This window comes from Klebsiella sp. GW_Kp182 (genome assembly GCF_040062275.1).
Classification (GTDB): domain Bacteria; phylum Pseudomonadota; class Gammaproteobacteria; order Enterobacterales; family Enterobacteriaceae; genus Klebsiella; species Klebsiella michiganensis.
In genome coordinates this window covers 1-53328 of the sequence record NZ_JBEAFQ010000075.1, presented here as the reverse complement: position 1 = coordinate 53328, position 53328 = coordinate 1, and the positions used below count along the sequence as shown (strand labels likewise).

Genomic DNA, 53328 nt, shown 5'->3' with positions numbered 1-53328 from the left:
GGGCAGGCGCTTTGCGCCGCCCCCGGGAGCAGAGCGCGGAGCCGCTGAACTTCCCGGAGGCGATGCGGCGCATCTGTCCGGGCTACCCAACCCTCAGGCCGCCCGAACCTCGTCAGCGTTGTCCCGGATCACGGCTAACGCCTTACCCGGGCTACAAATTCATGAACCGTAGCCCGTGCTAGCGGCCGCCGCGAATCAGGCCGCCGAGTCCGCGTCGCTCCATAAAAGCCGCGACCTGATGGCGCACTTCGGCGGTCATCTGCGCTTCCAGGCTACGCTGGGAAAGCTCCTGGGCTTCATTGATATCGATGCGCCGCAGCAAATACTTCACTCTCGCCACCGAACGACCGTTCATCGACAGATGACGATAGCCCATACCAATCAGGATCGTCACGCACATCGGATCGCCCGCCATTTCGCCACACAGGCGCAGGTCGATACCAAAACGCTCGGCGTCGCGGGCAATCATCGCCAGCGCCCGCAGTACCCCCGGATGCAGGCTGTCATACATACTGGCGACCCGGGTGTTGTTGCGATCCACCGCCAGAATGTACTGGGTCAGATCGTTGGTGCCAACGGAGATAAAATCAACGCGGTTCGCCAGCTGCGGCAGCATAAAGACCATCGACGGCACTTCCAGCATCACGCCAAGACGCGGGCGGGGAATGGCGTAGCCGATCATCTCTTCCACTTCGCGGCTGGCGCGATCGATCAGGCGACGAGCCTCATCCACTTCATCCAGGCTGGTGACCATCGGTAGCAGGATGCTGAGGTTTCCGGTTGCCGCGTTGGCCCGCAGCATCGCGCGGACCTGTACCAGAAAGATCTCCGGCTGATCGAGCGTGATCCGAATACCGCGCCAGCCAAGGCACGGATTCTCTTCGCTGATCGGCATATACGGCAGCTGTTTATCCGCGCCGATGTCCAGCGTGCGCAGCGTCACCGATTTCTCGTTGAACATCTGCAGCATGCCCTGATACTGGGCAACCTGCTCCTCTTCGGAAGGGAAGCCGCTTTGCAGCATAAAGGGGATTTCGGTACGGTAAAGGCCAATACCGTCGACGAAATTGCCGAGTTTTTCTTCATGCTCGGGGCTCAGGCCCGCGTTGAGCATGACTTTTACCCGCTCGCCGCTTTTCAGTTCGGAAGCGCGTTCAAGATCGTCCTCGGCCAGGCGGCTAAGCTCGTTCTCTTCGCTGATCAGGCGCTGATACTCTTGCAGCAGCACCGGCTCGGGATCCACCAGCAGCTCGCCGCGATAGCCGTCGACAATCAGGGTATGGCCGTGCAGCAGCGAAGGCTGAATATCCGCCCCCATCACCGTCGGAATGCCCAGCGCGCGCACCATAATCGCGGCGTGGGAGTTCGCCGCGCCATCGCGCACCACCACGCCGGCTAAACGATCCTGAGGAACTTCCGCCAAGGTGGTGGCCGACAGTTCATCCGCCACCAGCACGATGCGCTCCGGCCAGGTATTGGGCCCCTGGATACTGTCATCGAGATGGAAAAGCAGCCGCTGGCCCAGCGTGCGCAGATCGCCCGCGCGCTCTTTCAGATAGCCGTCGCTGAGCGCGGCAAACTGTTCGGCGAATTTCTCGATAATCTTCTTCACCGCCCATTCGGCCACCGCGCCTTTATCCACTTCAGCGAACAGCTCGCGGCGCAGGCGCGCGTCGGAAAGCAGGTGCGAATAGAGGTCAAAGATGGCCGCCGTCTCTTTCTGCGCGCCGGCAGCGTAGCGTTTGCTGTAGCGGCGAAACTCATTCGCCGCCTCTTCCAGCGCGCCGGTCAGCCGCTCGCGCTCGGAAGCGGTATCGAGCGTCGAGGCTTCATAAACCTGCTCCATCAGCGGCAGGCTGACGTCCATCCAGCCTTCGGCAATCGCCACGCCTGACGAGGCGGGCAGCGCGCGGATGCGGGTCTGACGATATTGACCAAACAGCGCGTTCAGCTGGGATTGAGAGAGAATGCCGGCGATTTGCGTGGCCAGGGTGACCAGGAAGGACTCTTCGCTTTCGTCAAACTGGCGCAGTTCGCGCTGCTGCACAACCAGCACGCCGAGCAGCTGACGCCGCTGGATAATCGGCACGCCGAGGAAGGCGCGAAAGCGGCCCTCTTTGACCGCGGGAATATATTTAAAGCTGGGGTGCTTTTGCGCGTCGGCGAGGTTAATGGGTTCGGCCAGGCGGCCAACCAGGCCCACCAGGCCTTCGTCAAAAGCGAGCGCAACGATGCGCCCGCGCGGCTTTTTCAACCCGCGCGTCGCCATCAGGTAATAACAGCGTCGGTCATTGTCAGCCAGATAAACCGAACAGACTTCCGTCTCCATCGCGGCGCAGATATCGGTGACCAGGATATCCAGCGCCTCGTTTAAACGCGGCGCACTCGCGACCTTCTCGACTATTTCTCGCAACCGAGTGAGCATAATGTGCGTGGCTTAACCTCTTTTACGTCGATATGCAGGCGCGCTTTGCGGCTTAGGCGTGCTTTCCGCCAGCGCCATGGTGACGCTGGCAAACTCTTTCATCACCCTGCGGTATACGTCGCGCTTAAACGACACCACCTGACGCACCGGGTACCAGTAGCTTACCCATCGCCAGCCATCAAACTCAGGTGTACTGCTGGTTTGCATATTGACATCCGCATCGCTGCCGATCAATTGCAGGAGAAACCACTTCTGTTTCTGGCCGATACATACCGGCTTTGTGTCCCAACGCACCAAACGTTTAGGCAATTTGTAACGCAACCAGTTACGGGTTGAAGCAAGGATCCGCACATCTTTACGGCTTAGCCCAACTTCTTCGAACAATTCCCGATACATCGCCTGCTCTGCTGATTCCCCTGGATTTATGCCCCCTTGCGGGAACTGCCACGAGTGCTGACCATAGCGCCTGGCCCACATAACCTGGCCCTGGCGATTACAGATTACAATACCGACATTTGGGCGGTAGCCATCGTCATCAATCACCGGACTACCTCAAAATAAGCTTCAATGTGAATGATTGTTTCACACTCGTTGGAAACGGTAAACCACTCTGTGAGGGGGATGAGATCGAATAACATTTGAATAACTCACAGTAATACCCGGAGTTATAAACAGCGAAAGCCATACCCGGACGATTTTATTCACTTTTTCTGTGGATAGAGTTGTGAAGAAGTACGGAATTAACCAGGGAAAACCCGGAATCATCCGAACAGCGTAGCGATAGCACCGGATTATAATGACCTAATTTTCATAAAGTTAGCATGTTAAAATTTCATAATTCACAGTATAACGTGACGATCATCACATAAGAGATCCTGGAACTGATGAAAGATCGAGCAATGTTGGTTTTATCCACAGATTACGCATGTGCTCTGGGCATATTTTGTCTAAAAACTCGATTTTCATCTCACGTCAAGGCTGTAAATGGAAACAGTAGTGGGGCTTTTCCCCAGTTATCCCATTTTTCTGTGGATAACAGGGTGTAAGATCCTGTTCATTGTCGGTGACCAGTTCTGGAAAACCCGGTTTCACCATTTTCACCGCGGCAAAAAATCGCAAAAAAAACCATATGAATCATCAAATTGTCATACTTACTCAAGAAAAGGTAAACTCTATCCACAACGGATGAAATTACTGCTCACTTTTTAGTCAGAGGTTTTACGCTATGCCGACCATCGCGCCGCTCTTATCCCCCCCGCAAAGCCAGGAGCAGCTTCTGGCCCAGGCGCAGCAGCTGGCAGGCTATTCGCTGGGGGAGCTGGCCCAGCTTGCCGGGATTCCGATTCCGCGCGATTTAAAACGTGATAAAGGCTGGATCGGCATCCTGCTGGAGATATGGCTTGGCGCCAGCGCAGGCAGCAAGCCGGAGCAGGATTTCGCCGCCCTCGGCGTCGAGCTGAAAACCATCCCCATCGATTCATCAGGTCGCCCGCTGGAAACCACCTTTGTCTGCGTCGCGCCGCTGACCGGCAACAGCGGCGTCACCTGGGAGAGCAGCCACGTGCGTCATAAGCTCAAGCGGGTACTGTGGGTACCGGTAGAGGGCGATCGCGCGATTCCTTTGGCCGAACGTCGCGTCGGCGCACCGCTGCTGTGGAGCCCCAGCGAAGAAGAAGATCGCCAGCTGCGTATGGATTGGGAAGAGCTGATGGATTTGATCGTCCTCGGCCAGGTCGAGCGTATCACCGCCCGCCACGGCGAAGTGCTGCAGCTGCGCCCGAAAGCGGCAAACAGTAAAGCGCTGACCGAGGCGGTAGGCGCCCGCGGCGAACCGATCCTCACCCTACCGCGCGGTTTCTATCTGAAGAAAAACTTTACCGCCGCCCTGCTCGCCCGCCATTTCCTTCTCTCCTCGAAATAACGGCCTGGAGATGATTAATTTTTTGTTCTGCCGTGGCGGTTGCATATAATCGCATCTTTCTATTTTGCAGGACTTTGAACGATGTTATTTGCATGGGTAACCGATCCTAACGCCTGGCTGGCGCTTGGTACGCTGACGCTGCTGGAGATAGTGCTCGGGATCGATAATATTATTTTCCTCTCTCTGGTGGTGGCAAAACTGCCCACTGCGCAACGGGCACACGCCCGCCGTATTGGGCTGATGGGGGCGATGATCATGCGTCTGGCGCTGCTGGCGTCAATCGCGTGGGTCGTCAAGCTCACTAATCCTCTCTTTACCGTGCTAGGCCAGGAGATCTCGTTTCGCGATCTGATCCTCCTGCTGGGCGGGCTGTTCCTGATCTGGAAGGCGAGTAAAGAAATTCACGAATCCATTGAAGGCGAAGAAGAAGGGCTGAAAACCAACGTCCATTCATTTATGGGCGCCATCGTGCAGATTATGCTGCTGGATATTATTTTCAGCCTCGATTCGGTGATCACCGCCGTCGGGCTGTCGGACCATCTGTTTATTATGATGGCGGCAGTGGTTATCGCGGTGCTGGTAATGATGGTTGCCGCCCGTTCGATAGGCGATTTTGTTGACCGCCATCCTTCGGTGAAAATGCTGGCGCTGTCGTTTTTGATCCTCGTCGGCTTTACGCTGATGCTCGAAAGTTTCGACGTGCACGTGCCGAAAGGCTACATCTATTTCGCGATGTTCTTTTCGATTGCGGTTGAAAGTCTCAACCTGCTGCGCAATAAAAAAAATCCGCTGTAGCCCGCTAAAATGCAGCCCTGAAACGGGCTGCAATTCTTTTTTAAGACTTAACTGCTTTTTATGTCTCACAAATCAGGCTATTAATATACTGGTACGAGGTGCGGCTATAATAGGGGTGATAGCGATGAAAAAATGGGCAGTATTGATTTCCGCCGTAGGACTGGCGTTCTCGGTTTCCGGTTGCAGCAGCGATTACGTCATGGCAACCAAAGATGGTCGCATGATTCTGACTGACGGCAAACCCGCCATAGACGACGACACCGGCCTTATCAGCTACGAAGATCAGCAGGGTAATAAAATGCAGATCAATCGTGACGACGTTTCGCAGATTATTAAACGCTAGGCCCCGCCGTCAGGTCGCGATTTAGCGTTTTATCGCACCGTTGAGCAGCGTTCTTTATTCTTCAGCATTCAGAGAAAAGTCGGGATACACCTGATCTGTCCGCGAGGATTCATCAGGCCGGATTCCGTCAGCCCGGCTTTTTTGATTTTTTTACTTCCCCTTTTTCTCCCCCTCTGCCATTTTTATATTCCTTTGTCGGGGAACGCCTGACCTTGTTGATAAAAAAGGAAGCCGGCTATGCAGTATCACCGTATCCCACACAGTTCTCTTGAAATCAGCACGCTGGGGCTGGGCACAATGACGTTTGGTGAGCAGAATAGCGAGGCAGACGCGCACGAGCAGCTCGATTACGCGGTGAGTCAGGGCATTAACCTGATTGATGTCGCGGAAATGTATCCCGTCCCGCCGCGCCCGGAAACCCAGGGCCTGACGGAAACCTACGTCGGTAACTGGCTGGCGAAGCGCGGCAATCGCGAAAAGCTGATTATCGCCTCTAAAGTGAGCGGCCCTGCCCGCAATAACGACAGCAGCATTCGTCCTGACCACAAGCTGGATCGTAAAAATATCCGCGAGGCGCTGCACGACAGCCTGAAGCGCCTGCAGACCGATTATCTCGACCTCTATCAGGTACACTGGCCGCAGCGCCCGACCAACTGTTTCGGCAAGCTGGGCTACACCTGGGCCGATTCCGCCCCGGTCGTCACCCTGCTGGATACGCTGGACGCGCTGGCCGAATTCCAGCGCGCCGGCAAGATTCGCTATATCGGGGTCTCTAACGAAACGGCGTTTGGCGTGATGCGCTATCTTCATCTGGCGGACAAGCACGACCTGCCGCGCATCGTGACGATCCAGAACCCGTACAGCCTGGTGAACCGCAGCTTTGAAGTGGGCCTGGCGGAAGTTAGCCAGTATGAAGGCGTGGAGCTGCTGGCCTATTCCTGCCTGGCGTTCGGCACGCTGACCGGGAAATACCTCAACGGCGCAAAACCGGCAGGCGCGCGCAATACGCTGTTCAGCCGTTTTACGCGCTACAGCGGCGAGCAAACGCAAAAAGCGGTGGCGGCCTATGTCGATATCGCGAAGCGGCACAATCTTGACCCGGCGCAGATGGCGCTGGCCTTCGTACGTCGTCAGCCGTTTGTCGCCAGCACCCTGCTGGGCGCGACCACCATGGAGCAGCTGAAAACCAACGTCGAAAGCCTGCATCTGGAGCTGAGCGCAGAGGTTTTAGCCGAGATTGAAGCGGTGCATCAGGTTTATACCTACCCGGCACCGTAAGGCCGTAAAAGCCCCCGGGGGCGATGCTACGCATCTGTCCGGGCTACAAGTTCGCGCAGTTTGTAGCCCGGACAGGCGCGACGCGCCGCCTCCGGGAGATTATTTACGCCGTCCCCAAATCCACAGGGCAGTAATCGCCAGGGCGAACACCACGCCAAAGCCAATCCCTACGCCGACGACAGGAATACCGATGCTCACCGCCAGCGAATAGAGGCCCAGCATCAGCAGCATCGCCACGTTTTCGCCTAGGTTCTGCACCGCGATAGCGTTGCCCGCGCCGACCGTATGTTTCCCTCGCTCCTGCAGCAGGGCGTTAAGCGGCACGATAAAGAAGCCGCCGAACGCGCCGAGCAGCAGCAGCAGGGCAAACGCCGGCAGCAGCGCCTGCTGGATGGCGAAAAAGATGACCGCCACGCCAATCAATATCCCGGCGGGCATGCAGCGCGACACCGTTTCCAGCGTCACGAGCTTCGCCGCCGCGCCGGCCCCCAGCACAATCCCCACCGCCACCATCGCGTTAAGGTAGGTCGGCATGGCGTTGCTGGTAATGCCCAGCGCCGCCGGCACCCACAGCACCAGCAGGAAGCGCAGCGTCACGCCCGCCCCCCAGAACAGGCTGGTGCCGACTAACGAAAAGCGGGTCTCACCGTTGCGCCATAGCGTCGTACAGGCGCTAAAGAAGCTGTGGGTCATCGGCCTGAAGCGCCACGACTGTCCGGGACGCGCCGCCGGCAGCTTCGGGATCCACAGGTTGGCGACCACCGCGCCGGCGTACACCACCGCGCAGACGCCGAGCGCCGCCATGATATGCCAGTCCGCCAGGATACCGCCCGCCATCGAGCCAAGCAGGATCGCCGCAATGGTCGAGGACTCCATCAGGCCGTTCGCTTTCACTAACTTATCGCCGGTGGTCAGCTCGCCGAGAATGCCGTATTTAGCCGGAGAATAGGCGGCAGCGCCGATGCCCACCAGCGTATAGCCAATAAACGGATTCACGCCAAAGCAGATACAGCCTGCACCAACCAGCTTCAGGCCGTTCGCCACCATCATCACCCGCCCTTTGGCAAAGCTATCGGCAAACTGTCCGACAAACGGCGCGAAGAGAATGTAAGCGCCCACAAACAGCATCTGTAATACCGGTTGGCTCCACTCCGGGTAGAACAGCTGCTTCATCAGCGCCAGGGTGGCGAACAACAGCGCGTTATCGCCAAACGCCGAAAGAAACTGGGCGCAGATAACCGCCATCATCCCTTTCGAATACAGCGACGTGTTAGTGTGTACTGACTCACTCATCCGAACCTTCCGCCTGTTCAACCATGCCTTTAAGGGTGACAAAGTCCGGCTTGCCGCTGCCCAGTACCGGGAGCTGCTTCAGCCAGCGAATGTCGCGCGGTACCGCCAGCTCCGGTACGCCGTGTTCACGGGCATAGCGCAGCAGTTTTTCACGATTCAGTTCATTATCGGTGGTAAACAGCACCAGCGCCTCGCCTTTGCTGGCATCCTGTTTAATCGCCGTGGCGTGCATTTTGTCCGGCGAAACCGCCAGCGCCACCTGCTCGACCATCTCCAGCGACACCATCTCACCGGCGATTTTGGCAAAGCGCTTCGCGCGGCCCTGAATCCGCACATAGCCCTGTTCGTCAAAGCTGACGATATCCCCGGTGTCATACCAGCCGGCCTCGACTACGCCGTGCTGGTTTTCCGCCGCGGGCGCTTCCAGCACGCCGGGATTTTCCACCCGCAGATAGCCGTTCATGATGTTCGGCCCTTTAAGCTGTAAACGGCCCCCCTCTTCAATACCGGGCATGGCCAGCAGACGCGCGTCCATCCCCGGCAGAATGCGGCCAACGGTGCCCACTTTCGCCGCCATCGGCACGTTGATCGATACCACCGGCGCGCATTCGGTGACGCCGTAGCCTTCAAGAATGCGCAGGCCAAACTTGTCCTGCCAGATCTGCTTTGTGCTCTCCTGCAGCTTCTCCGCCCCGGCGACAACGTAACGCAGGCGATAAAAATCATACGGATTCGCAAAGCGGGCATAGTTGCCAAGGAAGGTGGAGGTGCCGAACAGCACGGTACAGTTGCGGTCATATACCAGCTCCGGCACCACGCGGTAGTGCAGCGGGCTGGGATAGAGGAAGACCTCCGCGCCGGTAAACAGCGGCGTCAGCAGGCCGACCGTCAGGCCAAAGGAGTGAAACAGCGGCAGCGCCGACATAAAGCGGTCGTTGGCGGTAAAGTCGGCAATGGTTTTAATCTGCTCGACGTTGGCCAACAGGCTTTTATGGCTATGCACGACCCCTTTCGGATTGCCTTCCGAGCCGGAGGTAAACAGAATCATCGCCGCGTCTTCCGGCTGCTGCGTAACCTGCGCCAGCTTCGGCATCAGCAGATGGCCAAAAATCCACAGCTTATCGGCGGCGGTAACCTCGCCTTTTAAATCTTCGAGAAATACCCAGCGCACCTGCGTCAACTGCTCCGGCAGGTGCCAGAGCTTGCCTTTATCGAGGAAGGTGCGGGAGGTAAAGATGGTTTTGATTTCCGCCGCGGTAATGGCGCTGCTCAGGCCTTTGACCCCGGCGGTATAGTTCATCATCGCCGGGATTCGTCCGCGGGCGATCGCGCCAAAAATCACCGCCGCGCTTATTCCGGCGTTCGGCAGCATCAGGCCGATTTTTTCGCCCTGGGCACTGTATTTTTCCAGAATGCGCGCCACGAAGAGGGTTTTGGTCAGCAGCTTACGGTAGGTGTCCGGCTGAAAATTGATATCTTCCACGCAGCGTTTGTGCGCGCCGAAGCGGTCCTGGGCCGCCAGCAGCGACTCATACAGCGTTTCGCGCGGGCGCACCGCCATCCGCGCCTCCATCATGATCTGATGCAGCATTTCACCGGCAATTTTACGCCGGTCGCGGGCGCGCGGCGCATCGGGCATCGGCAGATGCGTCGGCGGCAGCAGATGCAGCTGAATGCGCGGGAACAGGCGGCGCTTGACCAGCCCCTTCAGGCGGCTAAAGGGGGTTAGTTCAGCACCTTCGATTCTCAGCGGCACGATGGTCGCCTGCGACTTCGCCGCCACAAAGGCGGCGCCGTCGTAAATTTTCATCAGCGAACCGCTCACCGAGATCCGCCCTTCCGGGAAAATCACCACCGGGCGCCCCTGCTCAATCAGGCGGACCAGATGTTTTATCGACATCGGTTTGGTCGGGTCCAGCGGCACAAAATCAATAATCGGCTTTAGCGCGCGCATAAACCAGCGATCGCTGATTGAGGAATAGACCGCGAACACCGGGCGCACCGGCAGGAAAAGCGCCAGCAGTACGCCGTCAATAAAGGAGACATGGTTTGGCGTAATCAGCACCTTGTGCTGGTGCAGCGCCTGGGGGTCACCGGTTAACTTGACCCGGTACAATCCTTTGAAAAGTAGTCTGAAAAATCCCAAAAGCATAACAACTCCGTTTGACCGGTTAATCAGTCAAAGCAGGTTACATGAGAAGGGACGGAAAATGCACCAGGAGGAGCGGAATTCAGGACAAAAAAAACCTGCGCATCCGCGCAGGTCGGTGCAAGATAATCAGTACGAAAAGCGTACTTAAAAAACTCACCAATCAATACCTCTGGGATCCTGATTGTCTCGTTTTTCCCGCCGCCGGCGCCAGCCATAAAACGCAAGGGAATGAGCCTAAGTGCAACCAGTTATTACTTTTTTCGTGAACTGTAACAACGGCTAACGGCGGGCAAAAAAAAACCTGCGCATCTGCGCAGGCTGGTGTAATTAAGTGGTCAACCTGAAGTTGACTCCACCTATCAATACCTCTGGGATAGCCAGAGTATCAATGCAATGAATGGGTAAACCAGCGAACATTCGCAACAGCCAATCGCAAAGTGTAAGCAAAGGTGTGAATTGTCCGTTCCCGGAATCATTCTCCGCTCCCCTGTGGGTAACTATTTCACCCGCAACGCTAATCTGCGTCACAATTGCATTAACCCAAAAGTACCAACCCTTGAATCTGCCGCGCTTTCCCGTAACATAAATGCCATGTAAACGCTTACCCTAAAAAAGGCCTGGTATGGCGACTATTAAGGATGTAGCCCGGCTCGCAGGAGTCTCCGTCGCTACCGTCTCCCGCGTTATTAACAATTCACCGAAAGCCAGCGAAGCCTCGCGCCAGTCGGTAGGCGCCGCGATGGAAACGCTAAATTATCACCCCAACGCCAACGCCCGCGCGCTGGCGCAGCAGTCAACGGAAACCGTCGGCCTGGTGGTGGGCGATGTCTCCGACCCCTTCTTCGGCGCGATGGTGAAAGCCGTCGAGCAGGTCGCCTACAATACCGGCAATTTTTTGCTGATCGGTAACGGCTATCACAACCTCCATAAAGAGCGCCAGGCGATTGAACAGCTGATTCGCCACCGCTGCGCGGCGCTGGTGGTCCACGCAAAAATGATCCCCGATGACGAACTGGCCTCGCTGATGCAGCAAATCCCCGGCATGGTGCTGATTAACCGCATCCTGCCCGGCTTCGAGCAGCGCTGCGTGGCGCTGGATGACCGCTACGGCGCATGGCTCGCGACCCGCCACCTGATTCAGCAGGGGCACACCCGCATCGGCTATCTCTGCTCTAATCACGCTATTTCCGATGCTGAAGACCGGCTGCAGGGCTACTGGGCAGCGTTAAAAGAGAGCGATCTGCCGTGCAACGATCGCCTGGTGACCTTTGCCGAGCCCGATGAGAGCGGCGGAGAACAGGCGATAACCGAGCTGCTGGGCCGCGGCAGGAATTTCAGCGCCGTCGCCTGCTATAACGACTCGATGGCCGCCGGCGCGATGGGCGTATTAAACGATAACGGGATTGATGTGCCGCGTGAGATTTCGCTGATTGGCTTTGATGACGTGCTGATTTCGCGCTACGTGCGCCCGCGTCTGACCACCGTACGCTATCCGATTGTCACCATGGCGACGCAGGCCGCGGAGCTGGCGTTAGCGCTGGCGGAGCATCGCCCGCCGCCGGAGATTACCCACCTTTTCAGCCCCACGCTGGTCCGCCGTCACTCGGTGATTGCGCCCCTCGACAGCGATAAATCGTAGCGGTATAAACTGACGGCGCTGGCCGGATAATCCAGGCCTTCGCCGATATACTGCCAGCCAAAACGCTCATAAAAATCGCGGCAGGCGGAGTAGAGAAATAGCTCGGTATAGCCCTGCGCTCTGGCATATCCGATGACGTGCTGCTGTAGTTTTCCCGCCAGCCCCTGCCCGCGCGCCTCAGGCGCCACGTAAAGCGCCGCCATCCACGGATAGAGATCCTGACGGCTGATTAAATCGCAGCGCCACAGGCCGACGGTGCCCAGCAGCCTCTCGCCCTCCACGGCCACAAAGGTAATGGGCAGCGCTCCCGGCGTCTGGCTATGTTCGACAATGCTGGCGAAGAACGCCCGCGGCAGCGCGTCAGCGCCAAACGCTCGCCAGAGCCACTCCGTTAAGCATGAAGCGTGCTGCGGCACAGCGTAGAGGGGGTGAATAATCATACCAGCTTTCCCTGAAAAATCGGTACCGATTCAAAGAGATAGCCGTCAAAGTCCGGCGCGTCTTCATCGGAAAGCTCCAGCAGGCTGTTTTTGACATTTTCAAGATGCTGCCACATTGCCTGCCAGGCCCCCATCACATCGCGTCGGCGCAGGGCGGCGAGCAGCGTTTGCCGGTCCCCGAGCCACTTCAGCCGGTACGCCCGGCTGGCGATATGCACGTTGAACTGCTGCCACAGCGGGCTGCTGTCCATCTGCAGCCAGATGCGCTCAACCGTCGCCAGCAGCATCTGATTTTGCGTCGCGCCGGCCAGCACCAGGTGAAACAGCCGGGCGTTATCCTGGCTGGTATCGTTGGCGGCAATCGCCCGCTGTTCCTGCTCGATAATCCGCTTCAGGTTATCGATATCGGCGCGGGTGGCCATTTTGGCGGCAAAAGCGGCGATATTGCTCTCCAGCAGCTGGCGGGCCTGCAGGATTTCGAACGGCCCGACGTCGCTGCTTAGCATCTGTTCTTCCTCGCTATCGTCCTCGTGCGGGATGCGCATCACGTACACCCCGGAGCCCTGGCGAATGTCGACCGTCCCCTGCAGCTCCAGCATCAGCAGCGCTTCGCGGACGATGGTCCGGCTCACGCCGTAGGTCTCGGCGATATTGCGTTCCGGCGGCAGGCGCGACCCGATGGGATAGCGCCCCTGCGCAATCTGTGCGCGTAAATCATCACCTATTTCCTGGTAGGGTTTCTTTTCCGGCGGAATGATAGCCTTCTCCACAATATCACCTGTGCGTTATGAGCCTGCGAGTCAATATCGGCCGCTATCTTAGCAAAATTTCAGCCCGGCTAGCGCCACTCATCGTCAATATCCAGCGTCAATTCCCGGCTCTCGCCTAGCTTACGGAACCAGCTGGCGGACGCCTTGGGCCGCCGCGCACGATTATTTTGCAGATCGATTTCAATCAGCCCGTAGCGATTTTTAAACGCGTTCATCGGCGAAACGTTGTCGGTAAACGCCCACAGCATGTAGCCGTGGCAGTTGGCCCCCGCTTCCCGCGCGCGCAGCGTTTGCCACAGATGCTCGCTGATAAAACGGATCCGGTAGTCGTCGGCAATGGTTCCTTCACCATTGCGAAACTGCCCTTCGTTTTCCACGCCCATACCGCTTTCCGCCACGAACCACGGAATATTGCGGTAGTCCTGCTTGATCCGCATCGCCATATCAAAAACGATTTGCGGATAAATCTCCCAGCCGCGGGAGTGGTTCATCCGCCGCCCCGGTAGCTCAAAGGGCTCATAGTAGTAAGCCGGATGGAACGGCGTCTGCGGATGCCAGGCGCGCGATGGAGCCTTAACCCGATGCGGGTAGTAGAGGTTAATCCCCAGCTCATCAACGGTGTTGTCGCGGATTATCGCCAGCTCCTCCGCGTTGTAATCCCAGGAGACCCCGTGCTGTTCGAGCAGAGCCAATAGCTCAGGCGGGTAGAGGCCGTGGACCAGCGGATCGAGGAAAACCCGGTTATAAAACAGATCGTAGCGTTCGGCGGCGCGTACATCGTGCGGCGCTTTTGAGCGCGGATAGGTGACCTCCGGGTTAAGAATGCAGCCTACCGTGCCGCAATAGCCTTTCTCGCGAAACAGCCGGACCACTTTTGCCGTCGCCAGCACCTTGTGGTGATTCCACTGCATCCAGGTGCCGGTGTTCTGTTCGTAAGGCCAGCGCAGCGCATCCAGATAAACGCGGGTCTGCACCACGATCGGTTCATTGAAGGTAAACCAGCGCGTGACTTTGTGGTGATAGCGGGCGAACACTTTCTCCGCGTACTGCACAAACAGCTCAACCACCTTTTTCGACGCCCAGCCGCCGTACTGCTCCAGCAGATAGCCGGGCAGTTCATAGTGCTCAAGACAGATCATCGGCTCGATGCCGTTGGCCAGCAGTTCATCGAAGAGCTGGTCGTAGTACGCCGCATAGTCTTCATCGACCGTGACGTTTTCATAATCGGTGAGAAAGCGCGACCAGTTAATCGACGTGCGGTAGTGGGTCAGCCCCGCCAGCTTCATCAACTGCACGTCTTCGCGAAAGCGGTTGATAAAATCGGTCGCCACCGCCGGGCCGTAGCCGTTATGCCAGACGCGGCGGTCGTTCTTGTACCAGAGATCCGGCCAGGAATCCTGGCCCGCTTTCTTACCGCTCCAGCCCTCGGTTTGCCACGCGGAAGCGGCGGCGCCGAGGATAAAGTCGTGGGGGATCGCCATCTTTACTGTCGTCATTGTGTCCTCATATCTGTTGGCTGGCCTGCTCGTTCTCCGCCTGGCGCTGAGCGTTTTCCGCGCGGCGGGAGGCTATTTTGACGAACGGCAGATAGATCAGTACCGCGGTCAGGATGCAGATAAGCTGCGTCACCACCGCCCCCATCGAACCTGCCGTAGAGAGCCAGGCGTTGATCAGCGGCGGGGTGGTCCACGGCACCATCACCACCGCTTTACCGGCAAAGCCGGCGGCGGTCGCGAAGTAGCCGATGCTGCCGGTCACCAGCGGCGTGATGATAAAAGGGATCGCGAGGATCGGATTGAGCATGATCGGCATGCCGAAAATCACCGGTTCGTTAATATTGAACAGACCCGGCCCAATCGACAGCTTGGCGATCTCTTTCATCTCTTTGCGTTTGGTGGCGATCATGACCGCGATCAGCAGGCCAATCGTCAGCCCCGATCCGCCGATGCTCATATAAACGTCCCAGAACGGCATAGTGATGATATTAGGCACCTCTTTGCCCTGCTCAAAGGCGCTCATATTGACGGTGATGGCTCCCAGCAGCAGCGGTTCGCGGATCGGTTTGATCATCTGGTTGCCGTGGATGCCGATAACCCAGAACAGCTGCGCGACAAACATCAGCAGCAGGATCCCCGGCAGGCTTTGCACCACCCGCTCCAGCGGCTGCTGCACCACCTGATAGACCGCGTCATACAGGTACATGCCGGTGGCCCGATGGAAAATAAAGCCAAAGGTGGCAATCACCGTGGTGGTGATAATGGCCGGGATCAGGGCGGAGAACGACGCCGATACGTTGGGCGGCACGGTATCCGGCATCTTGATCTTCAGCCCCTTGCGGCCCTCCAGCCAGCAGTAGATCTCCACCGACAGAATGGCGATAAACATACCGAGGAACAGGCTACGGGTATCGGAAAACTGGCGCAGCAGCACATCTTTCACTTCATGCATTTGCCCGTCGACCATCATTTCGACGGTGGTCGGCGTCACGCAGATAAAGCAGATCACCGCCAGCAGACCGGGGAACAGGCTCTTGATGCCGTTAATCCGCCCCAGCTCAATGCCGATAAGAAAGACCGCGCCAATATTAAGAAAGTTAAGGGTGGCGTAGTTGATCGCGCTGGTAATGGGTTTCAGCGCCGCCAGAAAAGAGAGCGCCTGAAAGCTGGCGAGTCCGTTTTTCGGATCCAGCACCATATTGGAGATCAGCACCGAAAAGGCGCCGACGATGATCACCGGCATCAGGGTAATAAAAGCGGATTTTATCGCCATGATGTAGCGGTAGCTGTTGAATTTCGTGGCGAAACTCCCCAGTGAGTCGATCAGTTTGTCCTGCAATGCCATAGAGGATACCTCAGGTTTAAGGGCTTTTAGCGCACCAGGTGTACAGCCAAACACCTATTGGCATACCAAAAAATAGCCACTGAGGAGAATAAGTTCTGTGATTAAGCTCCCAACCCGTTCATTGGTATTCCAGAAAGGCGATAATTGGCATACCGCATTTGCGGTTTTCTTTTCCCTGCGATCAATTCCTGTAAAAGCGTGATCGCGATGGTTTTTTACCGCGCCATGAAGCCATATCCCCCTGAATGTCTGTGATAAACTGCGGTTCACCACGTGATATCAGGAATCGGATGAATGGCTACAATGCTGGATGTCTCAATTCGCGCAGGCGTCTCTAAAGCGACGGTTTCCCGCGTGTTGAACGGCACAGGTCAGGTGAAAGAGAGCACCCGCCAACAGGTTTTTAAGGCGATGGAAGAACTGGGCTATCGGCCAAACTTTCTCGCCCGCTCGCTGGCAAACCGCACGAGCAACAGCATCGGTCTGGTGGTTTCCACCTTTGACGGCTTCTATTTTGGCCGCCTGCTGCAGCAGGCTTCTCGCCAGACGGAAGCCTGGGGCAAACAGCTGATCGTCACCGACGGCCACGATGCGCCGGAGCGTGAAGAAGAGGCGGTGCAGATGCTGGCCGATCGCCAGTGCGATGCCATCGTGCTCTACACGCGCCATATGAGCGAAAAGAAGATTATGTCGCTGATTGAGTCTATCGCCATGCCGCTGGTGGTGATCAACCGCGACGTTAGCCAGGCCCGGGAGCGCTGCGTGTTCTTCGAACAGCAGGACGCGGCGTTTCAGGCGGTTGAGTACCTCATTACCCAGGGCCATCGCGATATTGCCTGTTTGACCGTGCCGATGCACACGCCGACGGGTAAAGCTCGCCTGGAAGGCTATCGCAACGCGCTGAAGAAGCACGGCATCAAGTGGGATCCGGCGAAGGTGAAATACGGCGACTCCACCATGAGCCGCGGCTATGAACTCTGCTGCGAGCTGCTGGAAGAGAAAACGCCGTTTAGCGCGCTGTTTTCCTGTAACGATGATATGGCGCTGGGCGCGTCGAAAGCGCTGCATCAGGCAGGGCTGCGGATCCCGCAGGATATTTCGCTGTTTGGTTTTGATGACGCGCCGAGCGCGAAATGGCTGGAGCCGGGGCTGTCGACGGTCTATCTGCCGATCGATAACATGATCACCACCGCTATCGATCAGGCCATCAAGCTGGCCAACGGCCAGCCGATCGAGACCATACCGCCGTTTACCGGCAAGCTGGTGCTGCGCGAGTCGGTCACCACCGGGCCGTATTACGCATAATTAGCGGGCCCGATAAGCGAAGCGCCATCGGGCACCACCTTACAGCTGCTCGAGCGACAACAGCTCTTCAATGGTCTGGCGACGACGGATCAGCCGTGCTTTGCCGTTGTCGAACAGCACTTCCGGCAGCAGCGGACGGCTGTTGTAGTTAGAAGACATCGACGCGCCGTAAGCGCCGGTATCGTGCAGCACCAGATAATCCCCCGGCATCACCGCGGGCAGCAGGCGGGTTTCCACTTTCCCCCCCTCCTGCTGGGTAAAGACATCGCCCGATTCGCACAGCGGCCCGGCCACCACGGTTTCAACCTCCGCCGCGGCGCGCAGATCGCGGCCGTCCGCGGCGAGAGCGGTAATATGGTGATAGCTGCCGTACATCGCCGGGCGCATCAAATCATTAAAACCGGCGTCAATCAGCACGAAGTGGCGGCTGCCCATCTCCTTCACGCTGCGAACCTGAGAAACCAGCACGCCGGACTCCGCCACCAGGAAGCGACCCGGTTCGATCTCAAGCGCGACCGGATGGCCCAGATGTTTAGCGATCTGCTCGCGCGCCGCGTTCCACAGGCCGAAGTAGTGATCGGTATCGATCGCCTCTTCGTCGTCGTGATACGGGATCGACAGTCCGCCGCCGGCGGAGATCGCCTGCAGATCCTGCCCGAACTCAACAACCTGACGCACCATCGCGCCGCAGACCTGTTCCAGGTGACCATAGTCGACCCCAGAACCGATATGCATGTGAATCCCCACCAGCTGGAGCTGATAGCGACGCATCACTTCCAGCGCCGCCGTTAAATGGCTGTGCCAGATCCCGTGCTTGCTGTTCTCGCCGCCGGTATTGGTTTTTTGGCTGTGGCCGTGGCCGAAGCCCGGGTTAACGCGCAGCCAGACGCGGTGGCCCGGAGAGACTTCGCCCAGCTGGCTCAGCATATCAATTGAGCCGGCGTTGACCGGGATCTGCAGCTCTTTAACCCGCGCCAGGGTTGCATCGTCGATCAGATCGGCGGTAAAGACGATATCGTCCGGATGCTGATGCGGATCGTACCCGGCCGCCAGCGCGCGCTCGATCTCGCCCAGCGACACCGAATCCACCTTCACGCCCTGCTCGCGCATCAGGCGCAGAATGTGGATATTGGAGCAGGCCTTCTGCGCAAAACGCACCACGTCGAACTGGCTCAATTGGGCAATCTGGCGGCGGATAATCTGCGCGTCGTAAACCCAAACCGGGCAGCCGAATTCGGCGGGCAGACGCAGCAGGTTTTCTGCGCTCAGGTCGGTATCGGTAGCGTAAAGCGAGTGTGGCATAAGGAACTCCGGTGCTGTGTGTGCGTTATTTCTGTTTTTTACGATTACGCCACAGCGCGTACGCAATAAAAAATATCGTTTTATTGCCACTCTATGCAAAAATGATATGGCTCGCGCCACTTAAGGAACCCCTATGCCCGCCGTCAACCTGCGTCATATTGAAATCTTTCATGCGGTGATGACCACCGGCAATCTGACCGAGGCCGCACGCATGCTGCATACCTCGCAGCCCACCGTCAGCCGCGAGCTGGCGCGTTTTGAAAAGGTGCTGGGGTTGACGCTATTCTCCCGCACGCGCGGGCGCCTGCAGCCTACGGTTCAGGGATTACGTCTGTTTGAAGAGGTGCAGCGCTCCTGGTACGGTCTGGACAGAATCGTCAGCGCCGCAGAAAGCCTGCGCGAGTTCCGCCAGGGCGAGCTGTCGATAGCCTGTCTGCCGGTCTTCTCCCAATCGCTATTGCCGCTGCTGCTGGCGCCGTTTTTAGCGCGCTACCCGGACGTCAGCCTGCAAATTGTCCCCCAGGAATCACCGCTGCTGGAGGAGTGGTTGTCGGCCCAGCGCCACGATCTGGGATTGACGGAAACCCTGCATACCCCCGCCGGAACCGAGCGTACGCCGCTGCTGACCCTGAATGAAGTGTGCGTACTGCCGCAGGGCCATCCATTAGCGGCTAAGCCGATGCTGATGCCTGCGGATTTTCACGGCGAAAACTACATTAGCCTGTCGCGCACCGATAGCTATCGCCAGCTGCTCGATGCCCTGTTTGTCGAACATCAGGTCAAACGGCGGATGGTGGTGGAGACGCACAGCGCCGCCTCCATCTGCGCGATGGTAAGAGCCGGGGTCGGCATTTCGGTGGTTAACCCGCTCACCGCCCTCGATTATGCCGGGAACGGCGTGGTGGTACGCCGCTTTAGCGTTGAAGTGCCTTTTACCGTTAGCCTGGTGCGCCCGCTGCACCGCCCCGGCTCCGCGCTGGTCGATGCCTTCGCCCTGCATTTGCAAAACAGCATGTCGCGTATCCTGACGCCGCTCGAAGCGGTACTCACGACAGCATAAACTCCACCGCGTCCGCCGCGTGGATCGCGGCCGTATCAAACACCGGCAGCGGGCTGCTCTCTTCCGGCACCAGCAGGCCGATTTCGGTACAGCCGAAAATCACCCCTTCCGCCCCCTGCTCCGCCAGGAGCTCGATGACCTGAAGATAATAGTCGCGTGAATGCTCGCTAAAGACGCCGAGGCACAGTTCATCAAAAATGATCTGGTTAATCCGCTCACGATCTTCAGCCTCCGGGATCAGCGTGTCGATAGCGAACTGCTGCTGCAGGCGCCCGCGATAAAAATCCTGCTCCATGGTATAGCGGGTCCCTAATAGCGCAACGCGGTTCTGCCCTTTCGCGGTAATCGCCCGTCCGGTCGCATCGGCAATATGCAAAAACGGCACGTCGCAGCGCGTTTCAATCGCCTGCGCGACTTTATGCATGGTGTTGGTACACAGGACAATCCCCTCGGCGCCCGCCTGCTGCAGGCCGGCCGCCGCCTGGGCGAGGATCTCGCCCGCGCGCTGCCAGTCGCCGCTTGACTGGCAGGCTTCAATTTCGTGGAAATCCACGCTGTGCAGCAGCAGGCTGGCGGAGTGCAGGCCGCCGAGGCGCGCTTTAATACCTTCGTTAATCAGCCGGTAGTAAGGAATCGTCGATTCCCAGCTCATGCCGCCTAACAGACCAATTGTTTTCATCATCCCTCCTTGTGTGAGGTTTTCAGTAAAACAAAGTTGTGATCGACTTTCCACTTCTCCCGACGATCGTTTCCTTTTAGAAGATTATGCGATAGATTAAATGAAACATTGTTTCATTTAATTACAGGACCAGCGGATGTTTATTTTTCATAAAGAGACCACCCTTGAAGATCTGGGCAATGGCGTTACCCGCCGCATCCTTGCGCACGATGGCAAGATGATGGCGGTTGAAGTGAACTTCGAAGCGGGCGCTGTCGGGCCGATGCATAATCACCCGCACGAGCAGCTCACCTACGTGCTCTCCGGCGAGTTTGAGTTCACCATCGGTGATGAAAAGCACGTGGTCAGCGCCGGCGATACGCTCTATAAGAAGCCGGAAATTATGCACGGCTGCGTCTGCCTGAAGCCGGGCACGCTTCTTGATACCTTTACTCCCGTTCGTCAGGATTTTCTGCAAAAGTAATTTCTCCTGCCCCAGGGCATGCCAGGCGTGCCCACCATTTTCTGAACTTTTCCGCTAATAATAATTGTCATAAAGTATGTCGTAGCATAATGATTAGCAGAGCAATTAATCCCGCCTGAATAGCCTCACTGCGCCTGCCGCTCATCCTTTTCTATGACCTGGTTTCCTGCAAAATGCGCGCGCCAGCACCTTTTTGAAACATCGTTTCGACTTTGATCACATTTCCGCGATCAACCGAATGACTCCGTAATAAATAGCAATAAAATAAAATTAAAACGGCGTTTTACAAAATCAGGACGCCGGGTAAGACAAAATCAAAAAACAGATGTTCTCCAGGGACGACAAGCGCGCAAAAGCGCTCAACACACGCACCGTTAACAAGGAATGATTTACCGCTGACATACCAGGAACGCATTAACTTTCCGGCGGCACGGGCCGCGGGAAAGGCAGTAACCCCGAATCCGTATTACAAACTCGTAAGCCAGGTAGGTATGTATGAATGAAAACAGAATGCTGGGATTGGCATGGATATCCCCCTATATCATAGGGTTGATAGTCTTTACCGCCTTTCCCTTTGTTTCATCTTTCTTCCTCAGTTTCACTGAGTACGATTTGATGAGTCCACCGGTGTTTAACGGCATCGAAAACTATCGCTACATGCTGACCGAAGATGGCCTCTTCTGGAAATCAATGGGCGTGACGTTTGCGTATGTCTTTTTAACCATCCCGTTAAAGCTGGCTTTCGCGCTGGGGATCGCTTTTGTCCTCAACTTTAAGCTGCGCGGCATCGGTTTTTTCCGTACCGCCTACTATATCCCGTCCATTCTCGGTAGCTCGGTGGCGATCGCCGTTCTGTGGCGCGCGCTGTTTGCTATCGACGGCCTGCTGAACAGCTTTATCGGCGTACTTGGCTTCGACCCGGTCAACTGGCTCGGCGAGCCCTCGCTGGCCCTGATGTCCGTCACCCTGCTGCGCGTCTGGCAGTTCGGTTCGGCGATGGTCATCTTCCTTGCGGCGCTGCAGAACGTTCCGCAATCACAATATGAAGCGGCGATGATCGATGGCGCGTCAAAATGGCAGATGTTTATGAAGGTCACGGTGCCGCTGATCACGCCGGTGATTTTCTTCAACTTCATCATGCAGACCACTCAGGCGTTCCAGGAGTTTACCGGCCCGTACGTCATCACCGGCGGCGGCCCAACCTACTCCACCTATCTGTTCTCGCTCTATATCTACGACACCGCCTTTAAGTACTTCGATATGGGCTACGGCGCGGCGCTGGCGTGGGTACTGTTCCTGGTGGTCGCGGTCTTTGCCGCCATTGCGTTTAAGTCTTCAAAATATTGGGTGTTCTACTCCGCCGATAAGGGAGGCAAAAATGGCTGATATCCAACAAATCTCTGAAGCAAGGGACATCGCCGAACGTGAAGTCGCGCGGACGCTGCGTCGTGAAAAAGTCAGCCGCTCAATTCGCTACGTGATCCTGCTGTTCGTCGGCCTGCTGATGCTCTACCCGCTGGTATGGATGTTCTCGGCGTCGTTCAAACCGAACCACGAGATCTTCACCACCCTGAGCCTGTGGCCTGCCCACGCGACATGGGATGGCTTTATCAACGGCTGGAAAACCGGCACCGAGTACAACTTCGGTCACTACATGCTGAACACCTTCAAGTATGTGATCCCGAAAGTGCTGCTGACCATTATCTCCTCCACCATCGTGGCCTACGGCTTTGCCCGCTTCGAGATCCCGTGGAAGAAATTCTGGTTCGCCACGCTGATCACCACCATGCTCCTGCCGAGCACCGTACTGCTGATCCCGCAGTACCTGATGTTCCGTGAAATGGGCATGCTGAACAGCTATCTGCCGCTGTACCTGCCGCTGGCCTTCGCCACTCAGGGGTTCTTCGTCTTCATGCTGATTCAGTTCCTGCGCGGCGTTCCGCGCGACATGGAAGAAGCGGCGCAGATTGACGGCTGCAACTCTATTCAGGTGCTGTGGTACGTGGTGGTGCCGATTCTGAAACCGGCGATTATCTCGGTGGCGCTGTTCCAGTTCATGTGGTCCATGAACGACTTTATCGGTCCGCTGATTTACGTCTACAGCGTGGATAAATACCCCATCGCGCTGGCGCTGAAAATGTCCATCGACGTCACGGAAGGCGCTCCGTGGAACGAAATTCTGGCAATGGCGAGCATCTCCATTCTGCCGTCCATCATCGTGTTCTTCCTGGCACAACGCTACTTCGTACAGGGCGTTACCAGCAGCGGAATTAAAGGTTAAGAGGGAAATATCATGGCTGAAGTTATTTTCAACAAACTGGAAAAAGTCTACTCCAACGGCTTCAAGGCGGTACATGGTATCGATCTGAAAATCGCGGACGGCGAGTTTATGGTTATCGTTGGGCCGTCCGGCTGCGCCAAATCCACTACCCTGCGCATGCTGGCCGGTCTGGAAACCATCAGCGGCGGCGAAGTGCGGATTGGCGAGAAAATCGTGAATAACCTCGCGCCAAAAGCGCGCGGTATCGCAATGGTCTTCCAGAACTACGCGCTCTATCCGCATATGACGGTACGCGAAAACCTTGCCTTCGGCCTGAAGCTGAGCAAGCTGCCGAAAGATCAGATTGAGGCCCAGGTAAACGAAGCGGCGAAAATCCTTGAGCTGGAAGAGCTGCTGGACCGCCTGCCGCGTCAGCTCTCCGGCGGCCAGGCACAGCGCGTGGCGGTTGGCCGCGCGATTGTGAAGAAACCGGATGTATTCCTGTTCGATGAACCGCTCTCTAACCTTGACGCCAAGCTGCGCGCCTCGATGCGCATCCGTATTTCCGACCTGCATAAGCAGCTGAAGAAATCCGGTAAACCGGCGACCACCGTGTACGTTACCCACGATCAGACCGAGGCGATGACCATGGGCGACCGCATCTGCGTGATGAAGCTGGGCCATATCATGCAGGTGGATACCCCGGACAACCTCTATCACAAGCCGAAAAACATGTTTGTGGCCGGGTTTATCGGCGCGCCGGAGATGAATATTCGTCCCAGCAAGCTGGTTGAGCAAGCGGGTCGCCTGCATCTGACCGTTGGCGACGGGCTGCTGCCGCTAAACGACAGATTGCAGAGTAAGGTCGAGACCCATAAGAACCAGCAGGTGTTCTTTGGCGTCCGCCCGGAGTTCGTCTCCATCTCCGATGAACCGTTTGCTGAAGGCTCCTGCGCCGGTGAAATGGTGCGGGTGGAAAACATGGGCCATGAATTCTTCGTCTACCTGAAGGTTGCCGATTATGAACTGACCGCCCGCGTGCCTTCCGATGAAGCGAAGCCAATGATTGAGAAAGGGCTTCATCGCACGGTGCATTTCAAATTCGATCTCAACAAGTGTCATATCTTTGACGCCAAAACTGAACAGAACATCTCTCTGTGAACCCTGGAGTATTAAAATGAAAAAAGTGCTTTTAAGCGCCGCAATCTCCGCAACTTTGGGCCTTACCGCGTTACCTTCCATGGCGAAGGATGTCGACCTGCGTATGTCATGGTGGGGCGGCAACGGCCGCCACCAGGTAACCCTGAAGGCGCTGGAAGAGTTTCATAAACAAAACCCGGATATTAATGTTAAAGCGGAATATACCGGCTGGGATGGCCATCTTTCGCGCCTGACCACGCAAATCGCCGGCGGCACGGAGCCGGACGTGATGCAAACTAACTGGAACTGGCTGCCGATCTTCTCGAAAAACGGCGAAGGCTTCTACGATCTGAATAAGATGAAGGACGTAATCGACCTGAGCCAGTTTGATGCCAAAGAGCTGCAAACCACCACGGTGGACGGCAAGCTTAACGGTATCCCTATTTCCGTCACCGCGCGCGTGTTCTACTTCAACGACGAGACCTGGAAAAAAGCCGGCGTCGAGTACCCGAAAACCTGGGACGAGCTGATGGCGGCGGGTAAAACCTTTGAGAGCAAGCTGGGTAAACAGTATTACCCGGTGGTGCTGGAGCACCAGGACACCCTGGCGCTGCTCAATTCATATATGATTCAGAAGTACAACCAGCCGGCTATCGACGAAAAAACCAAGAAATTCTCCTACAGCAAAGAGCAGTGGGCCGAATTCTTCCAGATGTATAAAAAGCTTATCGACAGCCACGTCATGCCGGACACCAAGTACTATGCCTCGTTCGGTAAGAGCAATATGTATGAAATGAAGCCGTGGATTCAGGGCGAGTGGGCGGGGACCTATATGTGGAACTCCACCATTAACAAATACTCCGACAACCTGAAGCCGCCGGCGAAGCTGGAGCTGGGCAGCTATCCGATGCTGCCGGGCGCTACCGACGCGGGTCTGTTCTTTAAACCTGCGCAGATGCTCTCCATTGGTAAATCCACCAAAAATCCGGAAGCGGCGGCGAAGGTGATCAACTTCCTGCTGAACAGCAAAGAAGGCGTTGAGACGCTGGGACTTGAGCGCGGCGTGCCGCTGAGCAAAGTCGCGGTGCAATACCTGACCGAAAACGGCGCGATCAAAGAGGACGATCCGGCGGTATCAGGTCTGCGCCTGGCGCAGTCCCTACCGGCCAAACTCTCGGTGTCGCCATACTTTGATGACCCGCAGATCGTCGCCCAGTTTGGCACCTCTCTGCAGTACATCGACTACGGGCAGAAAACCGTAGAAGAGACGGCAATTGACTTCCAGCGTCAGTCTGACCGTATCCTGCGCCGCGCGATGCGCTAACAACCCGTTATCGGTCCCTACCCCGCAGCTCCGGCTGCGGGGTATTTTTTTAGCAAGGAGTGAATGAATCATGAAAGGCAAAATCATCCCGCTGAGCTTTCTGCATACGCAGGACAGCGAAACCGGTCACCAGGTGATCCGGATGACGCCACCGCATGTTATCTGCCACCGCAACTACTTCTATCAAAAATGCTTTACCCGGGACGGCAGCAAGCTGATTTTCGGCGGCGCGTTTGAAGGCCACTGGAACTACTATTTACTCGATATCGCCGGCCAGCAGGCCACCCAGCTCACCGACGGGCCGGGCGATAACACCTTTGGCGGTTTCCTTTCCGCCGACGACCGGTCGCTGTGGTACGTGAAAAACAACCAGCAGCTGCGCCGCGTGGATCTGGCCTCGCTGGAGGAGCAGGTGGTGTATCAAGTGGATGACCAATGGGTGGCCTACGGGACCTGGGTCGCCAATAGCGATTGCAGCCAGATGGTGGGTATCGAAATCAAAAAAAGCGACTGGCAGCCGCTGACCGACTGGGGCAAGTTCCGCGCATTCTACTTCACCGAGCCGGAGTGCCGGCTGATTAATATCGACCTGCGCAGCGGCGAGCAGCGCGTGGTATTGCAGGAAAAACGCTGGCTCGGCCACCCAATTTACCGCCCGTTTGATGACGGCACCATCGCCTTCTGCCACGAAGGCCCGCGCGATGCTATCGATGCCCGAATGTGGCTTATCAACGCTGACGGCAGCCATATGCGCAAGGTTCGCCAGCACCGGTCGGGAGAGAGCTTTACCCACGAATTCTGGGTGCCGGATGGTTCCGCGCTTTACTATGTCGCGCATCAGGAAAACGATCCGCATCGCTATCTGTATCGCGCCGACCCGGCAACGCTGGAAAATCGCCAGCTGATGGCCATTCCTCCCTGCTCACATCTGATGAGCAATCACGATGGCAGCCTGGTGGTCGGCGACGGCGCGCCGCACAGCACCGGCGATATACAGCTTAACGATCCGTTTATCTGGGTGTTTGATATTGCCGCCGATAAGCAGACTGCGGTGTGCCGCCACGACTCCACCTGGAAAGTGATTGAAGGCGAGCGCCAGGCGACGCATCCGCATCCGTCATTTTCACCGGATAACCGCTGGGTGCTGTTTACCTCCGATAAAGAGGGTATGCCGGCGCTGTATCTGGCGGAGGTGTAGTGATTCGGCAACGTCCCGGCTCGCGCGGTGCTTAGCCGGGCTACATGTTCACTGCCGTCTGAGTTCCGGTAGCCCGGGTAAGGCATTTACGCCGCGACCCGGGAAGACCGTCAGAAGAAATATTTAAACCGCACCCGCGCGCCGTAGCGTTCATCGGTATTGCCGCTTTTCGCTGCCGATGAATCGAGCCATGACGCATAGGCCCCGAGATAAATATTAAAGTTCGGCATATCCATAATATTCGGCAGATGCCATGAGGTATGAATGGTGTGAATGTCGTAGCGCCCCGGCGCCAGAATCGCGCAGTCGCTATCGCACTCCGCGTTGACGCCGGACATATTAAACTGGTCGATTTTGTTATGCGCATAGATATAGCCCAGCTCCACGCGATGCCATAACGCATTGATACCGGCGCTGAAATCCTTTTCATCCGCCGCGTCCAGATACGCGGTGCTTAAGTTCACCACCGCCCCGTCCTCGGCATCGGTTTTCAGCGTGTTCCAGCTCATCGTCATGCCGTAGCCGGTGCGGCTGGACTGATCGACCCAACGTCCATTCTGATTCTCATAACCGTAAGCATTATTAACGAGGTTACTCTCCATCGCTGCCGCCACCGACCAGGCGCCGGATTGCCAGGCCGCGACCGGACGCACGTAAACCACATTTTTACGGTTATCCAGCGCGTTGCCGTGATAATTCTGGTCCACGAACAGCGAGCTGCCGTCCTCCACCAGCGTATTCACCTCAAAATACCAGTTATCGAGATTTTTACTCAGCAGGAAGTTGCCGCCGCTGCTGCTGCGTCCGCGCCCCTCTTTCATCATATAAATATAGCCGTAGCCGTCGCTATACAGATCGTTCGCCGTGTTGCCGGAATATTCAACAAACGTATCCTGATTTAGCGGGAACATATCGTAGGCTTCGAAGCGACCGATTTTAATTTTCCAGTCATCCTGCTGACCAAAGAAAAAGGCCGCATCATCAAGATTCATTTTACCGTTCATATACGCCAGCGGCTGCACGCTGAATCCGGCATATTTACCGTTAGCCCCTTTGCGTAATCCATCAAAGCCCAGAAGAATACGGCCGTTAATATCCCAGCGCTCTTTATCTCCCGGCGCCCAGTTTTTATTGGCGCTGGTTTTCACCGACGTCAGGCTACCGGTGCGGCTGGCGCCGTCCATATTAAACTCAACGTCGCCATAGAATTTTAATTCACCATAATCATTAAGTTGTAAAGCGGGTTTAGCCGGTGCGGCGCTGGCCACCGTCGTCGCTTGTGCCTCCTGTTTTTTTAGCGCGCGGATTTCCGCCTCCGCGCTGGCCGCCCGCTGCTCTGTCGCCTTTAGCCGTTGTTCCATTTGCGCCAGCCGCTCCTCAAGGGATAGCGGCGCCTGTGCATTAGCCAGAGGGGTAAATAAAGACGTCAGAACACACCCGACCCAGATTTTATTCATCGGAATAACCCTTTATTATTTAGTTAAATAGTATTTTTTATTTATGGGTAAAGCTCGACAATAATAACCCGTCCACCGTCGAAGACGGGTTATTAACAACCATTCAGTAAAACTTATTCCAGCTGCCAGGCGCCGGCTTCGGTTAAATAAGCCGAACCGCTCCAGGCAAATAAAGCCAATTCGCGACGTTCGGCATCCGGATATATACGACTGCTAAGACAGGCCTCGCCATCATTAACAAACACTTCGACGGAAGAGCTATCGAAGAATATCCTTAGCTTCAGATCGGCGCCTTCATTCAACGGGACGCTGCGGGTGCCGCACAGGCCATGCTGCGGATAGTGCCGCTCGAGCACCAGGCGCTGCATCTGCGCATCCACGTAAACGCGCAAACCTTCGCCGAAGCTCAGGCCATACTGCTCGGCGCTGCTGTTCAGGCCATCCCAGTGCAGGATCACCTCCATCGCTTCGCAGTTCTCCACCATCGTGGTCTGCTGGTTTTTCAGGGTCGTCACCGGCCACGGGAAGCTGGCGCCGCGCATGCTCTCGACCTCTTTCGCCGGACGCATCTGCAGTCGATTATCCGCGCTCAGGCTCAGTTCACGCGGCAGCGACAGCATGCCTGCCCAGCCGTCCTGCTGCTCCGGCAGCGGCGACTCCCACATATCCAGCCAGCCGATGACAATGCGGCGGCCGTCGGGAGTGAGGAAGCTTTGCGGGGCATAAAAGTCGTGGCCGTGATCCATTTCCACAAACTCGCCCTCACGCACAAACGCCTGCCCCGGCCGCCATTCACCGAGCAGATAGCCGCTCTGGAACAGGTTGCGGTTTTGATAGCCTTTAGCCGCCAGCCCCTGCGGAGAGAACATCAGAATATGCTTGCCGTTGAGGGCGAAGAAGTCCGGGCATTCCCACATGTAGCCCATCTCTTTTTCCGCCTCATCGAGGACGCCAGCATCCTGCCACTGGCGCAGATCGGCTGAACGATACAGCCGCACCTGGCCGGTGTCGCCATCGCGAGCGCCAACGATCATGTACCAGCTGTCCCCTTCTCGCCACACTTTCGGGTCGCGGAAATGGTGCATGCCCGGCGGAGTGTCGACCACGATCCCCTGGCGCTCGAAGTGAATGCCGTCGCGGCTGGTAGCCAGACATTGCACCTGATAAAGGTTGGCTTCATCGCTGGGATCGCCATGAAATTTATGCCCGGTATAAATCAATGCCAGCGTATCGCCATCCACCACCGCGGAGCCGGAGAAGCAGCCGTCTTTATCCTCCGGGCCTTCCGGGGCCAGCGCCACCGGCAGATGCTCCCAGTGCACCAGATCTTTACTGCGCGCGTGGCCCCAGTGCATCGGCCCCCATTTGGTGGAGTACGGATGGTGCTGGTAAAACGCGTGGTACCAGCCGTCAAACCAGACCAGGCCATTGGGATCGTTGATCCAGCCCGCACGGGCGGCCAGGTGATAGCGCGGATACCAGCGCAGGTTCAGCTGTTCATGTTTAGCCTGCAGTTCTTGCTCAGCCCGGGAAATTGAATACGTCATATTCATTACTCTTTTGATTCAGATAGCGGAAGTTTGCGGCATTAGCGGGTCCGAAGAGGACTTACTGGAGCGCAACAAGAAGATGGAGATAAAGGTGGTGCAGAACACCAGCAGTCCCATAATCAGATAGGACTGGGCGAAGCCGTATTTCTCATAGCTATAGCCAGCGAGCGGCGACAGAACCGTCGCGATAACCGAGCTGGTGCAGGCAAAGCCGACCAGATACAGCGTGGATGAAAGACGCTTGTCGAAGTTTAAGCTGTTGTATTTAAAGATAGATACCAGCAGTATCGGCAGTTCGACGGCGTGGAGCAGCTTGGTGATGGAGATCAGCAGCGGCCCCTCCACCAGCCCGGAAGCCACCATACGCATGGCCATCACCATTCCGGCGAAGATCAGGCCGTTTTTCGCGCCGACGCGGTTAACCAGCCACGGTGCGCAGAACATACCGGCGGCTTCCAGGAACACCTGGAACGAGTTCAGGTAGCCGTACATCGCGTTGCCTTCCTGCAGGGTCGGGAACTGGGAAGAGAAGTAGACCGGGAACTGCTGGTCATAAACGCCGTAGATACAGGTGCCGATGACGAAGAAGACCAACGCCCAAAAGCGCGGCAGGGTCAGCAGACGCAGGGCGTCTTCCAGCGTGACTTTACCGCCGGATACCGCCTCCTGCATGGCATGCGGCGCGGAAGAGACCCGCAGTCGCGCCAGTAGGAAAAAAAAGACCAGTCCGGAGCAGCTGGCCACCGCGAAGTTTAAGTGCGGGTTAATGTTGAACAACAAACCGGCGAAGAAGGTCGCCACCGCCCAGCCCAGCGAGCCCCACATCCGCGCCTTGCCGAATTCAAACTGGCTCTGGCGCGCGACGCGCTCGGTGTAGGATTCCAGCACGCCGATACCGCCGTTAAAGGTCAGTCCGATATAAATCCCGCCGAAGATGCTGCCGAGTAAGACGTTAATTTTGAGGAGGTAGCCAAACGCCATATAGGCCGGGCCGGAGAGGATCAGCAGTACGGTGATGTACCAGAGCAAATTTTTACGCAGGCCGAGTTTGTCCTGAATAAAGCCGTAGCACACCTGGGCGAAAAGCGCGGAGACGGAAAGCACTGAGAAGATAATTCCCGTATCCCCCGGCTTAAGTCCCACTTCCTGATGTAGCCAGATAGAGAGCAGCGAACCTGAAGAGGACCAGGTCACGAAAAAGAAAAAGAGTAACGCACTGAGTAACGGATAGCTGTGAGAGTGATGCGCTTTCATCATGACATTCTCATGTTGGAGTAATGCTATTATGGTAACGTTAACAAAAAGCGAAACTCACTTCGTTTTGTTGCGATTCATGATGTTAATCACAAAAGTTAACGTTAACATAAAGGAGATGAGATCTCGATCAAATATTCATCTTCTTCGCTCGCGCTACGTGTACGATAGAATATTGTATGATCCTTTTACATCAGTAACTTAGTTGACCCCGCTGCTGGCGGCAAGGGTGGAGCACTTAATATGGCATCTCTGAAGGATGTAGCAAAGCTGGCGAATGTCTCGCTAATGACGGTCTCCCGGGCGCTTAATAGCCCGGAAAGGCTCAAGCCGGAGACCCTGGCTCGGGTCCAGGCGGCTATCGAAGAGACCAACTACGTCCCCGACCTGTCGGCGAAGAAAATCCGCGGCGCTCACGCGACGCCAAACACCATCGGTGTACTGGCGCTGGATACCGTCACCACGCCGTTTTCGGTGGAGATTACGCTCTCCATCGAAGAGACCGCGCGAGCGCACGGCTGGAACAGCTTCGTGGTCAACATGTTCTCTGACGATAGCCCGGACGCTATCGTCGACCTGCTGCTCTCCCATCGTCCGGACGGCATTATCTACACCACGATGGGTCTGCGTCAGGTACCGCTACCGGCCAAGCTGTTAACCCTCCCCTGCGTGCTGGCCAACTGCGAAAGCCTGCACGACCCGGTGGCCAGCTATATCCCGGACGACGAACAGGGTCAGTATACGGCGGTGCAGGCTCTACTGGCCGCGGGCTATCGCCGGCCGCTGTGCCTGCATCTGCCGGCGAATCATCTGGCGACCGTCCGCCGCCGTCAGGGGCTGGAACGCGCCTGCCGGGAAGCGGGTGTTGACCCGGATACGCTCGCTCACTGCTATATGGCCTACGGCGATGAGCACTATCGCGATATTCCCGCTGTCGTGCTGGCCCATATTCAACAGCGCAAGCCGCAGTTCGACTCGGTGATTTGCGGCAACGACCGCATCGCGTTTATGGTCTATCAGACGCTGCTGGCGCGCGGGCTGCGCATTCCGCAGGATGTGGCGGTGGTGGGTTATGACAATATGGTGGGGATTGGCGATCTGTTTTTCCCGTCGCTCTCAACGGTGCAGCTACCGCACTATGATATCGGGCGCCTGAGCGCCCAGCACATTATTAACGGCGACAGCCATCGGGAGACGGTGAAAGTAACCAGCCCGTGGCTGCCGCGCGAGTCGTTGTAATTAATTGCCGATATTGCGCAGCTTCTCGCCGGACATCAGCCTGCGTTCAATATGCTCCAGGGTGACGTTTTTGGTTTCCGGGATCAGCCAGAACGTCACGCCGATAAAGGCGACGTTCAGCGCGGTGTAAAGCCAGAAGGTTCCTGCCGCGCCGATCGCGTCCAGCAGCGTCAGGAAGGTCGCGCCGATAATCATGTTCGACACCCAGTTGGTGGTGGTTGAGCAGGTGATACCGAAATCGCGGCACTTCAGCGGCTGAATTTCCGAACACAGGATCCACACCACCGGCGCGGCGCTCATCGCATAGCCGGCAATACACATCATGGTCATCCCCACCGACAGCCAGGAGAGACCGCTGGAGGCGGTGCCGTTATCAAACTGCATCAGACAGTAGCCCAGCACCAGCGTGCCGATGGCCATCACGCTAAAACCGATTTTCAGCGCCGGCTTACGTCCGGCCTTATCGACGGTAAAGACGGCGATAAAGGTAGCGAACATAAAGGTCAGGCCAACCACCAGGGTCGCGACCATCTGCTGTTCGGTGGTGGTGAAGCCCGCCATTTTAAAGATGCGCGGCGCGTAGTACATGATGATATTCATACCGGTAAACTGCTGCATCGCCTGCAACAGCATGCCGAGGAATACCGCCCGCCGCACGTTGCGGTTGACCTTAAACAGCGCCCAGCCGCCCTGCTTCAGCTTCAGGCTTTCGCGGATCTCGTTGAGCTCGTCACGGGCTTTTTCTGACGTGTCGCGCAGCATCCGCAGCACCTCTTCCGCTTCCACGTGACGCCCTTTTTCCGCCAGCCAGCGCGGGCTGTTCGGCAGGAAGATCACCAGAATAATCAGCACCACCGCCGGCAGCGCCAGTACGCCAAGCATCGCCCGCCAGTTGCCGCTATAGCTGAACGCGGTGTCGGAGAGAAACGCCATCACGATACCCAGCGTCACCATCAGCTGATACATACTGATCATCTTGCCGCGCACGTTTTCGCTCGCCATTTCCGACAGGTACAGCGGCGCGGTATAAGAGGCGATCCCCACGGCGACCCCGAGAACGATCCTTGCCACCAGCAGCATTTCGACGCTGGTCGCAAACGCGGAGCCCACGGAGCCGGCAACGAACAGCACCGCCCCCACCATCAGGCTGTATTTGCGCCCGAGGCGGAAAGAGAGCCAGCCGTTAAATAACGCGCCGATGGCGGCTCCCAGCATCATGCTGCTCACCACCCACTCCTGCAGGCGGCTGGATAAAACAAAATGGTCGGTAATAAAGGGCAGCGCCCCGGCAATCACCCCGATATCGAGGCCAAACAGCAATCCTGCCACCGCGGCGGCAATGGAGACAAACTGATTCATGCGCCGGGTATCGCGCTGCGTACGCGGCATGGTTGTAGAGTCGTGACTGAGAGTGGTCATTTTTTTCCTGCCAGACGAAGTAAGACATACGATGAAACTACGGGATCGGCGGCGTAAGGTGTCAGGCAGGACACGCCAAAGATATGGATTAAGTTGCTACAGGCAATGGTTTTGTGATGGACATTCAACTTTCATAAGAGCAGAAAATAAGCATTTCATCTTCAACAACCCCTGTTACATATAGATACTTACCTCAAAAACAAATAAACCATATGGACTATTTCAGTTTCATCATATGGACAATTGTTATTCAGACATAAAAAAACCCTGCCGAAGCAGGGTTCTATTTTGCGCTGATAACGCGGCAAATATTAGCGCGCTAGCCAGCCGCCATCCACCGCGACGGTGTAGCCATTGATGTAGTCAGAAGCGCTGGAGGCCAGGAAGACCACCGGCCCCATCAGGTCGCTCGGCAGACCCCAGCGTCCCGCCGGGATACGGTCGAGGATCTCGCTGCTGCGCTGTTCGTCGGCGCGCAGCTGCTGGGTATTGTTGGTCGCCATATAGCCCGGCGCCAGCGCGTTGACGTTGATGCCGTGCTTCGCCCACTCGTTCGCCAGCAGACGAGTCACGCCCATCACCGCGCTTTTTGACGCCGTGTAGGAAGGTACGCGGATCCCGCCCTGGAAAGAGAGCATCGAGGCAATATTGATAATCTTGCCGCCGGTACCCTGGGCAATAAAGTGCTTCGCCGCCGCCTGAGACATAAAGAACACGCTCTTAATGTTCAGGTTCATCACGTCGTCCCAGTTTTTCTCGCTGAATTCGATCGCGTCTTCGCGACGAATCAGGCCGGCGTTGTTAACCAGGATGTCGATATGGCCGAACTCCGCCACCGCGCGCTCCAGCAGCTGCGGGATACCGTCAATCTGGCGCAGATCGGCGGTCAGGCTGAGAAAACGACGGCCCAGCGCCGTGACGCGCTCAATAGTTTCCGTCGGTTCAACAATATTGATACCCACGATATCGCAACCGGCTTCCGCCAGGCCCACCGCCATGCCCTGGCCCAGACCCGTATCACAACCGCTCACCACGGCTACTTTGCCCTGCAGGGAGAATGCGTCGAGAATCATACTTGGTTCCTTAATCTTTCAGAGCCTGTGTAGGTACAGGCAAGGTTCTGATAGTCCAGCCTGCGGCTTGTGCAGACCCTTATGGTTTGAAGAACTCGCAGGGATTGCCCCTTCTAAAAATAAAACAGAGTTCCGTTTTACAGTGAGCACATCTTAGCCCCGGCTAAAGTCATTTTCAATTATTATTAAAACATCGTTTCAATTTTAAGAGTGTTAAATGTTAAAAATGCAAAACAGATCACGAAGCGGTGATTGATAAACCGTGAAACTCCTATTTAATTCAATAAAATACAATGAGTTATTCAAACTTTAAAAAAAGACGGCGGATCGAAAAAAAACGGCAAGAAAACAAAGAGCGCGGGGATACCGGCCGTACTGTCAGCAAAAAAAGGCGATCTATAGCAAGAAGTTGTTGCGAATTGCGTCCGTCATCACAAATAATGAAACGATGTTTTGATAAATTAACACCCATCTTTTAAATCTACTTCCACTGGCCGGTCAACGCAGGCGGGCGACATCTCAGGAAGGAAAAGGAGTACATCATGGCTAAAGGCATGCGGGTTAAACTGAATTATGACGTCAGCCGCGATCCGGACACCGGCGCGGAGATCACCCGCTTAACCCCACCGGAAGTAACCTGTCATCGTAACTATTTCTATCAGAAGTGTTTTTTTAACGATGGCAGCCACCTGCTGTTTGCCGGCGAATTCGACGGCAACTGGAACTACTATCTGCTGGACCTCGCAAAGGCCGAGGCGGTGCAGCTAACGGAAGGCGCCGGTGATAACACGTTTGGTGGTTTCCTTTCTCCGGATGATAAATCCCTTTATTACGTGAAGAACGACCGTACGCTGCTGGAGGTTAACCTCACCACGCTGCAAGAGCGTGAAGTGTATCGCGTCGCCGATGACTGGGTGGGCTACGGTACCTGGGTGGCCAACAGCGATTGCACCAAACTGGTTGGCATCGAGATTGCCAAAAGCGACTGGACGCCGCTCAACGACTGGCAGATTTTCCACGATTTCTTCCACAAAGGCCCCCACTGCCGCCTGCTGCGCGTCGACCTGCAAACCGGCGAAAGCAGCGTGATCCACGAAGAGAAGAAATGGCTGGGCCATCCGATTTATCGTCCGTTTGATGACCATACCGTCGCCTTCTGCCATGAAGGGCCGCATGACCTGGTCGATGCGCGGATGTGGATGGTAAATGAAGACGGTAGCAACGTGCGTAAAGTCAAAGCGCATGCGGAAGGCGAAAGCTGCACCCACGAATTCTGGGTACCGAACGGCTCCGCGCTGGTGTACGTCTCTTATCTGAAGGGCCAGCAGGGCCGGACAATTTACAGCTTCAACCCGGATACCGGCGTTAATGAAGCGGTGATGCAGATGCCCGCCTGTTCGCATCTGATGAGTAACTTTGACGGCACGATGCTGGTTGGCGATGGTTCCGGTACCCCGGTGGACGTCAAAGACACCAGCGGCTACACCATTGATAACGACCCGTATCTGTACGCTTTCGATGTCGCGAAGCAGGCCTATTTCCGCGTTGCGCGTCACGATACCTCCTGGGCAACCGTGGCCAATAGTCGCCAGGTTACCCACCCGCACCCGTCCTTTACGCCGGACGATAGCGCCATTTTGTTCAGCTCCGATAAAGACGGCAAACCTGCCGTGTATATCGCGAAGCTGCCGCCCCAGCCTGAGATGCTGAAGGCATAGCGTTAGCCACTGTTTGAGTTAGTGTTTCTGTAACTGGCCTTGCCCTCCTTTCGGAGGGCTTTTTTATGCCCGGCGTTTTCCCCGGATCGCGCTGCGCTTATCCGGGCTACATTCCGTGCCGATGGGGCGCATTGCGCCGCTCCGGGAAGAGGGATTAATACCAAAGGAAAACCCCGGCTGACCGCTCCGGGGTAAACGATGAGGACATTTTTTAAGTTAGAACGAGTAGGCAACACCTACGCGGAAACGGGTCTGGCGGTCGCTGCGATCGTTGACGCCAACGTTGCCGAGCTCGCCGTACGGTGCCCAGTTTTTATCCAGCTTGTAGGCAACCTTGAGGTTGTACTCCTGCGAGTACGGTTTGTTGTCGTTGCGCTTAACCCCTTCGGTACTGCGCGCATAAACGTAGTTCAGCTCCGTACGCCAGTCACCGAAGACGTAACCGGCCCACGCATCGCCGCGGTTAACTTTGTCATCATCTTTCCCTGCATTCGCCGGGTAGCGGGTATAGTCGTAACGATAGCGGGCGGCGACGTAGAAGCCATTATCGAAGCTGTACTGCACGCGCAGGTTTGGCTTGTAGATCGAGCGGCTATCGTTACTTTCAATATTGAACCCCGGCGTGACCGAGAAGTTTTTATTCGCCTTCCACTGCCAGGTAATGCTCTCTTCATGACCATTACCGACGAAATCTGAATAAGGCTGGCTGGTGTTATCGCCGCCCGACTTCCACTTCGCCTCAACGGAGAAGCCAAAGCCGTTAGCGAAACGATGGGAGACGGAGACGCGGTCGGCGTTGCTCTTATCCGATTTGCCGCCGTCAATGAATTCGTGACGTAAATCTACCGTGACGGCTGAAGCCGCGAAAGACATGCCACAGAGTGCAGCAAGGGCCAGAGATCTTGCGAACATAAATTACCCCTCATAATTAAAATATCGTTTCGTTTTTATAAAACCGTATTTTATTTTTTAGGCAATAATGTTTTAGTGATCGCGATCGTAAATATTTGTTTCAAAAAAGGTGGCACAGAAAGACGTGACAACGCTCAACAAAATAGCGCGTCAGAAAGGAGTTTTTGGGTAGGTAACGCCTGGCGGGAAGCAAAAAAAAGCCTCCACAGGGAGGCTCAGTTAACGTATATATCAGAAAGGGCTTATTCGCGTTCAACCGCCAGCGCCACGCCCTGGCCGCCGCCGATGCATAGCGTGGCCAGCCCTTTGCGGGCATCGCGTTTAATCATCTCGTGCACCAGGGAAACCAGAATGCGGCAGCCGGAAGCGCCAATCGGGTGGCCCAGCGCAATGGCGCCGCCGTTCACGTTCACCCGCCGCTCGTCCCATTCCAGTACCCTGCCCACCGAAATGGCCTGAGCGGCAAAGGCTTCGTTGGCTTCGATAAGATCGACTTCATCCAGCTTCCAGCCCGCGCGTTCAAGGCAGCGACGGGTGGCATGGACCGGCGCGATCCCCATCAGCGCCGGATCGACGCCCACGCTGGCAAAAGCGCGGATCCGCGCCAGAATCGGCAGCCCCAGCTCCTCGGCTTTAGCTTCGCTCATCATCATCACCGCCGCCGCGCCATCGTTAATGCTTGAGGCATTGCCGGCGGTGACCGAGCCCTGCTGGTCAAAGGTCGGCAGCAGGCTGGCCAGCGCTTCTGCGCTGGGGTCGACGCGCGGCTGCTCATCGGTATCCACCAGGCGCGGAATACCGTTGAGTTCGCTGGTCACCGGCACGATTTCATCGCGAAAGCGCCCGGAATCAATCGCCCGCCGCGCTTTGTGCTGCGAGCTGAGCGCCCACGCATCCTGCAGTTCACGGCTGATGCCATACTCGCGCGCCAGGTTCTCCGCCGTCACGCCCATATGGTAGTCGTTAAACGCATCCCACAGGCCATCGTGGACAAGGCTGTCGATAAGCTGGCTATTGCCCAACTGGGCGCCGGTACGGCTGTCGGTCAGCACGTGCGGGGCGCGGCTCATATTCTCCTGCCCGCCGGCGATCACCACGTCCGCTTCGCCGCACTGAATCGCCTGGGTCGCCAGGTGCAGCGCCTTCAGTCCGGAACCGCAGACGTCGTTGATGGTAATAGCAGAAACGGTATTAGGCAGCCCGCCGCGGATCGCCGACTGACGCGCCGGATTCTGTCCGGTTCCTGCCGTCAGCACCTGGCCGAGGATCACCTCATCAATACTTTGCGGATCGACGCCGCTGCGCTCAACAAGCGCCTTCACCACCACGCTGCCCAGCTCCACCGCCGAATGACGCGACAGCGCGCCCTGAAAACAGCCGATTGGCGTTCGCAACGCGCCGACGATTACGACATCTTTCATCCTCTACCTCTGCTCCGCCTCTGCGCAAAGAAACAGCATCATAGTAGTGAATTGTTATCAAAAATTTTCGCAATTGTTTAAAAAAAGTGAGGGGAATCACAAAGATCGTCGGCGATGGCAAAAATGGCCCCTATTCGCGCCCGTGCCCCTGCAGATGCTGACGCAGCCAGCTTCCCGCTTCTCCCGGCGGCGCCTTTTTATTCCACAGCAAATCGGTGGAGATCATCCGCGGCCAGCCGGCAATATCCAGCGCCACCAGGCTTCCGCTCCCGGCGAACTCCTCCACCAGCGCGCTGGGCAAAATACACCATCCCAACCCCTGCGCCGCCATGCTGAACAGCAGCAGATAGTTAGGCGCCGACCATACCAGACCGCGCGCCGGTTCCGCCGTATTTTCCAGATAGGTGCTCAGGCGCAGCTCGCGCCAGCTGAACAGCTCGTCGCGGGTGACGCTGCCCTGGGCCGCCAGCGGGTGCCGGGGCGCCACGAAGATAGCCATTTCGGTTTGCATCGGCAGCCGGATACTGCCTATCTCTGTCGGGTAGCTGTCCCTGGCCTCAATCAGCCCCACCTGCGCCCGCTCCTTTTGCAGCAGATCGATAACGTCGTCGTCTTCGCCAATCAGACACTCAAATTCGGTGTGCGGAAAACGACGATCGAACTGCGCCAGCAGATCTTCCAGCACATCGGGATGCAGCGTATCGGAGAGCACAAAGGTCAGACGCGCTTCGGTGTTGCCAGACAGCGAAATGGCCAGCTCATCCAGCCTGTCGCTGGCCGCCAGAATCGCCTTCACGTAGCTCAACACCTGTTCGCCCTGCGGCGTGAGCGTCGGCTGTCTGGAGGTGCGATCGAACAACGTCACGCCAAGATCGGCTTCCAGGTTGGCGATTGCGGTGCTGATGGTGGACTGGCTTTTGCGCAGCCGCCGCGCCGCGGCAGAGAATGAACCGCAGGCCACGGATTCGACAAACGCGGTTAAAGCTTCGGGAGAATAGCGCATGAACTATCTACTTTATCGATGGATACTATCTTTTGTTTATCATATTTATCCATAAAATGCCGGGTAATTTCATATAAAGACCGGAGGCAACAAGCCATGCAACAAGTCAACGCCCAGCGCAAAACGCTGACGGAACGGGTAATCCACGCGATAAGCTTTGAAGGACTGGCGACGCTGATCCTCGCCCCAACCGCCGCATGGCTCATGCAGCGTTCGGTCGTTGAAATGGGCGGGCTCAGTATCCTGCTCGCGACGCTGGCGATGGTCTGGAACATTATCTATAACGCCCTCTTCGACCGGCTGTGGCCGGTAACCCGGGTCGTCCGTACCCTGCGGGTCCGCGCGCTGCACGCGATCGGCTTCGAATCAGGCTTTATTATTATCGGCGTCACGATGGTCGCGCTGGTGCTGGGCGTTTCGCTGATGCAGGCGTTTATGCTGGAAATCGGCTTTATGCTGTTCTTCCTGCCCTACACCATGGCCTTTAACTGGGTCTGGGATATGCTGCGCGAGCGGGTCATCAAGGTTCGCCAGCAGCGGATCGCCGCCCGCCAGTAATCTTTAGCAAAGCGCCCGGCCGGTAACGGGCGCTCCGCCGCTTCATTTCTGCGCCAGAAACTATCGCCACAGCTCATCCATAAATGTGATAAATTGCACTCCTTTTTGTTCGTTTTCTGGTTGATAAAGTCGCATAATGTCTAAAATTTGGTCTAAAGAAGAAACTCTCTGGAGTTTCGCCTTATATGGCACTGCTGTAGGCGCTGGCACGTTATTCTTGCCGATCCAACTGGGATCCGCGGGCGCTATCGTTCTGTTCATCACCGCGCTGGTCGCCTGGCCGTTAACCTACTGGCCGCATAAAGCGCTGAGCCAGTTTATTCTCTCCGCCAACATCGCCCCGGGCGCAGGGATCACCGGCGCCGTTAATCACTATTACGGTAAAAAGATCGGTAGCCTGATTACCGGCCTCTATTTCCTCGCCTTTTTCGTGGTGGTGCTGATCTACGCCGTCGCCATTACGAACTCGCTCGCGGAGCAGCTCTCCAGACATGTGCCCATCACTTCTCAGGTCAGGGCGCTGCTTAGCCTGGGCGTGGTGCTGGTGCTGAATCTGATCTTTTTAATGGGCCGCCACGTCACGATTAAAGTCATGGGCTTTTTAGTCTTCCCGCTGATCGCCTGTTTCCTGTTCCTCTCCATCTATTTAATGGGGAGCTGGCAGCCGGCTTATCTGACCAGCCAGATGCAGCTGACCCCGCACACGTTCCACCAAATCTGGATCTCGATTCCCGTGATGGTTTTCGCTTTTAGCCATACGCCGATCATATCGACTTTTGCTATCGATCAGCAGGAGAAATACGGCGAGCAGGCCATGGGTAAATGCAAAAAAATCATGAAGGTGGCCTACACCCTCATCTGCGCCAGCGTGCTGTTTTTCGTCTTCAGCTGCCTGCTGTCGATACCGGCGAGCTATATTGAAACCGCCCGCCATCAAGGGGTCACGATTCTTTCCGCCCTGTCGATGATGCCGGGGTCGCCGGCGTGGCTGGCGATCACCGGGATTATTGTGGCGGTGGTGGCGATGTCGAAATCGTTCCTTGGCACCTATTTTGGCGTGATTGAAGGGGCCAGTGAAATCGTCAAAACGTCCCTCGCCCAGGCGGGGATTCGTAAAAGCCGCGCGTTTAACCGGGCGATGTCGATCCTGCTGGTTTCGACGCTGACCTTCGTGGTGTGCTTTATCAATCCCAACGCTATCTCAATGATTTACGCCGTCAGCGGCCCGCTTATTGCGATGATCCTGTTCATCATGCCAACCCTCTCCACGTATCTTATTCCGGCGCTGAAGCCCTACCGCTCGGTGGGTAGCTTTATTACCCTGGTTGTCGGTTTACTCTGCGTGTCGGTGATGTTTTTTAGCTAATCCTCTCCGTGCGGCGAGTCTTTTCCTCGCCGCACGTTCTGCCAACATTCTCCCCCCACCAATCTCCCTGACGGACATACACTTATCCCTTGCACACCAGGAAAGCAGGGGTTTATATGTCCAGCGTAAAATTATCCGGTACTGCGACGTTAGGCGATCGTCAGGTTTATCGTCTGGGATACGGGGCGATGCAGCTTGCGGGGCCCGGCGTTTTCGGCCCGCCAAAAGATCCGCAAACCGCTATCCGCGTACTGCAGGAAGCGGTCGAGTCGGGCGTCAATCATATTGATACCTCCGATTTTTACGGTCCACACGTGACTAATCAGCTCATTCGCCAGGCGCTGCATCCCTATTCCGCCGATCTGTGCATCGTGACCAAAGTCAGCGCTCGCCGCGACGATAAAGGCAACTGGCTGCCCGCGATGTCGCCCGCGGAGCTCACTGCGGCGGTGGAGGACAATCTGCGCAATCTGGGCCTCGACGTGCTTGAGGTGGTGAACCTGCGCAGTATGCTCGGCACGCATGGCCCGGTTGAAGGTTCGCTGGAGGGGCCCTTAACCACCCTTCTGGAGCTGAAAGAACGCGGTTTGATTCGCCATATCGGGCTGAGTAACGTCACCGCCAGACAGGTGAGCGATGCGCAAAAACTGACGCCAATCGTCTGCGTTCAGAACCAATATAACGTGGCGAACCGTCAGGACGATCCGCTGATCGACGAGCTGGCGGCGCAAAATATCGCCTGGGTGCCCTTTTTCCCCCTCGGCGGTTTTACCCCGCTTCAGGCCCGGGAGCTTAACGAAGTCGCCGCTTCGCTTGACGCCACGCCGATGCAGGTGGCGCTGGCCTGGCTACTCCAGCGCTCGCCGAATATCCTGCTCATTCCGGGTACCTCCTCGCTACAGCATCTGCACGAGAATCTTGCCGCCGCGCAATTAACGCTTCCACCAGAAGCGTTAGCCATTCTGGATAATCTCCAGCCCCACTCCTGATTTCAGGCTTCTGCGGATCGATATTCGCAGAAGCCTTCTCCTCAATATTTGCCTGGAATTACCTTAACGCCACTGGCACTATACATCCTACAAATTAGGCGTTATCTGCTTTATTCTCTTACGGATAACCCTATGCAAAGCATAGATTTAAACTTTTTCGACTGGCCTCCTAATTGGAGGCTTCTGTCGTTTTTGTCTCGCCAAAATTTTCGAACTCTTGATTACAGGAAAAACAATATCTCATTCAAAGTTTATACAAATCAATTTAGCTGCAAAGATAGCTAACAACATCAAATGCTCATAAAAACATCTGGTTAACACAATCAGAATGTTTGTATTGCTATATAAAAAATCAACCACACACAATAACAATTTACAAGGATTTCACATGACAGAGGGAACGATAAAGACGAGTAAGTATGAAATCATTGCTATTTTCAGGGAAGAGCTCCGAAAGCAGGCGGAGATAGAAGTTTTTGTTAATAACAAAAGCACTATTACCCAGCTAACGCGGGTAGATTTTGCCGAGTTTCATATCTCCACCACCAGCAAAATCCCCGCGGGGCATAAAGTTAAATTTATTCTGCATAGCGATTCAGGGAAAATCGAGTTTTGCTCTACGCTAAAGAAAAGCTATGCCGGCGGCGAAGGGAAATGCAGGAAGGTCGCCTTTACCTTACCGGAATGTATCCAGGTGATACAACGCCGGCGCGATCCCCGATTTCGTCTGCGCCACGAGCACGAATTCTTCTGTCACGGCCGACACAAAAACGGAGAAAACTATCTATTCGAAATCAAAGACATTTCGGACGGCGGTTGCGCGCTGATGACCAGGAGCCCCAATCTGAAATTCCTCAGCCATAACGCCATCCTCAAGAACGCTATCCTCGCCCTCGCTGAATATGGCGAAATCACCGTAGATTTAGTTATAAAAAATGTTGTTATGGTGACTTTAGATGATAACGAGAAGTCAGATAGCTACTACCAGATTTCTTGTCAGTTTAAATTTCGCCATCTTGATAACAAGAAGCGAATAGAGAAAGTGCTGCTCGACTTGATTATGGAAGCCAAGAGAAAAAAGAGAGTCTGAACCATTGGACAGTATATTACTTTACACTGATGACAATATCATCGGGCAATCAATCCATGATTATATGATTGATCGCGCCAGGGATATCACCACCCTGAAATTTCAGGATATTGTGAAAGGGGTCAGCGCCTCACCGGCAGCGACCGTTATTATCAATATCATCCATAAAGATATCTCTGCGGCCACAACGGTCGCATTACTGAACACTTTGCGCAAGCGCCTGGCGCATTGCGCGCTGCTGGTGCTGATCGTCAAAAGCGAGCTGTCCAGCCTGTTCCGGGAGCTGCTTGATCTAGAAAACCTGTTGATTCTGACCGAAAAATCCTCGCTGGCAGATTACTCAGCCATCATCAGCAGGCCCTTAACCACCGAGGGCTGCCAGGGGCTATGCACCCGCCGCAAGCTGACCGCCAGGGAACTTCAGGTGCTGGAGTTAATTATTGCCTGCAATAACAGTAAAAGGATTGCGGTGCTTCTCGACATTGATCATAAAACGGTCCACAGCCATAAGGTACATATTATGAAGAAACTCGGGATGAATAACTCGCGCATAATGAACAAAAGCATAGTCAATATGTATCAGTGCTAAAACCAAAATATGTGGGTGACCAATCAAAACCCGATAATTTATTGGCGATAAGCCATTAATAATCATTCCCATCGGTAGAAAGGTCACCTATAATATTCTCCTCTCTTTACCTCTGACCTGATTTTTGACGAGAGATAATGAACGCAACTCTTTTTTCCAGGCATAATTTATCACGTAGCGATATATCCGTTCGTTATGTCTTTCAAAAAATGTTTTCCCCTAAGGGTACGCTCGTCGCCGTTGAGTGCCTGAGCCGCTTTGACCGCCTGTCTATATCGCCGGAAAACTTCTTTCGCTACGCCAATACGGGACTACGCGAAAGCATTTTTATGGAACAGCTGGCGCTTATTGAAAAACATAAACAGTGGTTTAAGCAAAATGCTATCTCGGCGACGATTAATGTTGATGACCATATACTTAACGTATTGCAACGCCCGGAGATTAAAGCGCTCGTCGGCCAAATCGGCTGCGTCCATTTTGAAGTGACCGAGAACTCCCATAATCTTTTGAATAATGCTCTCGCCACCTGGAATAACCCGCAAAGCACTACGCTCTGGCTCGATGATTTTGGCTCTGGCAACGCCGGTATTCACGCTATTCGCGACTATCATTTCGATTATGTCAAAATCGATAAAGACTTCTTCTGGCTTTTAATGCAAAAAGATTCCGGTCGTCCATTAATGGATGCCCTCGTCACTTTCCTTTCCCGCAACCACCATAATGTGATTATTGAAGGTGTAGAAAGCGAAGCGCATAAGGCCTGGTTGCAGGGCATGGAATGGTTTGCTATTCAGGGACACTACTGGAAGGAAGTAAGCATTGAACAATTGGTCCAGGAAGATATCACCGCATAAATAAATGCCGGATAACTCCGGCATCAAAAGTCATACTCGCGCAATACCCTCTCCCCTTCAATTATAAACGAGCTCCCATGTTGCCCAACTGGTCAACGGGCCGCTGGTTGCTTTTTCCGGCGCGGGGGTCACGTAGCCGATGTAATAGGTAAATACGCCGCCATCGACCGCTTTTTCGACCAGCGGCACCCGGTTTTGCAAGGGGTCGGCCGGGACGATTTTATTACTTTTATCGAGGGTATTATTATCATTGGTCGACAGCGCGAGGAAAATATGGCTGGCGCCGTCCGCCCGCGTATTCCGCAGATAGCCGGCATTTTCATTGCCCACCGCATTGACCGTAAAGCCGTCAACCCAGCGGACGTTAACCAGGCGGATCTCGTCTTTATCCGCCGCGCCGCCGTCGTGACGCAGCTGGCAGTTCGAGAGTTCCAGCGTAAAAGGCTGCGGCTTCATAAATGCCCCGGCGCCGCGATCGTGTACTTCGGCCAGGCTGACCGGCGCCAGCCAGACGCTGCCGCTCCCCGCGTTGTTGCCGCCGTTCAGCGCCACGCTACAGGAGATATCCGTCACCCGCCCGGCAAAATCCACCCGCCCTCGATCGTAGTTGGTCTCAAAACCCGACGCCGGGGAGGCCATCAGCATCCCGCCGATCAGAGCCAGCTGAATGAGTCGTTTGCTATTTTTATATTGTGCTGAATCACGCATACCCGCCTCCCGAATTAATCGTACGTCAGGTTAAAAATCATATGCGACTCCACCTCACCGGTACTGGTGGTCGGCGCATATTGATAGAAACGCGCATGCAGAGGCAGGGTGATGTATCGGGTTTCTTGCGTGCGCAGCGTACCGACGCTGTATTTCTTGTTGAATTCCAGCGGTACGCCCTCTTTCAGGACCTGGATACCAATTCCTTTCGCCAACGAGGAGCCGGATTTTTCGTTCAGCAGCGCGCCTCGGCTCACCGTGGTGCCGGTGGCCAGCGTGCCGGAGAAAGAGGTCTGGATATTGGCGTATCCCGACTCGCTTAACCCGCCGCTGCACTGCAGCTCAATATTAAAATCCTTCCCGCCCGCGGTGGTGCCGACGCCGTTGAGATCGCTGCGCTTGATGGTACCGACATCGACGTTCATATTTTTGCCGCTCAGGATGGTACATGAGGGCGATACCACGGTGATGGCGTTGGCGCTCAGGCGGGTTTCGAGGATCGGGTTATTACCGTTCTCCCAGTCGTAAGAGGTGTACTTACCTGCCGCCAGGGTTCCGCTGCCGGTCACGCTCGCGGTTTTAATCACCTCCAGCGTAAAGCGGGAGCCTTCCAGCGAGTAATTCGTGGTCCGGCTGACGTAGCTGGAGAACGTGTCAGGGTAGATAATATTGACCGTCGCCCCGCCGCGGCTGAACCGCAGGCCGATCCCGGGCACGTTGGTGGAATAAATTTTATTTCCCAGATCGGTCGCCCCGGGGGCGACGATTTTGGCCACAAAGCGGTTAGTGCCGCTGCTGCAGCTATAGCTCGCCCCGCCCGGCGCCGACATGGTCCAGTCGCGGGACACGATCACCGAGCCTACCGGCAGATCCGGCGGAACCACCACCCGGCCCACAACCATGTCGAGGCTAACCGTCGGCTGCGACAGGCGCGTACAGTACGCCCATGCCGACGTGGTCCCCATCGCCATTAAGCCAATAAAAAGCGTCAGTTTTTTCATTAGCGACATAGCGTTTCCTTTGTTTTTTCCTGACTTAATTCCACCGAGCACTGTCCGCCGCTCCACTTAACCGTGGCCTTCGGCGCGCTGGCGTCGCTGATAAACATCATGCTGCCCTGGCCCACCACGCCGATCTCTTTCCCGGAGGGGTTGTAAATCGTGGCGGCGAACGGTAGCGGCAGACCGTTTGCCTGACGCGCCTGCAGAGTGACGTTGTTCTGCAGCGTGGTATCGAAGGAGACCTTGACCACGCTCCCTTCCCACGGCACCACCTGCGCCACGGTACTGCCGAAGGCGACATCGTCGTTGCTGCCTTTCGGGTCAATTTCAACGGAATTTATCCGGTAAGGCCGCAGATACGGCAGAATGGCGTAGCCGTTGCTGTCGATGCGGGTACCCGGCGAGCCGGGCAACATCGCCCCCGCGGCGTCTTTCGCTTCGATCAGCGCCATGGTGGTGCCGCTTTCCGGCGAGAATACAACGCCGTGCTGATGCGCGATCAGCGTCCCGCTGGCGCCTACGCCGCTCTGGCGATAGCCTTCGCCCTGGCTATAGCTGCCGTTCAGCGTGGTCCACGGGGTACGGTAGCTGCCGTTCAGCGCCACATCGTGCTGGCCGCCGGTAGAGGTCGTGGTCGACACGCCGTAGTTGAGGTTGTTTTCACTATCCAGCGAACCGTTGACGCCAATCTGCGAACTGGCGAAGCGTGAGTTATTAAACGCGGTATTCGACGTCAGGTTAGCCGTACGGTTTTCACCGAACCACAGCGGGTAGCTAAAGTTGAGTGACACGCGATCGTCGCGACGGTGGCCGGAGCTATCCGGGGTATAGACGCGCTGGGCGCTGACCGACCACGAAAGCCGACCGTACATGTTGTTGTAACTAAACTGGTACTGCTTCTCCGTTCCCGAACGGTTCCAGTAATCCGCCACCCGGCCGCTCAGATAAAAACCGCCCCAGCCGTCCGGCAGGTTCTGGTTGACGGTAAAGGTCATCCCGTTTTTCTGGCGCCACACGGTGTAGTTGCTGTTGTAGTTCTTCTCCCGATCGACGGCGTAGAGGGCGTCGTTCAGGTTGTAGTAGCCTTTGGTGGAGTAGCGATACGCCGCCAGCACGATGCTGGTCTGGGTTTCGGTAAACATGCGGTTAAAGGTGGCGCGATAGCTTTGACCGTGCTCGTCAAGGGTATCACTCTTCAGCCGCGAGTGAGTCACGTCGAATGAGAGCGCGCCGATGCCGGTATTCATCCCGGTCCCCAGCAGGAACGCCTGATAGTCATCAAATCCGGTGACGCCGGTATAGCCGGTAAACAGGTTATTTAAACCATGCTGCCAGGTTCCCTGGTAGAGCATCGGTTTATTACGCAGCGAACTATCGTCGACTTTACCGGCGGAGAGCGCGTAGCGGGTCATTCCCGGACGCAGCAGCTGCGCTACCGAGGCGTAAGGTACGCTAAATACCTCGACCGAACCATCGGCCTCTTTAACCGACACTTCAAGGTCGCTACCGTAGCCGGAAGGATAGACATCCTGCAGGGTAAACGGCCCCGGCGGCACCGTGGTCTGATAAATAATATTGCTGCCCTGGCGCACCGTCACCAGGGCGTTGCTTTGCGCCACGCCGCGAATTTCAGGGGCGTAGGAGCGCATTCCGTCGGGGAACATATTGTCATCGGTCGCCAGGTTAACCCCGCGCAGGCCGATGGTGTCAAAGAACTCGCCGTTGGTAAAAATCTGCCCGCCGCTGACTATCGAGTTAATCTGCGGAATCGGCCGCTGCAGATAGGTCTGGTTGCTGTTCCAGTGCGCTTTCCCCTGCTGCTGCTGCCAGTTCAGGTTACCGATATGCTTGAGCAGCCAGCCGTCCCACGACAGGCCCGCGTTAACGCCAAGATACGCGCTGCTGTTATCGGAACCGTTGGCCGAGGAGATATGGCTGTTCCAGGCGTTGGCCATCCAGCCTAAATTCAGCGCCGCAACGCCTTTATCCCAGAATTGCGGGCTGACAAAGTTTTTCAGGCGCTGATCTTCGTAGATTTGCGGTACGGCAATATCCAGTCTCAGGGAGGACTGAATCAGCGTGTCTTTGACGTTATCTTCGTGACGCCACTCCTGCAGGCGTCCGCAGAAGCCCTCTTTTTCGCTGAGCTGCGGATTTAATTTTTCCGGCGAAATACCATACTGCATCAGCATCGCTTTGGTATAGCAGACGCCCATTTTGCCGTCTTTACCGGCGGTGATTTTCAGGTCGTAGCGCCCTTTCCATTCGCCGTTGGTATAGACATCAAGGGAGTAGACGCCCTCGCTGATAGCGCTGGTCGAGAAGCGCGACAGGTCGACCTTTTCGCGACTGCCGACGATAAAACCATCGTTAAATTGATAGATCGTTCCCGGGTTTTCCTGTCCGCTGGAAAATGGCGGAAAGCAGCACAGCGCAACCGCGATAGCCGTGCTTAATCTTCCCGGGCAGATTGACCTCTGCTTCATGATCGTTTCCCTTATTTGACGGTAACTTTCACTGCGACATCTGCACCATAATCATTAATGTTGTTAACGGTCAGGGTCTCGCCTTTGCTCACCGCTGAAGAGAGGGCGATGGTCTGGCTGGACTGCGGGGCAAACATGACCGTTTTGCTGTTGAGCGCTTTGCCGCCGTTACGGGAGATACGGCTTACGGTGATATAAAAGGGCGTTGGGTTACTGACGGACAGGCTGCTGCCGTTAGCGGAGAGCGCCAGTTTTTCTGCCGCAGCGTCGCGATTGCCTAGCCCGGCAGGGCGATAAATAAACTTAAAGCGCGAACGAATCGCCAGCTGCAGAATATTTTGCCCTTCGTTTTTCTGGCTGGCCTCAACCGGCGGTATTTCCAGAAGGTTCAGCCACCACAGCGTCTCTTTATCTTTAGCCAGCCCTGCATTACTGCCGAGCTTAATACGCAGGGTTTGACCGCTTTTCGCATCAACGCGGGAAATAGGCGGCGTGATAATAAAGGGGGTAGTAATGGTATCCGGCGTCGCGTCGGCATTACCGTTATCCAGCCAGGCTTGCGCCAGCGCCGGACGGTCGGCGGTGTTAGAGAGCTGCACCGTTATTTCTTTTTCATTTCCTGGATAAATAAAGCGGGTACCGTTAACAATAATATTATTGGCATGGGCCGCAAAACTAAAAATGAAACAGAAAAAAAGGGCAATACGCTTCATGCTGACCTCAGAATAAAAAAATAAGCGGCAGCAGTGGCCGCTTTATTATTGTTGTATACCCTGAATAATTCGAATTACAGAAAGGCGGCCAGAGAGTGACTGGGGTGAGCAAACGTCGCCAACGCCTGTGCCATTCGAAGTATGACGGGTATAGACCGCCCCGGCGCGAGGCGGCTTTATCTCTCAGTCGATATTACTGATAAGTAATTTCGTAAGTCGCGTAGCTGTTAACCACACCGGTGGTAACCGTGGTCGGGGTGCTGGTCGCGTAGCCGACGTAGTAAGTGAAGCGCGCGCCATCCTGAACGGCAGAGGCATCACCGGCCGCTTTAGGCTGGGTGCTGTCGCCCGGGATGATTTTGTTGGTCAGCGCGGTGGCGTTGTCGGTGGAGAGAACCAGCTGGATATTCTGCGCGCCGGCGGCTTCGGTGTTAGCCAGGTAGCCCTGCTGTTTAGCGGTTGCGCCCGCCAGCAGGTTACCGCCGGTCCAGTTCACGCCCAGTTTGCTCACATCATCCTGTTTGGTGCCATCAGCCGCCTGGCAGTCAGAAACATCGATGGTGAAAGATTTCGGTTTCAGATAGGTATCCGCCGCGGCAGCTTTAACTTCCGTTAAAGTCACTGGTGACAGATAAACGTTCGCATCGCTGCCCTGGCCGTTTACGGAAACAGTACAAGATACGTCGGTAACTTTACCGAAGAAATTAACCTGACCGCCGCCTACATTGGTATCAGCAGCATTTGCCGCAGCCATACCAAAAAACGCAGTTGCCATTGCAGCAGAGAGAAGAACCTTTTTCATTGCCATTTCCTTGTCAGAGTGAATTAAGTATCAATGAGCAAACAGTTAATACGCACAAAAGTCAGAAGCGATTTGCGATGCTCACTTTTGCAACTGTTAATAGAAACTTCGACTGACCGGAAGCCGCAATATTTAAGGCGTCAGGAACGAACTCGATAAAAGAATTCGTCAAGGCTGTCGGCGTCAAAGAATGCTATTTTTCGCTGACAAATATACATATGTTCACGAGCTGTTAATCAATGTAACAGATAGCTCACAACTATTAATTACTGGGGATTGATAGCAAGAAACAAAGCTATTGTTATTTACACTGAAGGGGAAAAGACGATATGGAATATAACAATATATACCCTAAATAATTCGAGTTGCTTAAAGGCGGCAAGGGAGTGACAAATTCGTCGGGAACGAATTTGACCAGCCGAAGGCTGGCCTCTGGTGAGAGGCAGGAGCCTCTCATTAGTCCCCGGGAGCATAGATAACTATGTGACTGGGGTGAGCGAGCACAGCCAACACATAAGCAACTCGAAGTATGAAGGGTATAGTGGCATAAAAGGTTATTTCTCTACAGAAAGAACAATCCTAATCCGTCAGTAGTCTCCCTTTTTCGTCAGTTGAAAATGCAGATACAAAGCGCGCCACCCTGCCGGCGTAATCGTCACTTCGCGAAATCCCGCGGTAGTGCTAAACCAGCCGTTCTCCAGACCGTGCTGCAGCAGCGCCGCGCCCGCCGCTCCCCCAAGATGAAAGCGTCGTTCGCTCCAGTCCAGACAGCCGCAGCAGGCTTTGCGCCGGGAGCCGCGCTTCACCACCACTCCCAGCCGCGCAAAGTGCGCTTCCCCGGCGGGCGTCAGCGCCGTTCCGTCAGGCGTTATCCACGCTTCACGCTGCAGAAAATCATACAGCGATACCGCCATTTCTCCGGCCAGATGATCGTAACAGGTGCGCGCCAGGCGCAAATTGACCGGCGTGCTGGTTGCGAGCGCCACCGCGCGATTGCCGGCCATGGTCATCATATTCTCCAGCAAACCGGCGACATCGCTACCGGCGAGGCGGTAGTAGCGATGCCGGCCCTGGGCAAGGCAGATTAATAAACCGCTGTTGACCAGGCGGCTAAGATGCGCGCTGGCGGTCGAAGGGGAAATATCGGCGACGGCGGAAAGCTCGGTCGCCGTCCACGCCCGGCCGTCCATTAAGGCGCACAGTATCTTCAGGCGCGAGGCATCCGCCATCGCCGACGCCACTGCCGCCATCGCTTCGGCCAGGGACTCATCGTCTTCAATTAGCTCAACAGGTTTCAACATAGGGCCTCGCTTATTTTCCCTAACCACAAACAGCAGCCAGAGTACCGGGGATGGGCAGGTTAAGCACGGTATTCGCGCAGCACCTGAGCCACCCGAATGTGATAACAGGCGAAAATGCTCTCCCGCCCCTCTTTCTGCGCAGCCTGATGGCAAAGGTTGCGTTTCCACGCCTGCACCGCTTCCTCATCCCGCCACCAGGAGAGCGACAAAATTTTCCCCGGTGTGGTCAGGCTTTGGAAACGCTCAATGGCAATAAAACCGTCAATATTGTTCAGCAGCGGCCTCAGCTCCGCCGCCAGCGCTAAGTAACGTTCCTGACTCGCCGGAGTGACCTCGGCTTCAAAGAGTACGGCAATCATCCCATTGTCCTCACGCAATCTGTGTGCGGGTCACTGTATCTTTTCACCCTGGCTCAATGCTTCGTTGACGGGCGAAATATCGCCGCCTTATTTGTTCAAAAAACGCCCAATACATTCACATTAAAAATAATTAATCACGCGAGGCGAGAAAACTGCGCGGCTGTTGAGATCTTTTTCTACGGCGAAAGAGACGCTGCAGAATAAATCATCTGTTTGTTTTTATTGGAAATAAAAAATTAAAAGTTAGGCATTCGTCATCATACCGTCACAAAAGTGTGATCTAAATCGCACTTTTTGCAACGCGCGTTATAGTTAGCAGACTTATTATAAGTCCATCGAAAGCAACAACGCTTTCCACCATAAAAGTTAAAAGGACAAACACCATGAAAAACGTAAAATTACTTGCCGCTGCCGGTATGCTGTCTCTGGTCTCTTTCGCTAGCTTCGCTCAGCCTGTTAGCGTAACCGCTGATACGCTGGACAACGCCGAAGCCAAAATCGCCGCCATTGCTAAAGACCAGGGCCAGTCTTACCACATTACCGAAGCGTATACCGGTAACCAGGTTCATATGACCGCCGAGCTGTCTAAATAACCGAATGGTTGCAGAGGGAGCTGCCGGACTGGTCGCCTGACGGCGGCTGGTCTGGCTCCCGCCACATAATAAGCACACAGCAATGTCGAGCCCCTTGATGGGGCTTTTTTTGTTGCTGGTGAATAGTAGACCCACAACCCGGTGTGTGGGTTCACCGCCGTCTGTGGTCCAGTAGTCCGGACAGATGCGCAGCATCGCCTCCGGGAAATTCAGCCACTCTGCGCGCTGCTCCCGGGGGCGGCGCT

At 55.8% G+C, this 53328-nt stretch carries 47 protein-coding genes and 1 pseudogene; 23 read left to right on the top strand and 25 right to left on the bottom strand.

The genetic code is table 11. The features are described 5' to 3' along the window. Positions 1 to 178 precede the first annotated feature (178 nt). Entirely contained in the window at positions 179 to 2425 is a 2247-nt protein-coding gene (ptsP, locus tag ABLU88_RS27660) for a phosphoenolpyruvate--protein phosphotransferase (protein WP_014226660.1), read from the bottom strand. Positions 2426 to 2437: 12 nt separating this feature from the next. Next, complete coding sequence (rppH, locus tag ABLU88_RS27655) at positions 2438 to 2968, bottom strand: RNA pyrophosphohydrolase (RefSeq protein ID WP_004124593.1); 531 nt, start codon at positions 2966 to 2968, stop codon at positions 2438 to 2440. Positions 2969 to 3421: 453 nt separating this feature from the next. Here rppH and ABLU88_RS27650 point away from each other — a divergent pair. The 5 genes and pseudogenes from ABLU88_RS27650 to ABLU88_RS27630 form a co-directional block, all read left to right on the top strand. Next, positions 3422 to 3562: pseudogene (locus tag ABLU88_RS27650) on the top strand (hypothetical protein); the annotation flags it as partial. An 88-nt stretch (positions 3563 to 3650) separates the two neighbouring features. Then, a complete protein-coding gene (gene mutH, locus ABLU88_RS27645) occupies positions 3651 to 4346 on the top strand; it encodes a DNA mismatch repair endonuclease MutH (protein ID WP_014226661.1) in 696 nt (231 codons plus the stop codon). 81 nt (positions 4347 to 4427) lie between these two features. Then, positions 4428 to 5141: a TerC family protein gene (locus ABLU88_RS27640; RefSeq protein ID WP_004105253.1), complete on the top strand. Its 714-nt coding sequence runs from the start codon at positions 4428 to 4430 to the stop codon at positions 5139 to 5141. A gap of 124 nt (positions 5142 to 5265) precedes the next feature. Then, positions 5266 to 5484: a YgdI/YgdR family lipoprotein gene (locus ABLU88_RS27635; RefSeq protein ID WP_004105255.1), complete on the top strand. Its 219-nt coding sequence runs from the start codon at positions 5266 to 5268 to the stop codon at positions 5482 to 5484. Positions 5485 to 5721: 237 nt separating this feature from the next. Then, the gene (locus ABLU88_RS27630; protein WP_014226662.1) at positions 5722 to 6762 is read left to right on the top strand and encodes an NADP(H)-dependent aldo-keto reductase; all 1041 of its coding nucleotides are present in this window, start codon (positions 5722 to 5724) and stop codon (positions 6760 to 6762) included. Positions 6763 to 6861: 99 nt separating this feature from the next. Here ABLU88_RS27630 and lplT read toward each other — a convergent pair whose 3' ends face one another. Both lplT and aas read right to left on the bottom strand, forming a co-directional pair. Continuing rightward, positions 6862 to 8055, bottom strand: coding sequence for a lysophospholipid transporter LplT (lplT, locus tag ABLU88_RS27625; RefSeq protein ID WP_025107412.1), 1194 nt, complete (start codon positions 8053 to 8055; stop codon positions 6862 to 6864). Then, complete coding sequence (gene aas / locus ABLU88_RS27620; protein ID WP_049072052.1) at positions 8048 to 10207, bottom strand: bifunctional acyl-ACP--phospholipid O-acyltransferase/long-chain-fatty-acid--ACP ligase; 2160 nt, start codon at positions 10205 to 10207, stop codon at positions 8048 to 8050. The genes lplT and aas overlap by 8 nt, the downstream gene beginning before the upstream one ends. A gap of 622 nt (positions 10208 to 10829) precedes the next feature. On the opposite strand from aas, the gene galR reads away from it, so the two are divergent. Next, positions 10830 to 11846, top strand: a complete 1017-nt coding sequence (gene galR, locus ABLU88_RS27615) for an HTH-type transcriptional regulator GalR (RefSeq protein WP_014839434.1) — start codon at positions 10830 to 10832, stop codon at positions 11844 to 11846. On the opposite strand, the gene ABLU88_RS27610 is transcribed toward galR, so the two are convergent. The 4 genes from ABLU88_RS27610 to ABLU88_RS27595 all read right to left on the bottom strand — a co-directional run bounded on the left by ABLU88_RS27610 (position 11807) and on the right by ABLU88_RS27595 (position 15897). Next, on the bottom strand, positions 11807 to 12286 hold the full coding sequence (locus ABLU88_RS27610; protein WP_348838739.1) for a GNAT family N-acetyltransferase: 480 nt from the start codon (positions 12284 to 12286) through the stop codon (positions 11807 to 11809). The two genes, galR and ABLU88_RS27610, sit on opposite strands and share 40 nt — an antisense overlap. After that, on the bottom strand, positions 12283 to 13056 hold the full coding sequence (locus ABLU88_RS27605) for a GntR family transcriptional regulator (protein WP_004105268.1): 774 nt from the start codon (positions 13054 to 13056) through the stop codon (positions 12283 to 12285). The genes ABLU88_RS27610 and ABLU88_RS27605 overlap by 4 nt, the downstream gene beginning before the upstream one ends. 68 nt (positions 13057 to 13124) lie before the next feature. After that, positions 13125 to 14552: a glycoside hydrolase family 1 protein gene (locus tag ABLU88_RS27600; protein ID WP_348838736.1), complete on the bottom strand. Its 1428-nt coding sequence runs from the start codon at positions 14550 to 14552 to the stop codon at positions 13125 to 13127. A 7-nt stretch (positions 14553 to 14559) separates the two neighbouring features. Next, on the bottom strand, positions 14560 to 15897 hold the full coding sequence (locus ABLU88_RS27595) for a PTS transporter subunit EIIC (RefSeq protein WP_348838734.1): 1338 nt from the start codon (positions 15895 to 15897) through the stop codon (positions 14560 to 14562). Positions 15898 to 16200: 303 nt separating this feature from the next. On the opposite strand from ABLU88_RS27595, the gene ABLU88_RS27590 reads away from it, so the two are divergent. Continuing rightward, positions 16201 to 17202, top strand: coding sequence for a LacI family DNA-binding transcriptional regulator (locus tag ABLU88_RS27590; protein WP_162097180.1), 1002 nt, complete (start codon positions 16201 to 16203; stop codon positions 17200 to 17202). Between the two features lie 39 nt (positions 17203 to 17241). Here ABLU88_RS27590 and lysA read toward each other — a convergent pair whose 3' ends face one another. After that, the gene (gene lysA / locus ABLU88_RS27585; RefSeq protein ID WP_348838732.1) at positions 17242 to 18504 is read right to left on the bottom strand and encodes a diaminopimelate decarboxylase; all 1263 of its coding nucleotides are present in this window, start codon (positions 18502 to 18504) and stop codon (positions 17242 to 17244) included. A 133-nt stretch (positions 18505 to 18637) separates the two neighbouring features. Here lysA and ABLU88_RS27580 point away from each other — a divergent pair, with 133 nt between their 5' ends. Then, positions 18638 to 19564: a LysR family transcriptional regulator gene (locus ABLU88_RS27580; protein ID WP_201208762.1), complete on the top strand. Its 927-nt coding sequence runs from the start codon at positions 18638 to 18640 to the stop codon at positions 19562 to 19564. Here the strand turns inward: ABLU88_RS27580 and ABLU88_RS27575 are convergent. Next, positions 19551 to 20243: an aspartate/glutamate racemase gene (locus ABLU88_RS27575; RefSeq protein WP_025107407.1), complete on the bottom strand. Its 693-nt coding sequence runs from the start codon at positions 20241 to 20243 to the stop codon at positions 19551 to 19553. The two genes, ABLU88_RS27580 and ABLU88_RS27575, sit on opposite strands and share 14 nt — an antisense overlap. Positions 20244 to 20379: 136 nt before the next feature. Between ABLU88_RS27575 and ABLU88_RS27570 the strand changes: the two genes are divergently transcribed. From ABLU88_RS27570 to ABLU88_RS27545, 6 genes are all read left to right on the top strand, one after another. Beyond that, on the top strand, positions 20380 to 20706 hold the full coding sequence (locus tag ABLU88_RS27570; RefSeq protein WP_046876730.1) for a cupin domain-containing protein: 327 nt from the start codon (positions 20380 to 20382) through the stop codon (positions 20704 to 20706). Positions 20707 to 21201: 495 nt separating this feature from the next. Next, positions 21202 to 22092 (top strand): sugar ABC transporter permease, encoded by an 891-nt coding sequence (locus ABLU88_RS27565; RefSeq protein WP_014226679.1) that lies wholly within the window; start codon positions 21202 to 21204, stop codon positions 22090 to 22092. Beyond that, entirely contained in the window at positions 22085 to 22987 is a 903-nt protein-coding gene (locus ABLU88_RS27560) for a carbohydrate ABC transporter permease (protein WP_014226680.1), read from the top strand. Before ABLU88_RS27565 ends, ABLU88_RS27560 begins: the two co-directional genes overlap by 8 nt. Before the next feature lie 12 nt (positions 22988 to 22999). After that, positions 23000 to 24127 carry an ABC transporter ATP-binding protein gene (locus ABLU88_RS27555; RefSeq protein ID WP_014226681.1) on the top strand — a complete coding sequence of 376 codons (1128 nt, stop codon included), beginning with the start codon at positions 23000 to 23002 and terminating at the stop codon, positions 24125 to 24127. Positions 24128 to 24143: 16 nt separating this feature from the next. Next, on the top strand, positions 24144 to 25430 hold the full coding sequence (locus tag ABLU88_RS27550) for an ABC transporter substrate-binding protein (RefSeq protein WP_348838727.1): 1287 nt from the start codon (positions 24144 to 24146) through the stop codon (positions 25428 to 25430). 70 nt (positions 25431 to 25500) lie between these two features. After that, positions 25501 to 26628: an oligogalacturonate lyase family protein gene (locus tag ABLU88_RS27545; protein WP_004853899.1), complete on the top strand. Its 1128-nt coding sequence runs from the start codon at positions 25501 to 25503 to the stop codon at positions 26626 to 26628. A 110-nt stretch (positions 26629 to 26738) separates the two neighbouring features. Here ABLU88_RS27545 and ABLU88_RS27540 read toward each other — a convergent pair whose 3' ends face one another. The 3 genes from ABLU88_RS27540 to ABLU88_RS27530 all read right to left on the bottom strand — a co-directional run bounded on the left by ABLU88_RS27540 (position 26739) and on the right by ABLU88_RS27530 (position 30892). Beyond that, positions 26739 to 28085 carry a carbohydrate porin gene (locus ABLU88_RS27540; protein WP_348838724.1) on the bottom strand — a complete coding sequence of 449 codons (1347 nt, stop codon included), beginning with the start codon at positions 28083 to 28085 and terminating at the stop codon, positions 26739 to 26741. Between the two features lie 113 nt (positions 28086 to 28198). Then, positions 28199 to 29632, bottom strand: coding sequence for a glycoside hydrolase family 32 protein (locus tag ABLU88_RS27535; protein ID WP_348838722.1), 1434 nt, complete (start codon positions 29630 to 29632; stop codon positions 28199 to 28201). An 18-nt stretch (positions 29633 to 29650) separates the two neighbouring features. After that, complete coding sequence (locus ABLU88_RS27530; RefSeq protein WP_064358516.1) at positions 29651 to 30892, bottom strand: MFS transporter; 1242 nt, start codon at positions 30890 to 30892, stop codon at positions 29651 to 29653. A gap of 240 nt (positions 30893 to 31132) precedes the next feature. On the opposite strand from ABLU88_RS27530, the gene ABLU88_RS27525 reads away from it, so the two are divergent. Then, positions 31133 to 32128, top strand: a complete 996-nt coding sequence (locus ABLU88_RS27525) for a LacI family DNA-binding transcriptional regulator (RefSeq protein ID WP_025107403.1) — start codon at positions 31133 to 31135, stop codon at positions 32126 to 32128. Here ABLU88_RS27525 and ABLU88_RS27520 read toward each other — a convergent pair whose 3' ends face one another. Together ABLU88_RS27520 and kduD are read right to left on the bottom strand one after the other, a co-directional pair. Then, positions 32129 to 33547, bottom strand: a complete 1419-nt coding sequence (locus ABLU88_RS27520) for a sugar porter family MFS transporter (protein WP_014226687.1) — start codon at positions 33545 to 33547, stop codon at positions 32129 to 32131. 311 nt (positions 33548 to 33858) lie between these two features. After that, entirely contained in the window at positions 33859 to 34620 is a 762-nt protein-coding gene (kduD, locus tag ABLU88_RS27515; RefSeq protein WP_004124661.1) for a 2-dehydro-3-deoxy-D-gluconate 5-dehydrogenase KduD, read from the bottom strand. A gap of 542 nt (positions 34621 to 35162) precedes the next feature. Here kduD and ABLU88_RS27510 point away from each other — a divergent pair. Then, on the top strand, positions 35163 to 36338 hold the full coding sequence (locus ABLU88_RS27510) for an oligogalacturonate lyase family protein (protein ID WP_004853909.1): 1176 nt from the start codon (positions 35163 to 35165) through the stop codon (positions 36336 to 36338). Positions 36339 to 36554: 216 nt separating this feature from the next. Here ABLU88_RS27510 and ABLU88_RS27505 read toward each other — a convergent pair whose 3' ends face one another. From ABLU88_RS27505 to ABLU88_RS27495, 3 genes are all read right to left on the bottom strand, one after another. Beyond that, positions 36555 to 37250, bottom strand: coding sequence for a porin (locus ABLU88_RS27505; protein WP_032720124.1), 696 nt, complete (start codon positions 37248 to 37250; stop codon positions 36555 to 36557). Positions 37251 to 37492: 242 nt separating this feature from the next. After that, on the bottom strand, positions 37493 to 38671 hold the full coding sequence (locus tag ABLU88_RS27500) for an acetyl-CoA C-acetyltransferase (RefSeq protein ID WP_009651683.1): 1179 nt from the start codon (positions 38669 to 38671) through the stop codon (positions 37493 to 37495). Positions 38672 to 38801: 130 nt separating this feature from the next. Continuing rightward, entirely contained in the window at positions 38802 to 39674 is an 873-nt protein-coding gene (locus tag ABLU88_RS27495) for a LysR family transcriptional regulator (RefSeq protein WP_014226691.1), read from the bottom strand. A 96-nt stretch (positions 39675 to 39770) separates the two neighbouring features. Between ABLU88_RS27495 and ABLU88_RS27490 the strand changes: the two genes are divergently transcribed. From ABLU88_RS27490 to ABLU88_RS27465, 6 genes are all read left to right on the top strand, one after another. Further along, positions 39771 to 40232: a multidrug/biocide efflux PACE transporter gene (locus ABLU88_RS27490; RefSeq protein ID WP_009651689.1), complete on the top strand. Its 462-nt coding sequence runs from the start codon at positions 39771 to 39773 to the stop codon at positions 40230 to 40232. 136 nt (positions 40233 to 40368) lie between these two features. Next, positions 40369 to 41598: an amino acid permease gene (locus ABLU88_RS27485; protein ID WP_032720123.1), complete on the top strand. Its 1230-nt coding sequence runs from the start codon at positions 40369 to 40371 to the stop codon at positions 41596 to 41598. A 116-nt stretch (positions 41599 to 41714) separates the two neighbouring features. Then, positions 41715 to 42587, top strand: a complete 873-nt coding sequence (locus ABLU88_RS27480; RefSeq protein WP_025107399.1) for an aldo/keto reductase family oxidoreductase — start codon at positions 41715 to 41717, stop codon at positions 42585 to 42587. Positions 42588 to 42975: 388 nt separating this feature from the next. Next, entirely contained in the window at positions 42976 to 43677 is a 702-nt protein-coding gene (locus tag ABLU88_RS27475) for a PilZ domain-containing protein (RefSeq protein ID WP_348838715.1), read from the top strand. A 4-nt stretch (positions 43678 to 43681) separates the two neighbouring features. Beyond that, entirely contained in the window at positions 43682 to 44266 is a 585-nt protein-coding gene (locus ABLU88_RS27470) for a LuxR C-terminal-related transcriptional regulator (protein ID WP_348838713.1), read from the top strand. A 137-nt stretch (positions 44267 to 44403) separates the two neighbouring features. Further along, on the top strand, positions 44404 to 45120 hold the full coding sequence (locus ABLU88_RS27465; protein ID WP_049072086.1) for an EAL domain-containing protein: 717 nt from the start codon (positions 44404 to 44406) through the stop codon (positions 45118 to 45120). 57 nt (positions 45121 to 45177) lie between these two features. Here the strand turns inward: ABLU88_RS27465 and ABLU88_RS27460 are convergent, their stop codons facing one another. From ABLU88_RS27460 to ABLU88_RS27430, 7 genes are all read right to left on the bottom strand, one after another. Further along, positions 45178 to 45765, bottom strand: a complete 588-nt coding sequence (locus ABLU88_RS27460) for a type 1 fimbrial protein (protein ID WP_142395354.1) — start codon at positions 45763 to 45765, stop codon at positions 45178 to 45180. Positions 45766 to 45842: 77 nt separating this feature from the next. Beyond that, a complete protein-coding gene (locus ABLU88_RS27455) occupies positions 45843 to 46838 on the bottom strand; it encodes a fimbrial protein (RefSeq protein WP_004124708.1) in 996 nt (331 codons plus the stop codon). Continuing rightward, entirely contained in the window at positions 46829 to 49315 is a 2487-nt protein-coding gene (locus tag ABLU88_RS27450; protein WP_047722956.1) for a fimbria/pilus outer membrane usher protein, read from the bottom strand. The genes ABLU88_RS27455 and ABLU88_RS27450 overlap by 10 nt, the downstream gene beginning before the upstream one ends. Before the next feature lie 11 nt (positions 49316 to 49326). Next, positions 49327 to 50028, bottom strand: a complete 702-nt coding sequence (locus ABLU88_RS27445) for a molecular chaperone (protein WP_000820820.1) — start codon at positions 50026 to 50028, stop codon at positions 49327 to 49329. A 193-nt stretch (positions 50029 to 50221) separates the two neighbouring features. Continuing rightward, the gene (gene mrkA, locus ABLU88_RS27440; RefSeq protein WP_001493056.1) at positions 50222 to 50830 is read right to left on the bottom strand and encodes a type 3 fimbria major subunit MrkA; all 609 of its coding nucleotides are present in this window, start codon (positions 50828 to 50830) and stop codon (positions 50222 to 50224) included. Between the two features lie 587 nt (positions 50831 to 51417). After that, positions 51418 to 52131, bottom strand: a complete 714-nt coding sequence (locus ABLU88_RS27435) for a winged helix-turn-helix domain-containing protein (RefSeq protein ID WP_348838709.1) — start codon at positions 52129 to 52131, stop codon at positions 51418 to 51420. Positions 52132 to 52190: 59 nt separating this feature from the next. Then, entirely contained in the window at positions 52191 to 52490 is a 300-nt protein-coding gene (locus tag ABLU88_RS27430) for an antibiotic biosynthesis monooxygenase (RefSeq protein WP_348838707.1), read from the bottom strand. Between the two features lie 383 nt (positions 52491 to 52873). Here ABLU88_RS27430 and ABLU88_RS27425 point away from each other — a divergent pair, with 383 nt between their 5' ends. Beyond that, positions 52874 to 53083, top strand: coding sequence for a YdgH/BhsA/McbA-like domain containing protein (locus ABLU88_RS27425; protein WP_014226701.1), 210 nt, complete (start codon positions 52874 to 52876; stop codon positions 53081 to 53083). The last annotated feature ends 245 nt before the right edge of the window (positions 53084 to 53328 follow it).

Excerpts from the sequence above, each read along its gene's own strand:
- ptsP (WP_014226660.1), bottom strand. The coding sequence starts at position 2,425 with ATGCTCACTCGGTTGCGAGAAATAGTCGAGAAGGTCGCGAGTGCGCCG.
- mutH (WP_014226661.1), top strand. The coding sequence starts at position 3,651 with ATGCCGACCATCGCGCCGCTCTTATCCCCCCCGCAAAGCCAGGAGCAG.
- ABLU88_RS27640 (WP_004105253.1), top strand. The coding sequence starts at position 4,428 with ATGTTATTTGCATGGGTAACCGATCCTAACGCCTGGCTGGCGCTTGGT.
- ABLU88_RS27635 (WP_004105255.1), top strand. The coding sequence starts at position 5,266 with ATGAAAAAATGGGCAGTATTGATTTCCGCCGTAGGACTGGCGTTCTCG.
- ABLU88_RS27630 (WP_014226662.1), top strand. The coding sequence starts at position 5,722 with ATGCAGTATCACCGTATCCCACACAGTTCTCTTGAAATCAGCACGCTG.
- lplT (WP_025107412.1), bottom strand. The coding sequence starts at position 8,055 with ATGAGTGAGTCAGTACACACTAACACGTCGCTGTATTCGAAAGGGATG.
- aas (WP_049072052.1), bottom strand. The coding sequence starts at position 10,207 with ATGCTTTTGGGATTTTTCAGACTACTTTTCAAAGGATTGTACCGGGTC.
- galR (WP_014839434.1), top strand. The coding sequence starts at position 10,830 with ATGGCGACTATTAAGGATGTAGCCCGGCTCGCAGGAGTCTCCGTCGCT.
- ABLU88_RS27610 (WP_348838739.1), bottom strand. The coding sequence starts at position 12,286 with ATGATTATTCACCCCCTCTACGCTGTGCCGCAGCACGCTTCATGCTTA.
- ABLU88_RS27600 (WP_348838736.1), bottom strand. The coding sequence starts at position 14,552 with ATGACGACAGTAAAGATGGCGATCCCCCACGACTTTATCCTCGGCGCC.
- ABLU88_RS27595 (WP_348838734.1), bottom strand. The coding sequence starts at position 15,897 with ATGGCATTGCAGGACAAACTGATCGACTCACTGGGGAGTTTCGCCACG.
- ABLU88_RS27590 (WP_162097180.1), top strand. The coding sequence starts at position 16,201 with ATGCTGGATGTCTCAATTCGCGCAGGCGTCTCTAAAGCGACGGTTTCC.
- lysA (WP_348838732.1), bottom strand. The coding sequence starts at position 18,504 with ATGCCACACTCGCTTTACGCTACCGATACCGACCTGAGCGCAGAAAAC.
- ABLU88_RS27580 (WP_201208762.1), top strand. The coding sequence starts at position 18,638 with ATGCCCGCCGTCAACCTGCGTCATATTGAAATCTTTCATGCGGTGATG.
- ABLU88_RS27575 (WP_025107407.1), bottom strand. The coding sequence starts at position 20,243 with ATGAAAACAATTGGTCTGTTAGGCGGCATGAGCTGGGAATCGACGATT.
- ABLU88_RS27570 (WP_046876730.1), top strand. The coding sequence starts at position 20,380 with ATGTTTATTTTTCATAAAGAGACCACCCTTGAAGATCTGGGCAATGGC.
- ABLU88_RS27565 (WP_014226679.1), top strand. The coding sequence starts at position 21,202 with ATGAATGAAAACAGAATGCTGGGATTGGCATGGATATCCCCCTATATC.
- ABLU88_RS27560 (WP_014226680.1), top strand. The coding sequence starts at position 22,085 with ATGGCTGATATCCAACAAATCTCTGAAGCAAGGGACATCGCCGAACGT.
- ABLU88_RS27555 (WP_014226681.1), top strand. The coding sequence starts at position 23,000 with ATGGCTGAAGTTATTTTCAACAAACTGGAAAAAGTCTACTCCAACGGC.
- ABLU88_RS27550 (WP_348838727.1), top strand. The coding sequence starts at position 24,144 with ATGAAAAAAGTGCTTTTAAGCGCCGCAATCTCCGCAACTTTGGGCCTT.
- ABLU88_RS27545 (WP_004853899.1), top strand. The coding sequence starts at position 25,501 with ATGAAAGGCAAAATCATCCCGCTGAGCTTTCTGCATACGCAGGACAGC.
- ABLU88_RS27540 (WP_348838724.1), bottom strand. The coding sequence starts at position 28,085 with ATGAATAAAATCTGGGTCGGGTGTGTTCTGACGTCTTTATTTACCCCT.
- ABLU88_RS27535 (WP_348838722.1), bottom strand. The coding sequence starts at position 29,632 with ATGACGTATTCAATTTCCCGGGCTGAGCAAGAACTGCAGGCTAAACAT.
- ABLU88_RS27530 (WP_064358516.1), bottom strand. The coding sequence starts at position 30,892 with ATGATGAAAGCGCATCACTCTCACAGCTATCCGTTACTCAGTGCGTTA.
- ABLU88_RS27525 (WP_025107403.1), top strand. The coding sequence starts at position 31,133 with ATGGCATCTCTGAAGGATGTAGCAAAGCTGGCGAATGTCTCGCTAATG.
- ABLU88_RS27520 (WP_014226687.1), bottom strand. The coding sequence starts at position 33,547 with ATGACCACTCTCAGTCACGACTCTACAACCATGCCGCGTACGCAGCGC.
- kduD (WP_004124661.1), bottom strand. The coding sequence starts at position 34,620 with ATGATTCTCGACGCATTCTCCCTGCAGGGCAAAGTAGCCGTGGTGAGC.
- ABLU88_RS27510 (WP_004853909.1), top strand. The coding sequence starts at position 35,163 with ATGGCTAAAGGCATGCGGGTTAAACTGAATTATGACGTCAGCCGCGAT.
- ABLU88_RS27505 (WP_032720124.1), bottom strand. The coding sequence starts at position 37,250 with ATGTTCGCAAGATCTCTGGCCCTTGCTGCACTCTGTGGCATGTCTTTC.
- ABLU88_RS27500 (WP_009651683.1), bottom strand. The coding sequence starts at position 38,671 with ATGAAAGATGTCGTAATCGTCGGCGCGTTGCGAACGCCAATCGGCTGT.
- ABLU88_RS27495 (WP_014226691.1), bottom strand. The coding sequence starts at position 39,674 with ATGCGCTATTCTCCCGAAGCTTTAACCGCGTTTGTCGAATCCGTGGCC.
- ABLU88_RS27490 (WP_009651689.1), top strand. The coding sequence starts at position 39,771 with ATGCAACAAGTCAACGCCCAGCGCAAAACGCTGACGGAACGGGTAATC.
- ABLU88_RS27485 (WP_032720123.1), top strand. The coding sequence starts at position 40,369 with ATGTCTAAAATTTGGTCTAAAGAAGAAACTCTCTGGAGTTTCGCCTTA.
- ABLU88_RS27480 (WP_025107399.1), top strand. The coding sequence starts at position 41,715 with ATGTCCAGCGTAAAATTATCCGGTACTGCGACGTTAGGCGATCGTCAG.
- ABLU88_RS27475 (WP_348838715.1), top strand. The coding sequence starts at position 42,976 with ATGACAGAGGGAACGATAAAGACGAGTAAGTATGAAATCATTGCTATT.
- ABLU88_RS27465 (WP_049072086.1), top strand. The coding sequence starts at position 44,404 with ATGAACGCAACTCTTTTTTCCAGGCATAATTTATCACGTAGCGATATA.
- ABLU88_RS27460 (WP_142395354.1), bottom strand. The coding sequence starts at position 45,765 with ATGCTGATGGCCTCCCCGGCGTCGGGTTTTGAGACCAACTACGATCGA.
- ABLU88_RS27455 (WP_004124708.1), bottom strand. The coding sequence starts at position 46,838 with ATGTCGCTAATGAAAAAACTGACGCTTTTTATTGGCTTAATGGCGATG.
- ABLU88_RS27450 (WP_047722956.1), bottom strand. The coding sequence starts at position 49,315 with ATGAAGCAGAGGTCAATCTGCCCGGGAAGATTAAGCACGGCTATCGCG.
- ABLU88_RS27445 (WP_000820820.1), bottom strand. The coding sequence starts at position 50,028 with ATGAAGCGTATTGCCCTTTTTTTCTGTTTCATTTTTAGTTTTGCGGCC.
- mrkA (WP_001493056.1), bottom strand. The coding sequence starts at position 50,830 with ATGAAAAAGGTTCTTCTCTCTGCTGCAATGGCAACTGCGTTTTTTGGT.
- ABLU88_RS27435 (WP_348838709.1), bottom strand. The coding sequence starts at position 52,131 with ATGTTGAAACCTGTTGAGCTAATTGAAGACGATGAGTCCCTGGCCGAA.
- ABLU88_RS27430 (WP_348838707.1), bottom strand. The coding sequence starts at position 52,490 with ATGATTGCCGTACTCTTTGAAGCCGAGGTCACTCCGGCGAGTCAGGAA.
- ABLU88_RS27425 (WP_014226701.1), top strand. The coding sequence starts at position 52,874 with ATGAAAAACGTAAAATTACTTGCCGCTGCCGGTATGCTGTCTCTGGTC.